Annotated in this window: 34 protein-coding genes and 2 riboswitches (2 of these 36 cut by a window edge); of the genes, 26 read left to right on the top strand and 8 right to left on the bottom strand. The window is 65.5% G+C overall.

Annotated features, from left to right (window positions below; translation table 11 throughout):
• Both L6637_RS07525 and L6637_RS07520 read left to right on the top strand, forming a co-directional pair.
• A protein-coding gene (locus tag L6637_RS07525; protein ID WP_237869808.1) for a leukotoxin LktA family filamentous adhesin crosses the window boundary here: on the top strand, positions 1-21,943 show its 3' portion. The gene continues 2,912 nt to the left of window position 1, outside the view; the window shows 21,943 of its 24,855 coding nt (coding positions 2,913-24,855); its start codon lies beyond the left edge, outside the window; the stop codon is at positions 21,941-21,943.
• A gap of 7 nt (positions 21,944-21,950) precedes the next feature.
• Positions 21,951-23,645: a ShlB/FhaC/HecB family hemolysin secretion/activation protein gene (locus L6637_RS07520; protein ID WP_237869806.1), complete on the top strand. Its 1,695-nt coding sequence runs from the start codon at positions 21,951-21,953 to the stop codon at positions 23,643-23,645.
• Between the two features lie 7 nt (positions 23,646-23,652).
• Here the strand turns inward: L6637_RS07520 and bluB are convergent, their stop codons facing one another.
• Genes bluB through cobU form a run of 3 tightly spaced genes read right to left on the bottom strand, consistent with a single transcriptional unit; the run spans position 23,653 to position 25,574 of the window.
• A complete protein-coding gene (gene bluB / locus L6637_RS07515) occupies positions 23,653-24,285 on the bottom strand; it encodes a 5,6-dimethylbenzimidazole synthase (RefSeq protein WP_237869804.1) in 633 nt (210 codons plus the stop codon).
• Between the two features lie 3 nt (positions 24,286-24,288).
• Positions 24,289-25,074 carry an adenosylcobinamide-GDP ribazoletransferase gene (cobS, locus tag L6637_RS07510; protein ID WP_237869802.1) on the bottom strand — a complete coding sequence of 262 codons (786 nt, stop codon included), beginning with the start codon at positions 25,072-25,074 and terminating at the stop codon, positions 24,289-24,291.
• Positions 25,071-25,574 (bottom strand): bifunctional adenosylcobinamide kinase/adenosylcobinamide-phosphate guanylyltransferase, encoded by a 504-nt coding sequence (gene cobU / locus L6637_RS07505; protein WP_237869800.1) that lies wholly within the window; start codon positions 25,572-25,574, stop codon positions 25,071-25,073. Before cobU ends, cobS begins: the two co-directional genes overlap by 4 nt.
• A gap of 121 nt (positions 25,575-25,695) precedes the next feature.
• On the opposite strand from cobU, the gene cbiB reads away from it, so the two are divergent.
• Positions 25,696-26,637: an adenosylcobinamide-phosphate synthase CbiB gene (gene cbiB, locus L6637_RS07500; protein WP_237869798.1), complete on the top strand. Its 942-nt coding sequence runs from the start codon at positions 25,696-25,698 to the stop codon at positions 26,635-26,637.
• An 11-nt stretch (positions 26,638-26,648) separates the two neighbouring features.
• On the top strand, positions 26,649-27,614 hold the full coding sequence (cobD, locus tag L6637_RS07495; protein WP_237869796.1) for a threonine-phosphate decarboxylase CobD: 966 nt from the start codon (positions 26,649-26,651) through the stop codon (positions 27,612-27,614).
• Here the strand turns inward: cobD and L6637_RS07490 are convergent.
• Complete coding sequence (locus L6637_RS07490) at positions 27,603-29,051, bottom strand: cobyric acid synthase (protein WP_237859125.1); 1,449 nt, start codon at positions 29,049-29,051, stop codon at positions 27,603-27,605. The two genes, cobD and L6637_RS07490, sit on opposite strands and share 12 nt — an antisense overlap.
• A 5-nt stretch (positions 29,052-29,056) precedes the next feature.
• Entirely contained in the window at positions 29,057-29,716 is a 660-nt protein-coding gene (cobO, locus tag L6637_RS07485) for a cob(I)yrinic acid a,c-diamide adenosyltransferase (protein ID WP_237869794.1), read from the bottom strand.
• A gap of 40 nt (positions 29,717-29,756) precedes the next feature.
• Positions 29,757-29,974: riboswitch (cobalamin riboswitch) on the top strand.
• Positions 29,975-30,070: 96 nt separating this feature from the next.
• Here cobO and L6637_RS07480 point away from each other — a divergent pair.
• The 7 genes from L6637_RS07480 to cobJ are packed head-to-tail and all read left to right on the top strand — an operon-like array spanning position 30,071 to position 37,975.
• On the top strand, positions 30,071-30,445 hold the full coding sequence (locus tag L6637_RS07480; RefSeq protein ID WP_237869792.1) for a DUF1636 family protein: 375 nt from the start codon (positions 30,071-30,073) through the stop codon (positions 30,443-30,445).
• Positions 30,442-31,476, top strand: a complete 1,035-nt coding sequence (cobW, locus tag L6637_RS07475) for a cobalamin biosynthesis protein CobW (RefSeq protein WP_237859120.1) — start codon at positions 30,442-30,444, stop codon at positions 31,474-31,476. Before L6637_RS07480 ends, cobW begins: the two co-directional genes overlap by 4 nt.
• On the top strand, positions 31,476-34,724 hold the full coding sequence (gene cobN / locus L6637_RS07470) for a cobaltochelatase subunit CobN (RefSeq protein WP_237869790.1): 3,249 nt from the start codon (positions 31,476-31,478) through the stop codon (positions 34,722-34,724). Before cobW ends, cobN begins: the two co-directional genes overlap by 1 nt.
• Positions 34,721-35,881: a precorrin-3B synthase gene (cobG, locus tag L6637_RS07465; protein ID WP_237869788.1), complete on the top strand. Its 1,161-nt coding sequence runs from the start codon at positions 34,721-34,723 to the stop codon at positions 35,879-35,881. Before cobN ends, cobG begins: the two co-directional genes overlap by 4 nt.
• Positions 35,881-36,510, top strand: coding sequence for a precorrin-8X methylmutase (locus L6637_RS07460; protein WP_237869786.1), 630 nt, complete (start codon positions 35,881-35,883; stop codon positions 36,508-36,510). Before cobG ends, L6637_RS07460 begins: the two co-directional genes overlap by 1 nt.
• A 2-nt stretch (positions 36,511-36,512) precedes the next feature.
• Positions 36,513-37,244, top strand: coding sequence for a precorrin-2 C(20)-methyltransferase (locus L6637_RS07455; RefSeq protein WP_237869784.1), 732 nt, complete (start codon positions 36,513-36,515; stop codon positions 37,242-37,244).
• The gene (cobJ, locus tag L6637_RS07450; RefSeq protein WP_237859111.1) at positions 37,241-37,975 is read left to right on the top strand and encodes a precorrin-3B C(17)-methyltransferase; all 735 of its coding nucleotides are present in this window, start codon (positions 37,241-37,243) and stop codon (positions 37,973-37,975) included. Before L6637_RS07455 ends, cobJ begins: the two co-directional genes overlap by 4 nt.
• Here cobJ and L6637_RS07445 read toward each other — a convergent pair.
• Positions 37,951-38,697, bottom strand: coding sequence for a cobalt-precorrin-6A reductase (locus tag L6637_RS07445; protein WP_237859110.1), 747 nt, complete (start codon positions 38,695-38,697; stop codon positions 37,951-37,953). The two genes, cobJ and L6637_RS07445, sit on opposite strands and share 25 nt — an antisense overlap.
• Before the next feature lie 10 nt (positions 38,698-38,707).
• Between L6637_RS07445 and cbiE the strand changes: the two genes are divergently transcribed.
• The 7 genes from cbiE to cobT are packed head-to-tail and all read left to right on the top strand — an operon-like array spanning position 38,708 to position 44,880.
• Positions 38,708-39,889: a precorrin-6y C5,15-methyltransferase (decarboxylating) subunit CbiE gene (cbiE, locus tag L6637_RS07440; protein ID WP_237859443.1), complete on the top strand. Its 1,182-nt coding sequence runs from the start codon at positions 38,708-38,710 to the stop codon at positions 39,887-39,889.
• Complete coding sequence (locus L6637_RS07435) at positions 39,886-40,254, top strand: cobalamin biosynthesis protein (protein ID WP_237869782.1); 369 nt, start codon at positions 39,886-39,888, stop codon at positions 40,252-40,254. The genes cbiE and L6637_RS07435 overlap by 4 nt, the downstream gene beginning before the upstream one ends.
• A complete protein-coding gene (gene cobM / locus L6637_RS07430; protein WP_237859108.1) occupies positions 40,251-41,033 on the top strand; it encodes a precorrin-4 C(11)-methyltransferase in 783 nt (260 codons plus the stop codon). Before L6637_RS07435 ends, cobM begins: the two co-directional genes overlap by 4 nt.
• On the top strand, positions 41,033-42,343 hold the full coding sequence (locus L6637_RS07425; protein ID WP_237869780.1) for a cobyrinic acid a,c-diamide synthase CobB: 1,311 nt from the start codon (positions 41,033-41,035) through the stop codon (positions 42,341-42,343). Before cobM ends, L6637_RS07425 begins: the two co-directional genes overlap by 1 nt.
• Positions 42,340-43,071 carry a uroporphyrinogen-III C-methyltransferase gene (gene cobA / locus L6637_RS07420; RefSeq protein ID WP_237869778.1) on the top strand — a complete coding sequence of 244 codons (732 nt, stop codon included), beginning with the start codon at positions 42,340-42,342 and terminating at the stop codon, positions 43,069-43,071. The genes L6637_RS07425 and cobA overlap by 4 nt, the downstream gene beginning before the upstream one ends.
• Positions 43,068-43,817, top strand: a complete 750-nt coding sequence (cobF, locus tag L6637_RS07415; protein WP_237869776.1) for a precorrin-6A synthase (deacetylating) — start codon at positions 43,068-43,070, stop codon at positions 43,815-43,817. The genes cobA and cobF overlap by 4 nt, the downstream gene beginning before the upstream one ends.
• 10 nt (positions 43,818-43,827) lie before the next feature.
• The gene (gene cobT / locus L6637_RS07410; RefSeq protein ID WP_237869774.1) at positions 43,828-44,880 is read left to right on the top strand and encodes a nicotinate-nucleotide--dimethylbenzimidazole phosphoribosyltransferase; all 1,053 of its coding nucleotides are present in this window, start codon (positions 43,828-43,830) and stop codon (positions 44,878-44,880) included.
• Here cobT and L6637_RS07405 read toward each other — a convergent pair.
• The gene (locus tag L6637_RS07405) at positions 44,873-45,445 is read right to left on the bottom strand and encodes a histidine phosphatase family protein (protein ID WP_237869772.1); all 573 of its coding nucleotides are present in this window, start codon (positions 45,443-45,445) and stop codon (positions 44,873-44,875) included. The two genes, cobT and L6637_RS07405, sit on opposite strands and share 8 nt — an antisense overlap.
• A 72-nt stretch (positions 45,446-45,517) precedes the next feature.
• Positions 45,518-45,719: riboswitch (cobalamin riboswitch) on the top strand.
• A 116-nt stretch (positions 45,720-45,835) separates the two neighbouring features.
• On the opposite strand from L6637_RS07405, the gene L6637_RS07400 reads away from it, so the two are divergent.
• Both L6637_RS07400 and L6637_RS07395 read left to right on the top strand, forming a co-directional pair.
• A complete protein-coding gene (locus tag L6637_RS07400) occupies positions 45,836-48,193 on the top strand; it encodes a TonB-dependent receptor (RefSeq protein WP_237869770.1) in 2,358 nt (785 codons plus the stop codon).
• Between the two features lie 12 nt (positions 48,194-48,205).
• A complete protein-coding gene (locus L6637_RS07395) occupies positions 48,206-49,648 on the top strand; it encodes a PepSY domain-containing protein (RefSeq protein WP_237869768.1) in 1,443 nt (480 codons plus the stop codon).
• A 7-nt stretch (positions 49,649-49,655) separates the two neighbouring features.
• On the opposite strand, the gene L6637_RS07390 is transcribed toward L6637_RS07395, so the two are convergent.
• Positions 49,656-50,792 carry an MFS transporter gene (locus tag L6637_RS07390; protein ID WP_237869766.1) on the bottom strand — a complete coding sequence of 379 codons (1,137 nt, stop codon included), beginning with the start codon at positions 50,790-50,792 and terminating at the stop codon, positions 49,656-49,658.
• A gap of 679 nt (positions 50,793-51,471) precedes the next feature.
• On the opposite strand from L6637_RS07390, the gene L6637_RS07385 reads away from it, so the two are divergent.
• The 6 genes from L6637_RS07385 to L6637_RS07360 form a co-directional block, all read left to right on the top strand.
• Positions 51,472-52,404, top strand: coding sequence for an N-carbamoyl-D-amino-acid hydrolase (locus L6637_RS07385; protein ID WP_237869764.1), 933 nt, complete (start codon positions 51,472-51,474; stop codon positions 52,402-52,404).
• A 45-nt stretch (positions 52,405-52,449) separates the two neighbouring features.
• Complete coding sequence (gene hydA, locus L6637_RS07380) at positions 52,450-53,919, top strand: dihydropyrimidinase (protein ID WP_237869762.1); 1,470 nt, start codon at positions 52,450-52,452, stop codon at positions 53,917-53,919.
• Between the two features lie 179 nt (positions 53,920-54,098).
• The gene (locus L6637_RS07375) at positions 54,099-55,703 is read left to right on the top strand and encodes an ABC transporter substrate-binding protein (protein ID WP_237859094.1); all 1,605 of its coding nucleotides are present in this window, start codon (positions 54,099-54,101) and stop codon (positions 55,701-55,703) included.
• 17 nt (positions 55,704-55,720) lie between these two features.
• Complete coding sequence (locus L6637_RS07370; RefSeq protein WP_237869760.1) at positions 55,721-56,662, top strand: ABC transporter permease; 942 nt, start codon at positions 55,721-55,723, stop codon at positions 56,660-56,662.
• Entirely contained in the window at positions 56,659-57,582 is a 924-nt protein-coding gene (locus tag L6637_RS07365; protein WP_237869758.1) for an ABC transporter permease, read from the top strand. Before L6637_RS07370 ends, L6637_RS07365 begins: the two co-directional genes overlap by 4 nt.
• Positions 57,583-57,597: 15 nt before the next feature.
• On the top strand, positions 57,598-57,671 hold the 5' portion of the coding sequence (locus tag L6637_RS07360) for an ABC transporter ATP-binding protein (protein ID WP_237869756.1). Its footprint extends 916 nt past the window's final position; the window shows 74 of its 990 coding nt (coding positions 1-74); the start codon lies at positions 57,598-57,600; its stop codon lies beyond the right edge, outside the window.

The following is a 57,671-nucleotide window of genomic DNA, read 5'->3' as shown; positions in this document are numbered from 1 at the left end:
CATCACGCTGACCTCGTCCAACATCACGGTCGGGGCCGGAACCCTGAACGGCGGTGTCGTGACGTTCAACGACGGACAGAGCGCGATCTATGTCGGGCCGTCCGGCGATACGAACGCCGGCAACGCGGGCTTCCTCTCCAATGCCCAGATCGCGAGCTACCTCGCCGCGCTCGGTGGATCGAGTACCTACAGGCTTTCCGCAAGCACCTCGATCTCGATCGACAGCGGCGCCGTCATCGCTGGTGGAAATTCCCGCAATCTGACGTTCTCTGCGCCGACACTTTCCTTCGCGGCCAACAGCACCGTAAGCGGCAACACCGTCCTCCTGAACGCGGGGAGTGCCGGCGTCATCAACATCAATGCCGCCTCCAGCACCGGGGCGCAGATCAGCGCGCAAACGCCGCTGCAAGTGACGGCCTCGCAGATCAACCTGACCAGTGCAGCCGCCATGTTCGTCGGCGATGCGAGCACGTCGACTAACAATTCCGCGGCTGGCTTCATCTCCAACACGACCGTTGCCCGCTATGTCACCGCGATGCACGGCATCGGCACGCTGCAACTGTCGGCCTCGTCCTCGATCGCGGTCGACGGCACCGGCGTCGTTGACGGCACCCAGATGAGCAACAACGTGTCCACCGGAAATTCGGTGAACCTGCTGTTGACTGCGCCGTCGATTACGGTCGCCGCCCTGGGCAAGGTGACGGCGCTCGCGGTCAACAGCGGCACCAGCTACACGTCCGGCACCGTCACCCTGAACGCAGCCGGCAGCGGTTCAGGTCTTGTCAGCGTTGGCGGCACCGTCAAAGGCGGAACGGTTCTGCTCAGTTCCAACCTCATCACGGTTGCGAATGGAGCGACGCTCTCGGCGGGCCCTGGTGGCACCGTGATTTTCGCCTTCGACGAGGATCTGACGGTCAACAATACGTCGGGCAGCAACGGTACCGGCGGCATCCTGTCGAACAACGTCATCACCAACTATGTCGGCGCCATGAGCGCGGGCACCTTCGCGCTGTCGGCCGGTACCCACGGCCTGACGCTGGCATCGACGGCATCCATCACGGCGGGCAACGGGATCGCGGTCGCCCTGTCGGGCGCCTCGCTGAACGTCGTGACCGGCGCGTCCATCAATGCAGTCACGGTCGGGTTCGGCTTCAACGAGGACAACATTGTCATCGCGGCGAGCAACCCCAACACGCCGAACTACGCATTCGTCAGCAACAGCCAGATCGCGGCGCTCATTCTCGCGTCGGCCAACGCGACCAAGCTGACGATTTCGGCGAACAAGGAGGTCGACGTCGCGGCGTCGGGCATCATCGACACCCGCTTCCTGAATGCCCAGTCTCATTCCACACACAACGCGCTGGGCATCGAACTCGATGCGCCGATCATCAAGGTTGCGACCGGCGCCCAGATCCTGGCCAGGGCGATCAATTCCGGCGGCAGCACTTTTACCGACGGCGACGTCACGCTGTCCGCGGCCTGGAGCACGAGCCTCATCGCCGGCCTCGCAAGTTCGACCACGAGCATTACGGTCGATGCGGCAACGATCACGGGCGGCAACATGACCATCGCCGCGAACTCGTCGGCGTCGTCAAACTTCACCAGCAACGCCTTTGGGTATCTGGCTACGATCGGCATCTTGCTCGCCGGGCTCGGCGTCAATGGCGGTTACGTTGCCGGCGAATCGAACGCAACGGTGGCGATCAACTCACACGCCAATATCTCGGGATCCGGCAACGTCGCGATCACGGCAACGGGGTCCGAGACGGCGGCAGACCCTGTCATCGCCATTAGCGCGATTTCGCCGTTCGGCGCCTCCGCCGTGGTCGGCAGCGTCAAGGCGAATGTCTCGGTGACCATCGCCGACCAGGCAACGGTCGCCGCCGGTGGATCGCTGAGGATTGCTGCGGCCAACGATGCCATACTGGATGTCTCGGCGCTGACTATCACGACGGCGGGGCAATTCGTCACGACCGCAGCCGTTGGCCTTGCCGACATCCAGACCCAGGCGGTCGTGAACAGTGGCGCTAATATCAGCGCCGGCGCCGGCGGCATCAGCGTCACCGCGCGGAACAGCAACTCGTTCTCGACCAGCGCGACCGCGTTCGCCTTCAACCCGACGAGCGGTTCCGGTGGCGTCGGCGGTGTCGTTGCGGTCAGTAACGTCAGCAGCGTGGCAACAGCGATTCTTGGCGCGAACGTCGGCAGCTTGGGCGTGGCGGCGGCTGGCCCGGTGCAGGTCTCGGCGTTTTCGGATACCAGCAAGAACGCGGTCAGTGCTTCGGTGACGCTAGGACAGCCGGCCCTGGTCGGCGGGATCGTCTCTGGCGTCGCTGGCCTTGGCAAGGTGTCGGCTGGCGTTATCGGCGCGCTGATGTCGCCGCTGGTATCGATCGAGTTTCCGTTGAAGGTCGCAGGCTCGCTGTCCCTTGCCACCAGCAACCAGTCGGCAAATGCCGAGATTACCGCGACCGGCGGCGGCAGTGGTCCGGCGATCTATTCCTCGGGTGACGTCAGCGTGGTCAGCCGGTTGGTCGACGACCGGATCCGCAACAATTCGTCGTCCTCGGTCACGGTCAGCAATCCGAGCAAGCCCGAAGCGGCAACCATCGCCGCGGCGGTTGCCTATGGAACCTACACCAACAATTCGAACGCCTATGTCGGTCAGGGTGTCATTATCACCGCATCACGGATCGCGGTGTCGGCCGATACCCAATTGCCCAACACCAATACCTGGGGCCAGTGGGACGGGCTGAACGAGACACTCAGCCATCTCAACGCGAATTTCGGCGTGGTCAACAACATCGTCACCACCTATGCCGACGCGACCGCGAGCGGCGGGAGCTCGGCCAGCGTTTCCGGCTCATTCGGCTATTTCGGCAATACCGACAACACCACGGCGTGGATCGCGAGCGGCGCGACCCTGACGTCGAACAAGACTACGACAGGTAGCTGGTCGACGCAGGTCGCCGACGGTAGCCAGAACGGCCTGACGGCGAATTTTGCCAGCAACATCACCGTAGCGGCGACAGCGACCAACAACTCGATCAATATCGGCGGCGTGTTCGGACCGTTGGTGCTGTTGCCGGGAGCGGATTCCGGCGGAGTGGCCGCCGGCGGCTCGCTCAACCTCATCATTTCGACCAGCAATACCAACGCCGGCGTTTCCAACGGCGTCACGCTCAGCGCCAAGGACATCGCCGTCACGGCCATCACGACCGACCTGATGTTTGCGATCGCGCCGTCGTCGGGGTCGTCGTCGGGCAGCATCGCGCTCAACGGTCTGACATCGCTCGGCTTCATCAACAACGAAACCCACGCCTCGATCAGTTCGGGTGCCACGGTCACGGCGCCGACGATCAACGTCGAGGCCTACCAGAACATCTCGGTGCTGTCGCTCGCCGGCGCGATCCAGCTCAGCACCACCTCCGGCGTTGGTCTCGCGGTCGCGTACCTCACGGCCAACACGGACACGGCCGCCTATATCGGCGACAATCACAGCGACGTCAGGACGTTCAGCGGGGACGACAGCGGCGCCATGTCGGCTGACGGCGGCAATATCACCAGCAGTGCGCTGACAGTGCTCGCGGCGACTGCCGGCCGCCTGACGGTTGCTTCGGTGGCCGTGGTGGAATCGGATCCGTTTGCCCAAGTGGGCTCCGTGACCAAGGCAAAGTCGATCCTGTCGGGATCAACCGGCGTGTTCGGGACTTCCGTGGCCAGCCAACTTAACCGGGCCGCTGCGGCCGCTGCCTCCAAGTCCGGCAAGTCGCCGAGCTTCAGCATCGATATCGCCGGCAGTTCGGCGGTCTCGCAGACCGCGATCGACACCACGGCCTTTATTTCCGGCGTCACGATCAATCAGGGCAATCCCTACGCGGCTGCCGCTGCGCCGTTCGTGCAGGTTCAGGCGCTGAATTACACCATTCTGGACAACGGTTCCGGCGCCGCCGCGCTCAATCTTGCCGGCGGCAGCAATCCGAGCGCCGCCGTTGACGGCACCATCGCGGTCGCGATGTCACAGAATTCAACGACCGCCTTCATCGCCAACACGACGCTCGGCGACGAAGCCAGCGCCAGCGTCACGGCGCTGACCGGCGGTTCGGAGACCGTTGTCGCTCTCGGGCTGACCGCGACCCGCACCGGTATTGCGGCCTCGGTCGCGGCCTCAGTCGCCCTGATCTCCGACAGCACCACGGCCTATATCGACAATTCGAACATGACCGGTGTTGCGGCGGGAACGTCGAACGCGCTCAACGTCAATGCCTACCAGACCAGCAACATCGCGATCGGCGGTGGCTCCCTGTATGTGTCCGGCAGCTCCAGTAACAGCAGCGGCAGCGTCGGGCTGGCGCTGACTTATGCCGAAATTCGCGATCCCGGCGGGAGTAAGGCCGTCGATGCCCACATCACCAATTCGCAAGTCAACGGCTTCAATACGCTGACCGTGATCGGCGACGAGGCGGCCGTGATTGCGGCCGGCGCGGCTTCGGTCGGACTGGGCGGGAACGGCCTGGCCGGCGCCATCGTGGTCGACGTGATCAGTCCGACGACCACTGCCTACATCAGCGGCAGCACTATTACGATGTCGGCCGGCGGCACCATCACTGTCAGTGCGGAAAGCGTCGACTCCTCCAGTCTCGATGGCGCGCTCGCCATCCTCGTCGAGAGCACGAATAACGGTCAGGCCGCGCATGACAATTGCCCGACCTCGAGCGGCTCGCAGGCTTGCGTCGATTTCAGCGGTGCCGCGCTCAACGGTGGCGTCGGCGCGGGGCCGGGCGCTGCGATCATGTCGGTCGCCGGCATCGTCGAGGCCGGCAAGAACAACGTCGGCGTCGCCATCGTCGCCGATGCCATTTCCACCACGCACTCGGCCTACGTCACCCAGACGCTGATGACTGCGACGACCGGCAACGTGCTGGTGGCGGCGGAAGATTCCTCGAAGATCCAGTCCGTTGCGGTCGGCTTCGGCTTGTCGACCGGGCAGTTCGCCGGGCAGGGTGGCGTCGTCGTCAGCACCATCAGGAACGACGTTTCGGCGGCGATTGGCGACGGCAACTCGACCCCCACCAATACGGTGGTGAACGCCGGCAATGTGACCGTCCAGGCGCGCGACAATTCCGCGATCACCTCGACGGCGGCGGTTGCGGGAGCCTCTACCCAGGGCAGCGCCGGCGGCCTTTCCATCGTCTACAGCGAGATCAGCAACCAGCTCAACGCCAGCGTGACCGGTGCGAAGATCGTCGCCGGCAGCGACGCGACGGTCAGTGCCACCTCGAACGCCACGATCTCGACGGTCGCCGTCGGCGTGGCCTTGTCCTCGCAGATCGGCCTTGCGGGATCGGTCGCGACCAATGTGATGGGCACCAACGTCACCGCCAGCATCACCGGCGGCGCCGATGTGCTCGCGAGCAACAATGTCGGCGTGCTCGCCAACAACACCGATGGCGTCGCCGTGTTCGCCGGCGCTTTCGCCATCTCGAAGGGCGCGGCCGGCGGCGGCGGCTCGATGGTCACCAACTCGATCAACGGCAGCACCTCGGCGTTCATCGGCGGCCAGACCACCTTGGTCGATGCGCTCGGAACCAGCTCGTCGGATACCCTGTCGGTCAACAGCGGAACGCTGACGCACGCCTTCAATATCGGCGGCTTCAGCGCGCCGACCGACAATATTCCCGATCTCAGCGAGACGCAGGAATCGGTGAAGGGCCTTGCCGTCGTCGCCAGCTCGCATCAGGCGGTGGTCGCCAACGTCGCAGGTCTCGCCGCAGGAAGCAGCATCGCCATCATGATCAACCCGATCGTGAACGTGATGCAGGGCACGACGAACGCTTATATCGACAAAGCCAGCATCGACACGCGCCTCGCCAATTCGTCGCCGGCGACACAACCGTTCCCGCAAATCGACGTCGCGGCCAGCAGCTTCTCCTATTCGGGCACGTTCGGCGTCGGCGTCGCGGTGGTCACCGGTGGCGGCGGCGTCGGCGGCGGCGCGACCATCGTCAGCACGACGATGGCGCGGAGCACGTATGCCACCATCACCAATGCGACGATCGGCACCATGATTGGCGGCGCGCCCGCGGTCGGCGCGGTCACCGTCAAGGCTAATGCCGAGCAGGACGCATCTTCGATCGCGCTCGGCTTCAACAGCGGTTCGGTCGGGCTCAACGTCTTCAAGGCGACCACCGAGGCCTATGTGGATGGCGGCGCGCTCAACGCCACGTCGCTGTCCGTTCATGCCACCGACAGCACGGGGATCGCTTCGGCCAATGGCAGCGGCGCCTATGGCAGCCAGGCGGCGATCGGTGCCGCGTTCCTGGTCCAGGTCAGCGCCAACAAGACCGAGGCCTATGTCGGCGACGAATTCTTCTATCGCGGTGACAGCACGACGGGGCATACCACCGCGATCACGCTCGCCAGCACCGGAACCCTCGACGTTGCGGCGTCGACCACGGACAATTTCAAGGCCTACTCGGTCGGCGGGGCGGTCTCGAGCGGCACCGCCGCCATCGCCGGGATGGCGAATATCGAGATCGCCAACAACACGACGATCGCGGGACTTTACGACACCAATGTGCAGACAGCGACCGGCGGTACGGTCGGCGCGATTTCGATCAACGGCACCGAAACCGTCGACATCATGGAGATCGCCGGCGCGCTGTCGATCGCGGCGACTGGGGCAGGGGTCGGCGTCGGCGCGGCGGCCAACGTCATCTCCTTCGAGAGTTCGACCGTTGCGGAGGCACGTGGCAGCACCCTGAAATCGTCAGGCACGGTCAGTGTCGTCGGCCAGAGCACGCGAGAGGTCCAGTCCTACGCGGTGACCGCCGGCATCGGTGGGTCGGCCGGACTTGCCGCAACGATCGGCGTCATCAATGTCGGCGTTAATCTCGCCGATGGCGCCGTGTTCGCTCAGCAAATGGGACAGCTCGGCGGCACCCTCGATGCGACCAATTCAGGAACCAATTCCGACCAGGGCGGCAATGCTGTCGCGAGCGGCACGGCCGGCTCTCCGTCGGGCGCGCATGCCAGTTCGAGATACGATGTCAGCGGGGCGCTGAACGGCGGTGCTGACGGCGTGACCGCGCAGATCGACGGTGGCTCAGTCATCGCCAACGAAATCGACGTGGGAGCGACCAGCGCGACCAGCGCACAGATGTTCCTGCTCGGCGCCGGCTTCGGCAAGAATGCCGGCGTCGGTGCCGCGGTCGGCTTTGCCACCGTCGGCAGCAATGTCCTTGCCAGCCTCAATCCCGTCACCGCGGTGGCGCCCACCATCAACGTGCTGGCGACGGTCCAGGATGCGAGCAGTGGCTCGCATCCCGGCCGCACCATCGACATTCAGTCGATCGCCGGTGGTGGCGCGCTTTATTTCGGCGGCGATGCCGCCGTTGCCGAGGGTGAGATCGGCAATGTGGTCACGGCGCAAATCGGCGGGCAGATCTCGGGAACCAACGCCGCCATCAATGTCGGCGCCCGCGACACCTCCTCGCAGCGCGCCCAGACCGAAGGCGCATCGGTCGGCATCGCCGCAATCGGCGCATCGGTTACGACGGCGCAGAAGACCAGCCTGGTGACGGCCCAGGTGCTGCATGGTGCCCAGATCACGGCCGCCTCGCTCGGCGTGAACGCCTCTAACGCCGGCATGCTTTGGGCCTATTCGGTCGCGGTCTCTGGCGGCATCCTGAGCGGCAACGGATCGACCGCCTTTGCGACCGACCTTGCGCACGTCACCACACGGGTCGGATCCAACGCCATCATCACGACCAGCGCCAGCAGCGGCCTGACGCTGAATGCGACCGACACGCCGGATGCGGAGGCGAATGCGCTGGGCGTTGTCGCCGGCGGAGCCGCGGTCGGTGCCTCGGTTGCGACCGCAACCGTCAGCTCCACGGTGACGTCGGAAGTGCTTGGTGGTGCAGCGCTGACGGGTAACGTGAATGTCGCCGCCTACGAGAAAGTCCAGAACGGTGGCAACGCGGCCTATACCAACGCAATCGGTGCCTCCGGCGGCGCTCTTCTCGGGGTTCAGGCAACGGCATCGCTCGCCTCCAACAACTCCAGCGTCGCGGCCACGATCGGTGACAACGTCACTTTGTCCTCCGGAAACGTGACCGTTCTCGCCCAGAACACGACCGGCCAGAGCGCCAATGCCACCGGTATCGCGGCAGGCGGCATCCTGGCGGTTGGCGTGGTGGTGGTGAACGCGACCTCGAGCACCACGACCGTCGCCACGATCGGCGACAACACGGACGCCTCCAACACCGGCGTGATGCAGATTTCAGCCATCGGTGCCGACAACAATTATGCCCATGCGATTTCCGGTAGCGGCGGCACCTTTGCCGGAAACGGCGCCTCGGCGAACACGTCGGATAATTCGACCGTCAATGCCGGCATTGGTAACGGCAACCGCGGCGCCGCACCCTCCGGCTCCGACAACTTCATCTCGGTCGCCTCGCTGGCGATCCTCGCCACCCACACCGACAACTACACGACGATCGCCGATTCGGCGCAGGCCGCGGTCCTCGGGGCCAGCGGCGCGGCCTCGACACACAGCGCCAATTCCGTCGTGACGGCGGGGATCGGCATCAACAATACGATCGGGGTGAGGGGCACCAATCCCGGCCATTGCGACGTCTCGGATTGCGCCCCCGACCTGACCATCGCCGCCAACAACATCTTCAATGAGGTCGGCACCGGTTCCAGCGCCAATGCGGGCGCCGGTGGCGGCATCAACGGCGTCGGCGCCACCAGCGCCATCACGCTCGCGGGCGTTGCGACCGTCAATATCGGCAAGAACACGCACATCACCGCGGGCACCGACACGGTGCTGAACCCGGGCAATGTGAGGATGCTCGCCACCAGCACGATCACCGGCACCGACCGCGTGACCCTGGTCACCGGCGGCGGCATCGAAGGTGCCGGCGTCTCGTCGACGCTATCAGCCAACGTCGACAATAACATCAATATCGGCTCGGCAGCGGCGTTCGATGCCGGCGCGCTGACGTCGCCGTCTGCGGCCACGGCCGACCAGGTATGGATCACTTCGTTCGGCACGATCGGAGCCGGCACCTACACCATGTCGTCGGCCAACACCTCGTCCAACGCCAACACCTATGGCGTCGCGTTCGTCGCCGCCGCGGCCTTCGCCAACACTGACATCACCACCAACCAGAACATCGTGGTCGGCTCGTCGGTGCTGACGGCGTTCGACAACATCGATCTCACAGCCGGTCGGAGCCCCGACGGGTCGAGCCCGACCACCATGCAGGATGACGCGTCTGCGATCAGCTTCGCGAGGGGACTCATCGCGGTGCCGGACGCGCGCGCGTCCTCGACGCTCACCAACAACACCAGCGTCACGATCGCGGCCGGCGCATCGGTCAACAGCGGCCAGAACATCATCGCCGGCGGCTATGCCGGCGTGGTGAACGCGACCGCGACCGGCAGCGGCCACGGCTACGAGCTCGGATTCATTCCTGCCAGCGACGGCCACAGCGACCCCAGCAACAACGCCCATGCCGAGCTGACGGTCAACGGTGCGCTGACGGCCGGGATCTACAACTCTCTGCTGATCACCATTTCCTGCGACTACAGCGCCAGCTGTCTCAGCGTGGCGCCTGGCGGCGCGCCGTTCAGCTTCAGCTACACCAATGCCTTCGACGGCACCACGCTGATCAACAGCCATTTCGACCAGGAGGTCCGCCACACCCTGCTCGCCGGGCTGAGCACGTCGGGGAACGCGTTCGCACTGGGTCAGCTGTTTGCTTCGGGTGGCACCGTCACCCTGAACGCCGACCACATCACCGGCAGTGGCACCGTCACCGCCAGGGGCGCGCCGACGATCTCGGTGAACAACCAGAGCGACGCTAATCTGATTCTCACAGGCGCCTATATCGGCATCGCTGCGGCGGGCGACATCTTCTTCACGGGCGCGGCGAGCGGCTTCGCGAGCGGATCGACGGCGACGCTTCACGCCAACGCGAACACCAGCGGGATCGCCACGATCGCGATCAACAACTCGTACAATCCGCCAAACTACGATCTAAGCGTCAACGGTCCGACGCTGCTGATCCTCGGCGACGTCACCAACGTCAACGGCCTCGTCACCGTGAACAACACGCTCGGATCCTACGGACTGTCGGCCAATCTGACCGGCCAGCAGGTCCAGATCACCGTGCCGAACGGCGCGGTTGCGGTCTCGGCGAATGATGATTCGGGCATGTATATCGCTGGCGGCTCGCCATTCTCGGAATGGTCGAGCTTCATGGTGTTCCCGGGTGGCAACCCCGCGAGCGGCGCGCCGGTCGGCAACATCGCAGCCGCGGTTTTGGCAAATACGTTGTATCCGGACGCCACTAGCGCTGCCGCGCTGAACAGGGACCTCTACGGCGAAGTCGGCGACCACCCCCCGGGCAATATCAGCATGATCCTGTTCGGCAACTGCATCATGTATTCCGGCAATGGTAATTGCATCCAGTTCCACGACCGGTACACGTCCAATTGGAACGGGGCCGTCAGCCAGTCGCAGAATTACGATTTCAACGTTAACAACTCCGACGCGATGCAGCCGTACATCACGTACTTCCAGCCGCTGACCAAGTCGACCGATGCGAGCCTGAGCGTCTCCCAGCAATATGCGCAGGCGAACCTGAGCGGCAGCCTCGCGAGCTTCCAGATCTACGGCTCCCAGGTCGCAATCAAGGCCAGCATCATCGACGTCAACGGCAGGATCACGGCCGGACGCCAGACCAATTACAGCATCAACCTGGACTCGAGCCTGTCCGCGCCCGCGGTCGTCACCACGACGACGACGGCCGTCGGCAACGACAACTCGTTCGGCTGCATGTTCTTCCAAACCGGCTGCGCGACGACGGTGACGAACACGAGCGTCTCGGGCGGATCCATTTCCGTGTTCGAGTACAATTATCAGCAGGCCATCCTGACCAATCCGACCGTCAACGCGCTGATGACGCTGGTCACAGATCAGTTCGGCGCCCCGCTGGCGACCTACAATGCCGCAACCAACCAAATCACCGTCGCCAACATCAACGCGTCGTCTGGCGGCGGCAGCGTGCTGCTCGACGGCAAGATCATCAGCACCAACCAGCTCGGCAACATTCACGTCAACGGCGGCTACGGCAGCGTCAGCATCAACAACCAGACCGGCCTCGACCTCGTGGTCAAGGGCGTCAACACCGGCAACACGGCTGCGGCCGCAGCGTTGACCAGCACCGTGACCCTGGTCGATCGCAATATCACGTCCGGCAACAACACTTCGACCTACGTCTATTCGCCGGCGACCAACGCCATCAACCTCTACAAGACCGCGAACGGCGCGCCACCCGTCACCAGTGCCGGCTGTACTGCGGCCAATAACTGCTCCACGACCTCTGGTTCGGACGGATATTACGATCCGGTTTCGGGGCTGCGCTTCCAGTGGGTGCAACAGGCCTCGATCCGTCGTGGCACTCTGACCACCGATCCGATCACCCACCTGGTCACGAACGTCATCGGGGCCTACTCGGACTGGGAATTCACCGGCGACGTCAATCAGCCGTGGTCATACGTCGCGGCGAACGGCACGCTGTCATCGACCCCGCAGGGACAGATCACGACGGGCAATTCCACGAGCTTGCCGGTATTCCAGGAGACCATCACCGGGAGGGTGGATCATTACGCCCAGACCAACGTCCAATATGGCAATTGTGACGGGCACACCTGCAGCTATTTCTTCTATCAGAACGGTAGCAACTACGCCGACTGGAACTACAATCTGGCGGACCAGGGCACGCTGACCCTCACCTCGTCGGTGAAGGCGGACAACCGGTTCGGGATCAATTTCGGCGGCAACGCCAGCGGCACGGTGAACATCGCCTCGAACGGCAACGTGATTTTCACCGGCGGCATCGTCAATCCGAACGGCGCGCTGTCGGTGAGCTCGTCCTCGCAGCAGCAGCTCTTCAACACGACGACCGGCGGCAGCATCTCGCAGACCTCGACCGGGTCGATCCTGACGCAGAGCGCAAGCTTCACTGCCTCGGGAGCCATTGGTTCGAAGGCGACCCCGATCAACGCGACGTTGTCCAATACCGGATCGGCACCGGGTGCCCTGTCGGCGCAGGCGGGCGTCGGCGGCGTCTACCTGAACCTCGGTTCGGGCGCGACGCTCGGGCAGGTGTCGTCGGGCAACAGCAACACCGGCTTCGGCGACGTCGACATCACCGCGACGGGCGATCTGATCGCGGGGGCCAATGCGCAGGTCACCGGCCGCAATATCTCGTTGATCAGCACGCTCGGTGCCGTCGGTTCGACCAGCAATCCGCTCTCGATCAGCGCCAATGCGTCGCAACAGGCCGACGGCTCGTATAGCGGCGGCATCGTCAACGTCGTCGCCCATGGCGACATCGGCCTGACCCAGACGGCAGCGTCCTCGGCCTATTCCAGCGATCTCAGGGTCGGCCTGATCGCGTCGGCGAGCGGCGACGTGCTGCTGAACGTGCCCTATGGCACGATCCGCGACGCGAGCGGGCAGACCGCGTCGCAAACGCTGACATCGGCGCAGGTCGCGGCGGTCTCCTCGGCCCTGCACCTGACTGCGCTCGATGGCGCCAACGATACCGCGCTCGCGAGCGTGATTGCGTTCTCCAATACGGTGAACCGCGATCTCGTGGCCTATAGCGTGCTGCTGCAGCACGGCACGATCCAGGCCGGTTCGGCGCCGCTGAACGCGTCCGGAATCGCGCATCTGGCCGTCGGTGTGCTGAGCTCGACCGATTACGCCACGTTCCAGAGCCTCACAGCCGCAGCCAATGCCACGATCGGATCGGACGGCACCCTGACCCTGACGGCGAACGGCATCAGCCAGTTCAGGGCGGCGGCGGCCACCGCACTCGGCATCGCCAACCCGACATCGGCACAGATCCAGAGCTACGCCAACAGCCAGTACCAGGCCTTTGCAACGGCGATCCAGAGCTACGCCAATGCGCAGGGCACCTACGTGCTGGCGAGCGACCTCGCGTCGATCGCGACCTATGCGCCGACGGCCCTGTCGGCTGCGGACTATGTGACGTTCCAGACGTTGACCTCGAACGGTGCGACCCTCGGCACTGCCGGCGTTCTGACCTTGACTGCGGCAGGCGTTGCCGCGAACGCCTCGGCGGCGCTGGGATCGACGGCTTACACCGCGTTCCGGACACTGACCTCGAGCGGCAACGCCACGTTCAGCGGCAACACCCTCGTGCTGACCGCGGCGGGCCTCTCCGCCTACGCCTCGTCCGCACTCGGAGCTGCGTCTCCGGGCTACATCGCGTTCCAGAACCTGACCTCGGCCACGAACGGATCCGTCAGCGGCGGCGTGCTCACGCTGAACGCGACTGGCATCGCCTTCTTCACCGCAGCCGCGGCCGCGGCGCTCAATGTTGCCTCGCCGACGGCAGGGCAAGTGCAGGCCTATGCCAATGCGCAATACCAGGCCTACGCGCAAAACATCCAGGCCTACGCCAATGGCCAATACCAGGGCTATGCGCAGACGACGCAGACATACGCCAACACGGCCTATCAGGGCTTCAAGACCACCATTCAGGCCTACGCGCCGACGCTGTACCTGCCGATCGCCACCGTATTCGGACAAGCCTACGGGTCGAACTGGAAGACCAATTCGCAGGTCGCAAACTACGCGGCGAATTCGTCGGCACTGCTGACGCTCAACACCTATGGCAGCGTCGTCAATGGCGTGTTCACGCTGGGCACCGGCGCGATCGGCGACGCTGCCGTCGCCAACTACGCGTCCGCCGGGCTGACGTCGACGCAATACGGCCTGTTCCAGACCCTGACGTCCGCGCAGAACAGCTCGGTCAGCAATGGCGTTCTCACGCTGACGGCAGCCGGCGTTGCGTATTATGCGTCGTCCGCGCTCGGATCTGGCTCCGCCAATTACACGACGTTCCAGGCGCTGACCGCGAACGGCTCGACCGTCAGCACCGCCGGCGTTCTGACCTTGACCGCGGCCGGCGTTGCGGCGAACGCCTCGGCGGCGCTCGGGTCGGCGGCCTACACCGCCTTCCAGGCGCTGACCTCGAACACCAACGCCACGGTCAGCGGCAACACCCTCGTGCTGACCTCGGCGGGCCTGTCCGCTTACGCCTCGGCCGCGCTCGGATCGGCGTCCGCCGGCTATACCGCGTTCCAGAACCTTTCCTCGGCCGCCAATGGATCCGTCAGCAACGGCGTGCTCACGCTGACCCCGGCCGGCGTCACCTTCTTCACCGCCGCCGCAGCCGCGGCGCTGCATGTTACCTCGCCGTCACAGGCGCAGGTTCAGGCCTATGCCAATGCGCAGTACCAGGCTTACGCGCAGAGCATCCAGACCTACGCCAATGGCCAGTACCAGGGCTATGCGCAGACGATCCAGATCTACGCCAGCGCCAAGTACCAGACCTTTGCGCAGACCATCCAGACTTACGCCAACGGCCAATATCAGGGTTATGCGGGGACCATCCAGACCTACGCCACCGGCCTGTACCAGCCGCTGCAGACGGCCACGACGTTCAATGCCACGCCTGCGGTCGCGTTCTCGCTGCTGAGCGCCAGCGGCTCGCTGCAGAACGGCACCTTCGTGCTGACCAACAGCGGCATCCTGAGCTACGCAAAGAGCGCGCTGTCGAGCACCAACTACGCCCAGTTCGCCAACCTGCTCAGCAACGGCAGCTTGAGCGGCGGCACGTTCCAGCTCACGGCCAACGGCGTCTCCTCGCTGGCCCAGACGGCGCTGACGCAGGACTACCAGAACTTCCAGACGCTCTACACCAACGGCTCTCTGGTGAACGGGGTCTGGACGCTGACGGCCGCGGGCGTCGCGGCCTTCCGTCAGGCGGCAGCGACGACACAAAATCCGAACCCGACCGACGCGCAGGTGCAGGCCTATGCCAATGCGCTGTACCAGTCCTATGCGGCGAACATCAACGGCGCGGCCAACGTGCAGTATCAGGGCTACCTGACGTCGATCTCGACCGCGGCAAGCACGGCGTACCGGAACTTCGCCGCCGAATTGCTGGCGCAATACAACCAGTACAACCCCAACAACCCGATCGCGATCACCGATCTGCTCGGATCGACGGCGACATACACCGCCGCCAATGCGATGCAGTTCCTGCAGACCTTTGCGTTCCTGCTCCCTACCGCTGATAGGACGACGTTTGCGAGCCTGATGGCGCTCGGGCAGATTCAGAACGGTACCTTCGTGCTCAACAACGTCGCGTCCTATGCCCAGACCGGACTGAGCGCCACCAACTTCAGTGCGTACACCGCGCTGCTGGCCTCCGGCACGTTGTCGAACGGAGTGCTGTCCCTGTCGCCGGCCGGCTTGAACGGCATGGCGCAGGCCCAGCTGACGCCGAACTACCAGTCCTACGTCAATCTCACCTCCAACGGCTCGTTGCAGAGCGGTAACTTCGTCTTCAGCAACGCGGGCGTGTTCGCCAACGCGCAGGCCGGCGTGACCGCCGCCTATAATTCGTTCCAGCAGTTGATGACCAACGGCTCGGTCGTCAACGGCATGTTCACGCTGTCGAGCAGCGGCCTGTCGGCCTACACGCCGATTGCCGCGGCGGCGCTGGGCATCGCCAACCCGACGGCGCTGCAGGTGCAGACCTACGCCAACCAGCAGTACCAGAACTCGCTGTTCAGCAGCGCCAACCCGATCTACCAGTCGTACGCACAGTCGATCAGCTCCAGCGCCCAGGGGCAGTACACGGATCTAGCCCACAAGGTCTTCGTTTACCTGCAGCAACATGATCAGCAGGGCTGCAGTGGCTTTGGCGGCTGTTCGGGCCCGATCCTGGCTCCGGGGCAGACCTCCGCCACCGATGCCCAGGTTGCGCAATATGCCAGTCAGGCGCTGTTCGGCACTGACCTGCAGAACTATCAGACGCTCACCGCCAACGGCACGGTCGCCAATGGCGTGCTGACGCTGAACGCGGCCGGTCTCGCGCCGGTGTCCGCGCAGGTGCTTTCCGCGCCGCTCGCGACCGCCTTCAGCTCGCTCCTGAGCACAGGCTCGCTGCAAGGCGGACAGTTCGTGCTCAGCTCGGCGGCCGTTTTGCAGAATCTTCAGACGTTGGCGACCGGCGGCAGCGCGGCGTCCGGGCTGTTCCAGTTCAACACCGCCGGCATCCTGGCCAATGCATCGACGGCGCTGGGCAGCAATCCCTTGCAGCAGCTTCTGGCGAGCGGCTCGGTCCAGACCACGACGGTGAACGGGGTCTCGACCTCGAGCTTCGTGCTCAGCGATCCCGGCGTGAACTACTACGCTGCGGCAGCGCTGACGGCCGCGAACTACCTGACGTTCCAGGGGCTGACCGCGAGCGCCAATGGCGAGGTCGTCAATGGCGTGCTGACACTGTCCGCCGCGGGCATCGCGCAATTCTCGGCGGCGACGGCTGCGGCGCTGCACCTGGGCACGACGGCTCCGACCGCGGCACAGGTCCAGGCCTATGCCAACAGCCAGTACCAGGGCTTCGCGACCACCATCAAGACCTACGCCAATTCGCAGTATCAGAGCTACGGCAGCACGTTCTCATCCTATGCCAACGGCCAGTACCAGCCGCTGCAGCAGGAGGTGCTGAACTACGCCGCGAACAACCTCAACATCGTGGTCGACCTGCCGAGCGGCACATACCGCACCAGCTTCGATTTCAGCGGCACTTGCCAATACAATAATTGCTCCGCGCCGGCGCCGATCACCAATGCTGTGCTGGCCGACTGGGCGCAGCAGGCGCATTCGGGCGCGAACGTCAACAATCCGTTCGGCAACGGCTTCGGCACGATATCGACCGCGGACTACAACAGCTTCACCGCGATGCTCGGGCAGGGCACCGTGCAGAACGGCACGCTGACGCTGAATTCGGCGGCGCTGCAAAGCTACTACTCGAACCCGGCGTCGACCTCGTCGATCCTGAATCAGTCCTATCAGGTATTCCAGGCGATCGTCGGGGCGGGTAACAGCACGATCCAGAACGGCACGCTGACGCTGACCTCGGCCGGCATCACCAACGTTGCGGCCGCCGCTGCAGCCTTCCTCGGATATAATCCAACCAATGCGCAGGTGCAGGCCTTCGCAGCGCAGTCCTATGTGAGCGATCTGGCTTCGATCCAGGGTTACGCCGCGACCCAGTACCAGTCCTACGCAACCTCGATCAGCACCTACGGCAACACCCAGTACCAGGGCCTCGTCCAGACCATCCAGAACTACGCCAGCACGCAGTACCAGGCGAACGTGACGACGATCCAGGCCTACGGCAATTCGCAGTACCAGGCCCTCACGGTCAACGGCACGCCGCAGGTGAGCACCGGCATCCTCAGCCTGGTGGCCAACTCGGTCTACTCGACGGGACAGATCGTCTCCACGCTGAGCAATGCCGCGCTGCTGCCCTCGGCCGGAACCGTGGGCACCAATGTCACGGCCAGCGTTGTCGGCCGTAACGTCACGCTGAATGCCGGCAACAGCGTCGGCAGTACCGCGCCAAGCGTCTCGATCGGCCTGACCGATCTGAAGGACGGCACGATCACGACGACACAGCAGGCCGCGCTGTCGGTTGCGACCACGCCGGGTTCGATCACGTTCAGCGCGACGGTCAGCAACCAGGTTCTGGCCGGGATCGACCTTGCCCATCTGCCGGCCGGCGTCACCGTCAACGGAAACACGCTCAGCGGCCTGACGCTCGGCAACCTGCCGAGCGGCGTCACGGTCAACGATCTGAACTCCGTCGAGCTGGCGCAGACGGCGCCGCTCTATGTCAACGCCAGCGGCACCTTCAACGCGACGGCGGGTACAGCGCTGTACGTCCAGGCGGCCGCGAGTGAGGGACATCCGGTCGCGAGCCTGACGGTCGGTCAGATCACCGCCGGCGGCGATGTCACCCTGCTGGCGCCGCAGAGCATTCTGGCGGCGACCAATTCCTCCGGCGTGGCGCTGTATGCCAACCAGGTGGTGATCAACCCGGTCAATGGTGCGATCGGCAACCTGACGATGGCCGCCACGAACGCGATCGGTTCGGCCGCCAACGCGTTCACCTATCAGATCAACGGCAAGCTGGTCTCGGCGCAGGCCGGTACTGACGCCTATCTGACCGCAACCGGTGGCGATGCCATCTTCGGCAAGGTGTTTGCCACGAACACCGTCTCGCTCACCGCGACCAACGGCAATATCGACAGCTATCTGGCGGGTGTCACGATGGCCGCCAACAACATTATCCTCAACGCGTCGGGCGATGTCGGAACACAGAACACACCGTTCACGGTTCAGGTCGGCGCCACCGGCCTGTTGAGCGGCACGATCGCCGGATCCGGCTTCTTCTATAGCCCGACGCTGGCGACACAGAATCCGGTGTCGCTCAACGTCGGCAACCTGACAGCCGCGAACGGACTGACACTGATCAGCGATGCCGGCATCTCGTTCGGCGGCGCCGCGGGTTCGTCGCAGGGATCGGTCACGGTCTGCTCCGGACCGTGCCTGACCGGTTCGACCGCGGTCGGCGGATCGATCACGATGAGTGCGAATGCCTCGATCCTGACAGGACAATCGATCAGCCTGACCGCGCCCGGCGACATCGTGCTCGGCGAGCTGATCTCGACCGCCAGCCCGTCCTCGACCGCGACCGTCATCACGGTCAACAGCACCGGCGGCACCATCACGGCGAACGGCGATGGTCACACCAACCTCACGGCGACGGCGGCGAACGCCGAAGCGTCGCTCGCCGCAAACAGCGTGGGCACCTCGAGCCAGAGGCTCAGCGTCAATGCGTCGCTGCTGACGGCGACCGCCTCTACTGCAGGCATCTATCTGAGCTCGGTCGCCGATCTCGACGCGGTCGAGCTGTCAGCAACCCACGGGTCGGTCGATATCGTCTCGAGCGGCAAGCTGACACTCGACAACGTCCTGGCGGGCACGGCCATCGGCGCGAGCGGTACCATCACCGCCAAAACGCTGACGCATACCGGCGACGTCGTCATTGGGACCGCGACAAGCCGTGGCGACATGATGGTCGACAGCGCCGGCGCCCTTCGCTTCACGCAGCTTGGCACCACGGCTGGAGCCATCGGGCTGACCGCCTACTCCGCCGTGAACGGCGGAACGCTCGATGCGGCGGCTGGGCTCGGCGTCACCTCGACGACTGACAGCATCACGCTGGCGTCAGCGAGCAGTGGTGGCTCGCAGTCGATCCGAGCCAACCAGAATGTCACCTTCAATAGCCTGACCGCGACCGGTATCACCGGCGACGTCGGCAACATCACGGTCGTCGCCAGCAACGGCTTCGTGCTGGCGCAGACGGTGCCTGTGAACGGGACGGCGACGCTGGGCTCGGTCGTGGCCAACGGCTCGGCCTCGTTGACCGCAGGCACGACCAACACGGGCAGAGTGCTGACCACCACCACCGGCTCGGCCTCGATCACCGGCGCTGGCCTGGTCGACTGGACCTCGCTCACGGCCGCAATCACGCTGGGTGTGACCTCGACAGCCGACAGCATCACGCTGGCGTCAGCGAGCAGCGGCGGCTCGCAGTCGATCCAGGCCAACCAGAACGTCACCTTCAATAGCCTGACCGCGACCGGCATCACGGGCGATGCCGGCAACATCACGGTCGTCGCCAGCAACGGCTTCGTGCTGGCGCAGACGGTGCCTGTGAACGGGACGGCGACGCTAGGCTCGGTCGTGGCCAACGGCTCGGCCTCGTTGACCGCAGGCACGACCAACACGGGCAGGGTGCTGACCACCACCACCGGCTCGGCCTCGATCACCGGCGCTGGCCTGGTCGACTGGACCTCGCTCACGGCCGCAACGACGCTGGGTGTGACCTCGACGGCCGACAGCATCACGCTGGCGTCAGCGAGCAGTGGTGGCTCGCAGTCGATCCGGGCCAACCAGAACGTCACCTTCAATAGCCTGACCGCGACCGGTATCACCGGCGATGCCGGCAACATCAACGTCACCGCCGATAACGGCTTCGTCCTGGCGCAGACGGTGACGTCGGGCGGCGCGACGACGCAGGGCTCGGTCGTGGCCAACGGCTCGGCCTCGCTGACTTCAGGAACGACCAACACCGGCAGGGTGCTGACCACCGCCACCGGCTCGGCCTCGATCACCGGCGCTGGCCTGGTCGACTGGACCTCGCTCACGGCCGCAACGACGCTGGGTGTGACCTCGACGGCCGACAGCATCACGCTGGCGTCAGCGAGCAGCGGCGGCTCGCAGACGATTCATGCCAGCCATAACGTCACCTTCAATCGCCTGATCGCGACCGGCATCACCGGCGATGCCGGCAACATCAACGTCACCGTCGATAGCGGCTTCATCCTGGCGCAGACGGTGACGTCGGGCGGCGTGACGACGCAGGGATCGGTGGCGGCCAACGGCTCGGCGGCGCTCGTTGCCGGCACGACCATCACGGGCAATACGCTTGCGGCGACGACCGGCTCGGGCCTCCTGACCGCAGGCGGTCCGATCAACTGGAACGGTCTCAATGTCGGCACGACGCTCGGTGCGACAGCGAGCCAGGGCAGCATCACCGTCGAGACCGCTCAGAGCGGCGGGACGCAGACCATCCACGCCCATGACGCCGTGAGGTTCAACGCACTGACGGCCACCGGCATCACCGGCGACGGCGGCAACATCAACGTCACCGCCGACAACGGCTTCATCCTGGCGCAGACGGTGACGGCCGGCGGTGCCGTGACGCAGGGCTCCGTGGCAGCCCATGGCTCGGCAACGCTGATCGCGGCATTGTCCAACACCGGGCACAATCTCACGACGACCACAGGCGATGCGATCCTGCGCGGCACGGTGGTCCGCTGGGACAACCTCAATGTCGGCGGTTCGCTCGGTATCAGCGCGACATCAGGCGGCATCAATCTCGGAACGGCCGTCAGCGGCGGCACGCAGACGCTGCACGCCGTGACCGACATCGTCTTTAACCAGCTCACCACCACCGGAATCCCGGGCGATGCCGGCGACATCAACCTCACGTCCGACACCGGCGCGCTTCGCGGCGGATCGATCAGCGCCAACGGCGATACGCATTTCGACACAGCAGGCCCGATCGCGCTCGACCGTATCAGGGGCAGCACGATCAAGCTGTCCTCGCGCGGCGACCTGACGATCGGCTTCGTCAGCGTGGTGAGGGAACTCGACCTCGCCGCCAACACCATCAACGTCAAGGGCGAGCAGATCCGCTCGACGCCGCCGATTCCGCTGATCATGAACGTGACCGGCTACAACGGCGGGACGGCGACATCGGCCAACATCTCGCTCGACCCGGGCAGCATCATGATCAATCAGTTCAAGGTGGTGGATGCCAACTTCCTGACCGATGCGCGCGCGGTGTCGATCCTGAACGGCTATGTGCCGGGCCAGCTCATTCTCACCACGGCGACCGAACGGGTGCTGCTGAACAACCGGTCGCCGGCGCCGACCAACTGGCCGTCGCTGCAGCTCTATCAGCCGGGCGGCGTCTTCACGATGAGCCAGGTCGCAAACGCCAATGTCAGCAACGCCTATGTGGTGTTCTACAGCGGCGACATGTCGGCGACGGTTACCAATTATGGCGCGACCCACACCTGCTGCACCGACTACACCGGCGCCAGCATGATGCGGAACATCGCGGTCGACGGCGAGGGGCATGAGAGCATCGACACCTGGCTGGCGCAGAAGAGCGTGGGGACGTTCTACCAGCTCGGTCTCTCCGGCCATGCGCGGCTCGACGCATTGCTGTCGCCGCGTCCGGTCGAGACCATCGGGTCCGGTCCTGCAGTGAACATCGAGGGCCTCAGCGACATGCGCAAGCTGCGCCGCCACGGGCAGCGCACGGGGCGCCCAGGCTGGAAAGATGCCGCCGCTGGTGTCGTGACGAAGCCGGCGACAAGCCGTCTTGCGGAGGCGTGGTAGGTCTGGGATGCGGATTCTGGGGGCAGCGCTGGGGATCGGGCTTGCGGCGTCGAGCATCGTCGCCGCGCGCGCGCAGGTGCCCTCGATCAATCCCGGCGCCATTCAGAACGACGTCGACCGGCAACGCCGCCAGTTCGAACAGCAGAGCGCGCCGCCCAAGCTGAACGGTCCCGCCGTGGTCGGTGGCCAAAGGGAAAAGTCCCCGCTGATGAAGCCGGGCGGCCCGAAATTCCGCCTGCGCAAGCTCGAGTTCGACCCGTCCAAGTTCATCACGCAGGCCGAGCTCGATGAGATCGCCAAGAAATATGTCGGCAAGAATGTCGATATCGCGACGCTGTTGCAGATCGTCGCGGACATCAACGCCATCTACACCGAGCGTGGCATCGTCACCGGCATCGCGACGCTGCCGGATCAGGATCCCAAGGATGGGACGGTCAAGATCAAGCTAACCGAAGGCCGGCTGCAGAAGACCACCGTCGAGGGCAACCAGCAGACCCGGACCGACTATATCCTCCAGCGGGTGCAGGAGCCGGAAGGCGAGGTCCTCGACGTTCCCAAGCTCAATCGCGACGTGACCTGGTTCAACCGGACCAACGACGTGCAGATCAAGGCGCTGCTCCAGCCCGGCACGAGCTTCGGCCTGACCGATCTCCAGTTCGCGGTGATCGAGCCGCCGGTCGACACCTGGCAGCTCTTCGTCGACAACCAGGGCTCCGAAAACACCGGGCGCTGGGAGGGCGGCACTTTCTACAAGCGCCACAGCCTGTTCGGCGTCGACGACCGCCTGACCTTCTACGGCGTCCGCTCCGACGGCAACCTCAACGGCAATGTCGCCTACAGCGTGCCGGTCAATCCCTGGGGCGGACGCGTCGGCGTCAGCTATACCGAAGGCAAGATCAAGATCATCGAGGGGCCGTTCGTCGCGCTCGACGTCACCGGGCGGTCGAGCCAGGCCGCGGTGAATTTCAGCCAACCGGTCTGGGCGACGCAGAACTGGCTGGTGCTGCTCAACGCCGCCGAGACCGAGGGCAAGACGGTGAGCCGCTTCTCGACGGTTGCGGTGACCGACGACCATTATGACAAGGCCACGGCCGGCGTCTCCGTGACCAATTCCGGCAACACCTATTCGATCACGGTCTCGCCCGCCGTGAACTACATCGAATGGCAGGACCACGTGCTCGGCAACAACCGCACGTTCAACACCTATACCGGCTCGCTGAGTGCGACCAGCGCGGCCGGTCCCCCCAATTTCAGCACCAATGTGCTGGCGAGCTGGCAGTACACGCAGGAAAAGCTGCTGCCGGGCGACCAGATCTTTACGATCGGTGGTCCGACGACGGTGCGCGGCTATCCGTCCAACGCGGCGTCCGGCGACAGCGGCTATTATTTCAACGCCGAGCTGCACTACAACTGGTCGCAATGGCTGCGGGGATTTGACACCTACATCTTCACCGACTGGGGTGCGGTGTATTCGACAGCCCCCGGCATCACCGAAATGGCCTCCGTCGGCGTCGGCTTCTCCTGGACCTATGCGCAGTTCATGACGTTCGAGGCCAATTACGCGACACCGCTTAAGAATGCGGTCTCGACCCAGCACCATTACGAGGCGTATGGCCGCGTCGTCTTTCGCCCGCTGTTGATGTTCGAGAAGCAGCACACCGCCACGCCTGTGGCGGCTGTGGTCGACAAGAGCAAGTCGTAAGCCGTCTCTATCGCCGCAGCGTGAACTCGCTCGCGTCCCGCCGATGCTCCCACTTCGCCCGCTCGAGCTCGGGCTGGTCGCACTCGGCCTCGGGGTAACCGATGCAGAGATAGGCGATGAACTTCCAGGAGGCCGGCAGGTCGAGCACGCCGTGGATGCGCTGCGGATTGAGGATGGAGACCCAGCCGAGCCCGATGCCCTCGGCGCGCGCGGCGAGCCACATCGCGGTGATGGCCGCGACCACGGAATATTCTGTCGTCTCCGGCATGGTGGCGCGGCCGAGGCCGTGGCCGATGTCGCTGGACTTTTCGGCGAAGATTGCGAGGTGGCAAGGCGCCTGTTCGAGACCCGAGAGCTTGAGCGTGGCATAGCGCGCCGCGCGCTCGCCGGAATAGCAGTTGAGTGCATCGGCATTGCACGCCTTGAAGTCGTCGATCACGGCGCGGCGCCGCGCGGGATCATCGACGATGACGAAGCGCCACGGCTGGCTCAGGCCGACGGAGGGCGACAGGCAGGCGGTGTCGATCAGCCGCTCCACGGCGCCGTCAGGCAGCGCCCGGCTGCGAAAGCGGCGCACGTCGCGGCGCCACACGAACAGCTCGCGCAATTGCCGGCGGAAGCTATCGTCAAACTCGACCATGGTTCATCCTCCGCCGTGGAGGAAGGCGGCCGCGACCAGCAGGATCAGGATCTCGCCGACCTGCTCGAACGCGCCGAGGATGTCGCCGGTCTGTCCGCCGATCTGGCGAATGGCAAGTCGCGCCAGGATCAATCCGGCTGCTGATAGCAGGACAAGGCCGACAAGCGCCTTGGCCGGCCCGAGCGCCAGCGCAAGCACGAGCGTTCCGAGACCGAAGGCCGTGGCCACGCTGCGGCCCGGCGGCGCTCCTGCGTTCGCCGAAAGTCCGTCGGAACGCGCCGGGGCGACCAACGACATGAAGGCGGGTAAGCCCGCGCGCGCTGCGGCATGCGCAGAGACGAGCGCGAGCATTACAGCCCAGGGATTGGCGATCGCCGCAAGCGCGCTCCAGCGCAGGCCGAATGAAAGGATCAGTGCGCAGACACCATAGCTGCCGATCCGGCTGTCGCGCATGATCTCGAGCTTGCGCTCGCGCGTGCGGCCGCCGCCGAGCCCGTCGGCGGTATCGGCAAGCCCGTCCTCGTGGAGCGCGCCGGTGATGAGCGCGGTCGTCGCGAGCGCGAGCAGGGCGGCGAGGTTCGGCGCCAGTCCAACGCGAATGACGACCTTGTAGACGAAAGCGCCCGCAAGCCCAACCAGCAATCCCGCGACCGGCAGCGCCCAGGTCGCGCGCGCGACGGTGCCTTCGCCAGATGGCTTCGACGAGGCCACGGGGAAGATCGTGACGAAGGACGCCGCGATCCTGAGATCGGCGACGACGTCTTTCAGGATGTCGGCGCGCGGCGTCATTTCAGCTTCATCGGCAGGCCGGCGACCACGAACTCGACTTCGTCGGCGGCGGCTGCAATGGTCTGGTTCATGATGCCGGCAGCGTCGCGAAAGCTGCGGGCCAGCGCATTGTCGGGGACGATGCCGAGCCCGACCTCGTTGGTGACGAAGACAACGGGGCTCTTGAGACGGGGCAGGGCGGCGGCGAGGTCGCTCACCGCGTGCTCCCAGTTGCGCTCGGCATGCATCAGATTGGAGAGCCACAGCGTCAGGCAGTCCACCAGCCGCGCACCGCCGCCATCGCTTGCGATCAGCGCGGGCACGAGATCGAGCGGCACCTCGCGCTCGATCCAGTCGGTTCCGCGCCGCGTGCGGTGCCTTGCGATGCGCGCCTCCATCTCGGCATCAAGCGCCTCGGCCGTCGCGACATAGACGGGCTGCCCGGGAAACGCACGCGCGCGCGTTTCCGCACGCTTGCTCTTGCCCGATCGCGCTCCGCCCGTGATCAAGATGACGGCCATCAAAGTCTCCTGTGGGCCTGACTAATCACCAATCGCGGCCAAAGACAAAGCCGAAATCAGCCGATCAGGGGCTTGCGCTTGTCCCTGGCTTTGCGCAACAGGGGCGGGACAGGAGGCGGATGTGGGCTTTGCGGGCGCGATGGTGGTGGCGATGGCGGTGGATGCCCTCACGGGCTGGCCGTCATGGCTGTTCGCGCGGCTCGGCCACCCCGTGACCTGGCTGGGCCGGTTGATCGCAGCCATCGACGCCAGCTGGAATCGCGAGTCCGACCCGCCGGCGTTTCGCCGCGCCGCCGGCGTCGCCGGCGCGCTTCTGGTGATTGCGCTCGCGGTCGCGCTTGGGTGGCTGCTTCAGTCTCTGCTTCCCTCAGGCTGGATCCGGATCGTGCTGATCGGCATCCTGGCCTGGCCGCTGGTCGCACTGCGCTCGCTGCATGATCATGTTGCTGCTGTCGCCAGGCCCCTGCTGGACGACGACATCGCCGCCGCGCGCGAGGCGGTCTCGCGCATCGTCGGCCGCGATCCCGCCGCGCTCGATGAGGCCGGCATCGCACGCGCGGCGATCGAGAGCCTCGCCGAGAACGCCTCCGACGGCGTCGTCGCGCCGGTGTTCTGGGGCGCGCTGTTCGGCTTGCCGGGAATCCTCGGCTACAAGGCCATCAATACGCTGGATTCCATGATCGGCCATCGCAGCGAACGGCACGAGGCCTTTGGCTGGGCAGCCGCGCGTATCGACGATGTCGCAAACTTCATTCCGGCGCGCGTGAGCGGATTTTTGTTCGTGCTGCTCGCACCGCAGCGCTCCCAGGCGCTGTCGTGCATGACGCGTGATGCGCGCCGGCATCGCTCGCCCAATGCCGGCTGGCCGGAAGCGGCGATGGCCGGCGCGCTGGGTGTGCGGCTCAGTGGTCCCCGCACCTATCACGGCAGCGTCACGAACGAGCCCTGGCTCAACCAGGGCGCACGCGATCCGCTTGCGGCCGACATCGCCGGGGGACTGGCGATCTACCGCCGCGCTATGCTGTTGCTCGCAGGCCTGCTTGCGATCCTGGCCTTCGCGTGAAAGAACGGGACATGCGCGAGCACGGTGGAAATCTCGATCTGGCCCAGCAGCGTTTTGGCGGGCGCGCAGAAGACTGGATGGATCTGTCGACCGGCATCAACCGGCTGCCTTATCCCGTGGGCAAGATATCAGCGCATCACTGGCAGGCGCTGCCGTCGCGATCCGAGATCGAGGCGCTGCATCGGGCTGCCCAACACGCCTATGGCACATCAGCGCCTGTTGTCGCGATGGGTGGCGCACAAGCCGCCATTCAATTGTTGCCACAGCTCGCGCCGCGTGGCCTGGCCCGCATCCTCGCTCCGACCTACAACGAATATGCGTCCGTTCTCTCAGCCGGGGGATGGCAGGTCGAGGAGGTGAAGGAGATCGACGCGCTTGCGGGCGCGAACCTTGCCATCGTCGTCAATCCCAACAATCCCGATGGCCGCCGTCACGACCCGAACGACCTGCTCGCGCTGTTGCCGCGCGTCGGACACCTCGTCATCGACGAGAGTTTTGCCGACGCCGTTCCCGAGCTCTCGCTCGCCTCGGAAGCCGGTCAGCCGGGGCTGCTGGTCCTCCGCTCGTTCGGCAAGTTTTATGGTCTTGCCGGCCTGCGGCTCGGCTTCGCGATCGGCGAAGCGGAGGACATCGGCAAGCTCGCGGCGGCATCAGGTCCATGGCCGGTCTCGGGCGCCGCGATCGCGATCGGCTGCCGCGCCTTGCATGATGATGCCTGGGCGAAGGCGACGTCAGCGCGGCTCGTGCGGGACTGTGCGCGCCTCGACGAGATGGTGCAGGCGCAGGGCTGGCGGCTCGTCGGTGGCGCATCATTGTTCCGTCTCTACGAAACGCCTGACGCGCTTGTTGCGCAGGAAAAGCTCGCGGGCGGCCAGATCTGGTCGCGGGTGTTTGCGAAAGAGCCGACGTGGCTGCGACTCGGCCTTCCGGGCGCCGAGGCCGAATGGACGCGCTTGGCCAAAATTCTAGCGCGCTAGCGCGAGCAGGCCTTCGACGTCGAGATGCCGTTCGATGTGATCGGCGAGGGCCTCGAGCGCGCTCTCGACCCTCGCGTGATACGGCTCCTCGCCTGCGGGAATGTCAAGCTTTGCCAGATATGCCTTGCGGAAATCGTCCGACGTGAACAGGCCGTGCAGATAGCTGCCCTGCACGCGCCCGTCGCGCGAAATCGCACCCTCCGGCTCGCCGTTCAACTTCGCGAACGGCCGCGTGCGGTCGGGTCCATCAGTGCGGCCTATGTGGATTTCGTAAGCCTGGATCGGCTGATCAGTCGCCGCGTGAACGGCTGCCACACGCGTCAGCGTCTTCTGCGGACTCATCACGGTCGTCACGTCCAGTAGCCCGAGACCCTGTGTATCGCCGGCAGGACCTTCGATTCCGGCCGGATCAGCAACGCTGCGCCCGAGCATCTGATAGCCGCCGCAGAGGCCGAGCACATGGCCGCCCCTGCGGCGGTGCGCGATGAGATCGATGTCCCAGCCTTGCGCGCGCAGGAAGGCGAGATCGCCCCGCGTGGACTTTGAGCCGGGGATGATGACGAGCCTGACATCGCCGGGGATCGCTTCGCCCGGGCGCACCATCACGAGATCGACTGAAGGCTCGAGCTTGAGCGGATCGAGATCGTCGAAATTGGCGATCCGCGACAGCGCGAGGCAGGCGATCTTGCACTGGCCGGGCTTGCGCGCGTCGCTCAGGCCCAGCGCATCCTCGGCCGGTAGCTCGCCGGCGCGCGGAAACCACGGCAGCACGCCGAGGCCGCGCCATGCAGTCTTTTGTTCAATCAGCTTGTAGCCGTCGTCGAACAGTGTAGGATCGCCGCGGAACTTGTTGATGACAAAGCCTTGGATCATTGCGGCATCATCAGGGTCGATCACCGTTTTGATACCGACCAGCTGCGCGATGACGCCGCCGCGGTCGATGTCGCCGACCAGCACGACCGGAACGTCGGCCTTGCGGGCAAAGCCCATATTGGCGATGTCGGCCTTGCGCAAATTCACCTCGGCCGGGCTGCCGGCGCCTTCGACCAGCACCAGATCAGCGCGCGCCTTCAGCCGTTCAAAGCTCTCCAGCACCGCGCCCATCAGCGATGGTTTCATCGCCGCATATTCGCGCGCGCGTGCGGTTGCGATGCGCTTGCCGTGCACGATGACCTGCGAGCCGACATCAGTCTCGGGTTTCAGCAGCACCGGATTCATGTCGGTATGCGGCTCGACACCGGCGGCGAGCGCTTGCAACGCTTGGGCGCGGCCGATCTCGCCCCCATCGACGGTGACGGCCGCGTTGTTCGACATGTTCTGCGGCTTGAAGGGAAGCACGCGCAATCCGCGCCGTGTGAAGGCCCGCGCGAGACCGGCGACGATGAGCGACTTGCCCACGTCCGAGCCGGCCCCCTGGATCATCAGCGTGCGTGTCATTGATCTCAGAACTCGACGCCGGGCTGCGCCTTGATGCCGGAGCGGAACGGATGTTTCACCAGCGTCATCTCGGTGACGAGATCGGCGATCTCGATCAGCTCGTCCTTGGCATTGCGACCGGTGAGCACGACATGCGTCATCGGCGGCTTCGAGGTCTTCAGGAAATCGACGATTTCGGCGATGTCGAGATAGTCGTAGCGCAGCGCGATGTTGATCTCGTCGAGCACGACCATGCGCAGGCTCTCATCTGATATCAGCTCCTTCGCCTTCTCCCAGCCGGCGCGCGCGGCCGCGACGTCGCGGGCGCGGTCCTGCGTCTCCCAGGTGAACCCTTCGCCCATGGCGTGGAACTGGCAGAGCTCGCCGAAATGGCCGGTGAGCAGGCGCCGCTCGCCGGTATCCCAGGCGCCCTTGATGAACTGCACCACGGCGCAGGGGAAGCCATGGGCGACACAGCGCACGATCATGCCGAAGGCGGAGGAGGACTTGCCCTTGCCGGCGCCGGTGTGGACGATGATGAGGCCTTTTTCGCCGCTCTTGGTCGCCATGATCTTGTCGCGGGCGACCTTGATCTTCGCCATTTTGGCGGCGTGCTTTGCGTCAGTCTTGGCGTCATTCTTGGCGTCGGTTTCGTCGGCCGTTTGGGTCTCCGGTTCAGTCGTCATCGTATCCGGTCCTTCGGCTTGACAAGAGGCGGCCGGGGGCAAATGGTGGCCCGGCGTTGGTTCCTGTCCTATGACAGGCGAAGAGGGAATGCGATAGGGTCCGAATCTGCAAGATTTGGGTCCAAAATGCAGCCGCCCCCGCGACCGTGACCGGAGAGATGCCCAAAGCCACTGATCCCCCAGGGATCGGGAAGGCGGGGATCGAAGGGGAAACCCTGCTCCGCAAGCCGGGAGACCTGCCAGCGCGGACGATTTTTGGACCGGCGGACGGGGTGTTCCGCGACGGGGAAACGGACCTTCGCAAGCAAGGTCCGTGAGCCTCTTCGCCTCCCGCTGATACTTCTGGAAGAGGCGATGACTGTCACACTGCACGTCTGCATCACCTGCCGCGCCGGCCAGACGCTGGGCGAAGACGAGACCACGCCCGGCAAGCGCCTGCACGGCGCGATTCTCGAAGCCGGCGTGCCCGAGGGCGTCAGCGTGGTTCCCGTCGAGTGCCTGTCTGCATGCAGCCAGGGCTGCTCGGTCGCGCTCAGCGCGCCCGGTCGCTGGTCCTATGTCTATGGCCGCCTGTCGGATGCCAACGCGCGGGACGTGGTTGCGGGCGCTGCCGCCTATGCTGCCGCGCCCGATGGCCTCGTGCCCTGGCGCAGCCGCCCCGAAATCTTCCGCAAGCAATCGCTTGCGCGCATTCCCCCCATCGCCGTGTTGCCGGAGGCCGCCGAATGAACTCGCTTGCAAAAGTTCCTGTGACCGTGGTCACCGGCTTTCTCGGTTCGGGCAAGACGACGCTGATCCAGCATCTGCTCAGCAATCCCAATGGCAAGAAGCTCGCCGTGCTTGTCAACGAGTTCGGTAGCGAAGGTGTCGATGGTGAGATCCTGAAGTCCTGCGCCGATGAGAACTGCCCGGAAGAGAACATCGTCGAACTCGCCAATGGCTGCATCTGCTGCACCGTTGCCGACGATTTCATTCCGACCATGGAGAAGCTGCTGGCACGGCCAGTGCGGCCCGATCACATCCTGATCGAGACCTCAGGCCTGGCACTGCCAAAGCCGCTGCTGAAGGCGTTCGACTGGCCGGAGATTCGCTCGCGCATCACGGTCGATGGCGTGATTGCGCTGGCCGATGCCGAGGCGGTGGCCGCCGGTCGTTTCGCGCCGGACCCGGCTGCCGTCGAAGCGCAGCGCGCGGCGGATGGGAATCTCGATCACGAGACGCCGCTGTCAGAAGTGTTCGAGGACCAGATCGCCTGCGCCGATATCGTGCTGCTAACCAAGGCCGATCTCGCAGGCGCCGCGGGCATCGAGGCCGCCAAGGCGTTGATCACCGCCGAGATGCCGCGCCGCGTGCCGATGCTGTCGATCACTGACGGTGCCATCGACGCGCGCGTGATCCTCGGCCTCGGCGCTGCCGCCGAGAACGATCTCGCCGCGCGTCCCTCGCATCATGATGGTGAGGACGACCACGAGCACGACGATTTTGCCTCCGTCGTGATCGATCTTCCTGAGGTCACCGACATCGATGTGCTGGTCGCGTCGGTGCAGCGTCTTTCGCGCGAGCAAAACGTGCTTCGCGTCAAAGGCTACATCGCCGTCGCGGGCAAGCCGATGCGGCTGCTGCTGCAAGCGGTCGGTGAACGCGTGCGCCACCAGTTCGACAAGCCCTGGGGTGCAGGCAACAGGCAATCAAAGCTCGTCGTGATCGGCGAGCACGGCGATATTGACGAGGTCGCGATTAGAGCGGGACTGGGAGTCTGATGCACGTCGTCTTCCGCGAGAGCCGCGGTCTCGAGGAGACCACGACGCCAAGGGACATCGGCCAGGACCCGGCCGATCTCGTGGTACTCTCGTTCTCGGATTCCGACCTTGCGGCATTCGCGGCGGGCTGGCGGCGTGGCCAGGACAGCCTGCCGTCGCTGCGGCTCGCCAATCTCGCGGAACTGCGTCATCCTCTCTCGGTCGACACCTATATCGAGCGCACGCTGTCGCAGGCGCGCGGCATTCTGGTGCGCCTCATCGGCGGTGAATCCTACTGGCCATACGGGCTGGCGGCGCTCCAGCAACTGGCCAAAGACCGCAATATCGTTCTCGCCGTGCTGCCGGCCGACGGCCGCGACGACATCAGGCTGGATGCGTACTCGACCTTGCCGGTTTCGACGCTGCGCCGGCTCAAAGCGCTCTGCGACACAGGCGGTCCCGTCGCGGCGCAAGCCGCGATTGCGCAGCTCGCGCTGGCCTCAGGCCTTTATGCCGGGCCTGTTGTCGGCGAGATGAACGTGCCCGAAATGGGCTTTTACGACCCTGCGCGTGGTGTCATTGCCGCGCCGACGCCGCGCGAGCGGAAGCCCCTCACGCTCGTGACGTTCTATCGCTCCTATCTCACGGCTGCCGACACCGGTCCCGTCGATACGCTGATCGCCGCGTTGCGCGAGAAGGGTTTTGACGCCTATGGGGCCTTCGTCACGTCGCTAAAGGCGGCAGGCGTCGGAGATTGGCTTCGCGCGCATCTCGCGCAAAATCCGCCAGCCGCGATCGTCAACGCGACGGCGTTCTCGGCGATGGGCGACGACGGCACGACGCCGTTCGACGCTGCGCCGTGTCCCATCTTCCAGGTCGCGCTCTCCTCGGCGCGGCGCGAGGACTGGGCGGAATCGCTGCGCGGCCTGTCGCCTGGCGATCTCGCCATGCATGTAGTGCTGCCTGAGGTCGACGGCCGCCTGTTCGCCGGCGTGGTGAGTTTCAAGTCGGCCGCGGAACGCGATCCCGATCTGCAGATCTCGCATCTGGCCCATAGGCCGGATGAGGAGCGTGTGAAAGCGGTTGTCGCCCGCGTCGCTGCTTGGCGAAGGCTTGCCTGGAAGCCGGCGGCCGTGAAGCGGTTGGCCATCGTCCTGTCGAACTATCCCGGGCGTCCGCATCAGATCGCACATGCGGTCGGTCTCGATGCGCTGGCGTCGGTCGAAGCGCTGGTGGCCGATCTCGGGGAGGCCGGCTTTGATGTTGCGCCGGTGCATGCACTCGGCGAGACGTTGCTGAAGCAGAAATTGACATGGAGTGTCGCAGACTACCGCGCGGCGCTCTCGCAGCTTCCGCAAGGTTTGCAGGACGATCTCGCGCAAGCCTGGGGCGCGGCGGAGAACGATCCGAGCTGCCGCGATGGCGCTTTCCACTTCGCAGCCATCGCAAGCGGCCGATCGATCATCGCGGTCCAGCCCGAGCGGGGCGATGCGGCGACACGCGATGGCGACTATCACGATCTCGCCCGCACGCCGCGCCATGCCTATGTTGCATTCTATCTCTGGCTCCGCGGGCAGGGGATCGATGCTGTTGTGCATATGGGCGCGCATGGCACGCTGGAATGGCTGCCGGGGAAATCCGTGGCCCTTTCATCCGCGTGCTGGCCGGAAGCGCTGATCGGCGATCTCCCTGTGATCTATCCCTTCATCGTCAATGATCCCGGCGAGGCTGCGCAGGCCAAGCGGCGGATCGGCGCCGCCACCATCGGCCATCTGCCGCCGCCGCTCGAACAATCCGCGATACCGGAAGGCCTTCGCCGGCTCGAACGCCTGCTCGACGAATATTCGACCGCCGATGGTCTCGACCCCGCCCGCCGTCAGCGCCTGATCGCCGCGATCCGCGACGAGGCGCGGGCGGCCGGCCTCGAAGACGATCTTGGTATTGTAGCCTCGGCTGCGCCAGCCGAAGCCATCCCGCGGATCGATCGCTTCGTCTGCGATCTCAAGGAAAGCCAGTTCGGCGAGGGCCTGCACGTGTTCGGCCGCGGGGCCTGTGGCGATGCTGAGCGGGATGCGCTACGCATCGCGCTCGCAGGACAACGCGTGGCGCCGGGCCCGTCCGGCTCGCCCTATCGCGGACGCCAGGACGTGCTGCCGACGGGACGCAATCTCTTCGCCGTCGATCCGCGCGCCGTGCCGACGCCCTCAGCGCATGCGCAGGGCATCAAGCTCGCCGAAGAGCTGCTGCGTCGTCATTTGCAGGATCATGGCGACTGGCCGAACGGCCTCGTGGTCGATCTCTGGGGCTCGGCGACGATGCGCACCGCGGGCGAGGAGTTCGCGATGGCGCTGCATCTGGCCGGCCTCGCGCCGCACTGGGATCATGCCTCCGGCCGCGTCACCGGCTACGACATCATCGCGCCGGCTGAGCTCGGCCGTCCCCGAATCGACGTGACGCTACGCGTATCCGGCCTGTTCCGCGATGTATTCGCGGGCCTGGCGCAATTGTTCGAAGCTGCTTCCGAAGCGCTCGCATCGCGCGAGGAAGAGGGCGACGAAAATCCTTATCGCCATCGCGCTTCCCGTGTGTTCGCGCCGCGCCCCGGACAATACGGCGTCGGCCTTTCGGCCATCCCCGATGCGTTCACATCGGAGACGCGCGATGCGGCCGGCGAAGCCTGGCTATCGGCATCGTCGTGGGCGTTCTCCGCCGATGGCGAGATCAGGCCGGATCGTGCCGGTATCGAGCGGCGGCTCGCGTCTGCCGATGCGTTCGTCCACGCCCAGGATCTACCCGAGACCGATCTATTGCTTGCCGCCGATTATGCCGCGCACGAAGCCGGGGTCGCGGCAGCGGCCACGCATCTCGGCGCATCAGGGCCCTCGCTCTATCATCTCGACACGACGCGCCCCGACGAGCCGCATGCGCGCACACTCACCGAAGAAATTTCCCGCGTCGTCCGTGCCCGCGCCGCCAATCCGGCCTGGATCGCCGGCATGATGCGCCACGGTTTTCGCGGGGCAGCCGAGCTATCAGCGACGCTGGAGCATATGGCCACCTTTGCTCATCTCGCCGGCGCCGTGCCGCCGCATCTGTTCGATCTCTACTATGATGCGACGCTCGGCGACTGCGATGTCCGCGCCTTCTTGGCCCGCGAGAATCCGGCGGCGCTTGCCGTAATGGAAACCTGCTTCACGCGCCTGCACGAGGCCTCGCTCTGGCGGACGCGCCGCAATTCGATTGCGGCGGCGCTGAAGGAGGCGTCATGAGCGCGGCGTCGGTGAAGGGCTGGTGTCCCGGCGCGCTGCGGCCGATGCAATCGGGCGATGGGCTCGTGGTCCGCGTTCGCCCGTTCGGCGGCCGGCTCGATGCCACCCAGATTTCCGGGCTCGCGCATCTCGCCGAGCGCCACGGCAATGGTTTGATCGACGTGACCAGCCGCGCCAATCTCCAGATCAGGGGCGTCAGCGAGGCCAGCCACCGGCTGCTGGTCGACGGGCTCGCACAACTGACGCTGCTCGATCCCGATGCCGAGACTGAATCCCGGCGCAACATCCTGGTCACGCCGTTCTGGCGCGAGGGCGATGAGACCCAGGCGCTCGCCGCCGAGCTCGAAGAGGCATTGGCGGGCTCTGCGCTCGAGCTGCCGACGAAATTCGGCTTCGCCATCGATGACGGCACCTCGCGCGTGCTCGCGGGCAACTCCGCCGATGTACGGATCGAGCGTGACGCAGCCGGCGGCCTCCTCGTGCGCGCAGATGGCGCCGCGCTCGGTCGCAGCGTCGCGCGTGGCGAGGCCGTGAGCGCCGCACTTGCTGTCGCGCACTGGTTCGTCGCATCAGGCGTCAGGGACGGGCGAGGGCGCATGGCAACGCATCTTGCGACCGGGGCAAAATTGCCTGAGGCGCTGCGCGGCGAGGCGGAGCCTGCGCCGATCATGGCCGCGGCGCGTCCTGGCCTCTATCCGCAAGGGGCTATGGTCGGTGTCGCCTTCGGTCAGATGCTGCATACGACGCTCAATCAGCTCTCTGCTTGCGGGCATGCGCTGCGGATGACGCCGTGGCGGATGGTTTTGAGCGAGGGCAAGCGGACGATGCCATCGGCCCCTGGCTTGCTCACGGAGCCTTACGATCCGGCGCTGCGCGTCATTGCCTGCAGCGGCGCACCACGCTGCCGCGAGGCCCATGCCGATACGCGGGGGCTGGCGGCGGCGCTTGCGCAAAACATCGGTGGGGCCGCGCAGCTTCACGTTTCGGGCTGCGCCAAGGGCTGCGCCCATTCCGGCGCGGCCGCGATCACGCTGGTCGCGACGGCCAAGGGATTCGATCTCGTGCGCGGCGGCTCGACGCGCGACGAGCCGATCCTGCGCGGGCTCGACCGCGACGACATCGTTCGCGATCCCTCCATTCTGATGGGAGGGCACTGATGCCGCATATTTACGAGACCGATGGTGCGGCGATCTACCGACAATCCTTTGCCACTATACGGGCCGAGGCCGATCTGGCGCGCTTCACGCCTGAGGAGGAGCAGGTCGTGGTGCGGATGATCCATGCCGCCGGCATGGTCGGCCTCGAGGCACATATCCGCTTCACGCCGGGCATGGCAATCGCCGCGCGCGCGGCCTTGCAGAAGGGCGCGCCGATCCTGTGCGATGCGCGGATGGTGTCTGAGGGAATTACGCGCGCCAGATTGCCTGCGGCAAATGCCGTGATCTGCACGCTTGCCGATGAGACCGTTGCCGCGCTGGCGCGATCCATGCGCAACACCCGCTCGGCCGCGGCACTGGAGTTGTGGCGGCCGCATCTCGACGGCGCGATCGTCGCGATCGGCAATGCGCCGACCGCGCTGTTTCATCTGCTCAACATGCTTGAAGATCGCGACTGTCCGCGGCCGGCGGCGATCATCGGCTGTCCCGTCGGCTTCGTCGGCGCGGCTGAGTCAAAGGCCGCGTTGATGGCTGATCCGCCAGTGCCGGCACTCACCGTTGAAGGCCGCCTCGGCGGCTCCGCGATCACGGTCGCTGCCGTGAATGCACTGGCGAACCGGAGCGAATAGCCATGGGACGCATCATCTGCTGCGGTCTCGGCCCTGGCGATCCTGATCTGATGAGCGTGCGCGCCGATCGCACGGTGCGTGGCGCCAAGCACGTTGCCTATTTCCGCAAGAAGGGTCGGCCCGGGCAGGCGCGGCGCATTGTCGAGGGGATGCTGGCTGGCGACGTCACTGAATATCCCATGGAATACCCTGTCACGACCGAGATTGCCTTCGACAGCCCGGACTATGTCCAGCTTCTCGCCGGCTTCTACGACGAATGGGCGGAGCGCCTGGCGCGGCTTTCGCGTGCCGTCGACGTGGTCGTGCTCTGCGAGGGCGATCCCTATTTTTACGGCTCCTTCATGCACCTCCACACGCGCCTGCAGGGCCGCGTCGAGATCGAGGTGATTGCCGGCATTCCCGGCATGGTCGGCTGCTGGAATGGCGTCGGCCAGCCGATTGCCCTCGGCGACGACGTGACGACGGTGCTGATGGGCACGCTTCCTGAAGCCGAGCTCGAACGCCGCATGCGCGATTCCGATGCGGTTGTGATCATGAAGACCGGACGTAATCTTGCAAAAGTGCGGCGCGCGCTCGCGTCCGCCGGGCGGCTCAACGATGCCTGGCTGGTCGAGCGCGGCACCATGCCGGGCGAGCGCGTCGCGCGGCTTGCGGAGATCGAAGCCGCTGAGTGTCCTTACTTCGCGATCGTATTGGTGCACGGCAAGGGCCGGCTTCCGGACGCCGCCGAATGACGGGCACGCTGACCATCGCGGGCCTCGGCCCGGGTAGCGAGGCGCTGGTGACGCCGGAGGTGTCCGCCGCGCTCGCTGCCGCGACCGATATCTTGGGTTACGCGCCCTATGTTGCGCGTGTGCCGGCGCGACCCGGGCTCACCCTGCATCCCTCCGACAATCGCGAGGAGCTCCAGCGTGCGGCTGAAGCATTAAGGCTCGCGGCCGAAGGCGGCCAGGTCGTTATCGTCTCCTCCGGCGACCCCGGCGTCTTCGCGATGGCCTCGGCCGTGTTCGAGGCGCTCGAACGGGCGCCGCACTATCAGGATCTGCCGATCCGCGTGCTGCCTGGCATCACCGCGATGCTGGCCGCCGCCGCGCGCGCCGGTGCGCCGCTGGGCCATGATTTCTGTGCGATCAATCTCTCCGATAATCTGAAGCCGTGGACGGTGATCGAGAAGCGGCTGCGGCTTGCCGCGGAAGCGGATTTTTCGATTGCGATGTATAATCCGCGCTCGGCAAGCCGGCCGGAAGGATTTGGCCGCGCGCTGGCCGTGTTGAAGGAGGCTGGTTGCGGCGAGCGCCTCGTGATCTTCGCGCGCGCGATCAGCGCTTCCGACGAGAAGATCGCGACCGTGACGCTGAATGACGCGACGCCTGAGATGGCCGATATGCGCACGCTGGTCATCGTCGGCAATTCCCAGACGCGGCGCGTCGGCCACTGGGTCTATGCGCCGAGGCAGGTCCGATGACCGAGCCACTGCATCACCTCAGCGACGCTCTCCACCCGCAGCCGTTCAGGCAGCTTCGGTCGCGAGATCATGATCACGGGCAGGCCGAGGATGCGGGCCGCATCGATCTTGGCGCGGGCGCCGTCGCCGCCGGAATTGCGGGCGACGATCGAGGCGATGCCGCGCGTGCGCATCATCTCCAATTCGCCGTCAAGCGTGAACGGTCCGCGCGATACGATCACATCCGCGGCGAAGGGCAGGGGCGCTTCGGGCGGATCGACGAACCGCAGCGTGTAGGCGTGCTGTGGCTTCGTTGCGAACGGCGCGATGTGCTGACGGCCGATGGCGAGAAACACGTTGGCCGGCGCCTCGGGCAGCGCGGCGGCCGCTGCGTTGACATCGCCGACTTCAATCCAGATGTCGCCGGGTGCTTTCACCCAAGAAGCGCGCTCCAGCGCGATCAGCGGCGTACCGGTCTCCGCGCACGCGTCGATGGCATGACGGCTCATCTCGGCGGCAAAGGGATGCGTCGCGTCGATCACATGGGTGATGCGTTCGCTACGGATATAATCAGCAAGTCCGCTCACGCCGCCAAAGCCGCCGATGCGGGTCGGCAGCGGCTGATCGGCAGGCGCGCGCGTGCGCCCACCGTAGGAATACACCGCATCAATCCCTGCGCGCGCGATCTCCGCGGCGAGCAGGCTCGCATCGGCAATCCCGCCCAGAATAAGGGCGCGCATCATGGCTGATTCCTTGGCTGATCCCTGGCTGACCATCATCGGTATCGGCGAAGATGGCCTTGCCGGGCTGTCGGAAGCAAGCCGAAAGGCGCTTGCTGGCGCGGAAACCGTGTTCGGCGGTGAGCGCCATCTAGCGCTCGCGAATGCGGGGAGCCGTGGCCGCACCTGGCCAGTGCCATTTGATTCTGATGTCGTGCTCAGTTGCCGCGGCCGGCCGACTGCGGTGCTGGCTTCCGGCGATCCCTTCTGGTACGGCGCAGGTGCAGGCCTCGCCGAAAAACTCGGCGGCGGCGAGTGGATCGCACATCCCGCACCGTCGACCTTCTCGCTCGCCGCCGCGCGGCTGGGCTGGCGGCTCGAATCCGTCATCTGCCTCGGTCTTCATGCTGCGCCGTTCGAACGTCTTGTGCCGCATCTGGCGGACGGCGCTCGGATCATTTGTCTCGTGCGAGACGGCAAAGCTGCCGGCGATCTGGCGCGATGGCTGACGGAGCGCGGATGGGGTGTCTCGCCATTCTGGACTCTCGCCGCGCTTGGCGGACCCCATGAAAAAGTCGGCAAGTATCACGCGGAGACCTATACGCGTGCTCCCACTGTAAATCTGGTTGCTGTCGCCTTCGAGGCGAGGGGGGCGGACGGGCTGTCTCGCGGCTCAGGCCTCCCGGACGCTCTTTTTGCCCACGACGGTCAGATCACAAAACGGCCGGTGCGCGCCTTGGCGCTCTCAGTGCTCGGGCCGTGTCCTGGCAGGAGGTTGTGGGACATCGGTGCGGGTTCTGGATCAATCTCGGTGGAATGGGCATTGGGCGGCGGGTCTGCGATCGCTGTCGAGGCGCGCGAGGATCGTGCCGCCAACATCCGCAGCAATGCGGAAGCGTTCGGATTGGAACACAAGATCACGGTCATCGCAGGCACTGCGCCCGAAGCGCTCGCAACCTTGGACGCGCCGGATGCTGTTTTCATTGGTGGCGGTCTCGATCGCGCAATGTTCGATGCCGTCTGGTCGCGACTTGCGCCGGGGACACGGCTGGTTGCACATTCCGTGACGCTGGAGACGGAGGCATTGCTCGGCGAACTGCATCAACAGCATGGCGGCGAGCTGATGCGGGTCGAGATTGCGCATGCCGCTCCGCTCGGCCGTTACCGCGCGTGGGAGACGACGCGTCCGATGGTGCAATGGAGTACGGTCCGATGAAGGTCGCCGGGCTCGGATTCAAGAAGGAAGCGACGCTGGCCTCATTGCGCGAAGCGCTCGTGGCCGCAGGCGGCCCAGGCGGCCTCGCGGCCGTAGCGACCATCAGCGACAAGGCTGACGCGGAGGTGCTGAAGCAGCTGGCGCACGAGTGTGGCGTTCCGATCAAGGCTGTGCCAGCCGACGTGCTGGCATCCATCGAAACGCCGACGCAGTCGAAGCGGATCGCCGAAACGTTCGGCACAGGATCGGTCGCTGAGGCAGCAGCTCTCGCGGCCGCCGGCGTCCGCGCGCGATTGATCGCGACGCGCGCGATCTCGCAGGATCGCACCGCGACCGCCGCGATCGCGGAAGGAGACGGCCCATGACGGTGCACTTCATCGGCGCCGGGCCGGGCGCAGCCGATCTTCTCACGCTGCGGGGGCGCGATCTGATCGCGTCCTGTCCGGTCTGCCTCTATGCGGGCTCGCTGGTGCCCGAGGGCGTGCTGGCGCATTGCCCGCCGGGTGCGCGTATCGTCAACACCGCGCCGCTGTCGCTCGACGAGATCATGGCCGAGATTGCCGCCGCCCATGCCGAGGGCAAGGATGTCGCACGGCTGCATTCCGGCGATCTCTCGATCTGGTCGGCGATGGGCGAGCAGCTTCGCCGTCTGCGCGCGCTCGGCATTCCGGTCACGGTCACGCCCGGCGTGCCGTCCTTCTCCGCGGCCGCCGCGGCGCTCGAAACCGAACTGACACTGCCCGGTCTTGCCCAGTCAGTCGTGCTGACGCGCACACCGGGCCGGGCCAGCGCAATGCCCGAGGGCGAGAAGCTCGCGGCCTTCGCCGCGACCGGCGCCGTGCTCGCCATTCACCTGTCGATTCATCTGCTCGACAAGGTCGTTGCCGAACTCACCCCGCATTATGGCGGGGATTGCCCGGTCGCGATCGTCTGGCGCGCGAGCTGGCCGGACCAGCGCATCGTCCGCGCCACACTGGCAACGCTCGATGCCATTGTAGCTGCCGAGATGGAACGCACCGCGCTGATCCTGGTCGGCAGGACACTTGGCACCGCGGATTTCGACGAGAGCCGGCTTTATGCTGCTGAATACGACCGGCGCTACCGGCCCGTCGGCGCTGAGCCGCGCTTTCCGGAGGCGTCGTGATGGCGGCAGGCCTTGTCATCTCCGCGCCGGCCTCCGGCGTCGGCAAGACCACGCTGACGCTGGCGCTCGCGCGCGCCTGGCGCCATCGCGGCTTGAACGTGCAGTGTTTCAAGAGCGGCCCAGATTATATCGATCCGGCCTTCCACGCAGCCGCCACAGGCCGTGCTTCGGTCAACGTCGATAGCTGGGCGATGGACCGCGCGACGATCGAACATTTGGTGAGCCGTGGCAGCGACGCCGACATCGTGCTCGCCGAGGGCTCGATGGGCCTGTTCGACGGCGTCGCCGCGCGCGGTGTCACCGGCACCGGCGCCACCGCTGATATCGCGGAGATGCTGGGCTGGCCGGTGGTGTTGGTGATCGATCCCTCCGGGCAGGCGCAGACGGCCGCGGCGATCGCCGCGGGTCTTCGCGATTATCGCGCCGGCGTGCGCCTTGCGGGCGTCGTGCTCAATCGCGTCGCCAGCCCGCGTCACGAAGACCTTGTGCGGCGCGCGCTCAACGAGGCCGGCATCGCCGTGTTCGGCGCGCTGCCGCGCCATGCGGAGATCAGCCTGCCGAAGCGGCATCTTGGCCTTGTGCAGGCCGAGGAGCAGGCGGAGATCGGCAAGCTGATCGACGAGGCCGCGCGCTTTGTCTCCGAGCATGTGGATCTCGATGCGGTGCTGCGGTCGGCGACTTCCAGGTCGCCGCAAGGCGTAACGAATGGCCTGAACGTGATGCCGCCCGGCCAACGCATCGCGCTCGCCCGCGATGCCGCGTTCTCCTTCGTCTATCCGCACATGCTGGAAGCCTGGCGCGCGGCCGGCGCGGAGATCTCGACCTTCTCGCCGCTGGCGGATGAAGAGCCCGACGCCAGCGCCGATGTGTGCTGGCTCCCCGGCGGCTATCCCGAGCTTCACGCCGGAAAGATCGCGGCGAACATGCGCTTCCGCAGCGGCCTGCGCGCCTTCGCCGAGACGCGACCGGTGCACGGCGAATGCGGGGGGTATATGGTGCTCGGCACTGCTTTGACCGATGCCGAGGGTATCCGTCATGAGATGACGGGCCTGCTCGGTCTGGAGACGAGCTTTGCCAAGCGCCGCATGCATCTGGGCTATCGCCTTGCCGCGCTCGCGGCGCCGATGCCGGGGCATCAGGTTGGCGCGCGTTTGCGCGGCCATGAATTTCACTATTCGACGATCCTGGCCCAGCCAGACACGCCGCTGGCGGTCGTGCACGACGCAACCGGCGCGGTCATCGCCGAGACCGGCTCGCGGCGCGGCCACGCCACCGGCACGTTCTTTCATCTGATCGCGGAGGACCGGTGAGCGGCTTTGTTTCCTTCGTCTCCGCCGGCCCCGGCGATCCTGAATTGCTCACGCTCAAGGGCGCTGCGCGGCTGCGCGAGGCGGATGTCGTGCTCTATGACGATCTTGCCTCCGGCGCGATCCTCGATTTGGTGCGACCCGGGGCCAACCTCGTCGCTGTCGGGAAGCGGGCAGGGCGGCCGTCGACGAAGCAGCATCATGTCAACCGCCTGCTGGTTGACTACGCAGCCACGGGCGTCCGCGTCGTGCGGCTGAAATCGGGCGATGCCGGCATCTTTGGTCGACTTGAGGAGGAGCTGGAGACGCTGCGCGAGGCCGGCGTCGGCTATGAGATCATTCCCGGCGTCACCTCGGCCTGCGTCGCCGCCGCGCAAGCTGGCATCCCGCTGACACGTCGTCACACCTCGCGCCGGGTGCAATTCATGACCGGTGCCGATGTCACCGGCGAGCTGCCCCCAAATCTGAACTGGACCGCGCTGGCCGATCCCGATGCGACGACCGTGGTCTATATGGGCCGGAGAACCTTTCCGGCGCTGGTCGCGAAGCTGATCGAGCATGGCCTCTCGCCGAGCACGCCGGCATTGTTCGCGGAATCTCTCGGCCGTGCCGATGAGCGCCTGGTCCGCACCACTATTGTCGAGCTGGCCGATCAGCTGAGCCGCGGCGGTGCGGCCTCCACGGCCGCGGTCATCATGTTCGGCGCGCTGGCGGAGGGCGCATCGTCATGATGAAGCTGTCTCTGATCGGCATCGGTTGCGGCGATCCCGCGCAGCTCACGCAGGCTGCGATTGGCGCGATCAACGCGGCAGATCTGGTCCTGATCCCACGCAAGGGCGCCGCAAAATCCGATCTCGCCGATCTCAGGCGAACAATTTGCGCCGATGTGCTCACCAACGCCACCACGCGGATCGCCGAGTTCGATCTTCCTGTGCGTGACGCCAGCGAGGCTGACTACCGCAAGGGCGTGGACGATTGGCACGACGCGGTCGCCGCGAGCTGGTCGCAGACGATCGCCCATCATCTCGGCGGTGAGGGCAAGGCCGCGCTGCTGATCTGGGGCGATCCCTCGCTCTACGATTCGTCGCTGCGCATCGCGCGGCGGCTCAATCCGTTGCCAAACATCGAGGTCGTGCCGGGCATCACCTCGATCCAGGCGCTGTGCGCGGCGCATGCGCTGCCGCTCAACGATATCGGCGAGCCGTTTCTGGTGACGACGGGGCGGCGCTTGCGCGAAGGCGGCTGGCCTCAAGGCGTCGATACCGTCGTTGTGATGCTCGACGGCGGCACGGCGTTTCAGTCGCTGGATCCTGAAGGCCTTCACATCTGGTGGGGTGCCTATCTCGGTATGACCGACCAGATCATTCTGTCCGGCACGCTGGCCGAAGTGGGCTCGCGCATCGTTGCCGCGCGGCAAGACGCGCGCGAGCGTCATGGCTGGATCATGGACAGCTACATTCTCAAGCGCAGGCCATAAGCGAGGCAGCATGCTCCCCGAATGGATCACCCAGAAATGCCCCGAGATCTCCGCTGATCATCGCGAGGCGGCCATCGCGCGGCAGGCGCAACTGACGAAACCGACCGGGGCGCTCGGCCGGCTCGAGCAGCTCGCGATCGAGCTTGCGGGCCTGCAGGCGAGCGAACGTCCGCGCGCGACGCGCGTGCCGATCATCATCTTCGCCGGCGATCACGGCATCGTCGCACAGGGCGTGTCGGCCTATCCGCAAGCCGTTACCATCGCGATGATGGCGAACTTTGCGTCCGGAGGTGCTGCAATCTCGGTGCTGGCGCGTGAGCTGGGCTCCAGCCTGGAAGTGGTCGACGCCGGCACGCTGGCCGAGGACGCGTTGCCGGGCATCGTCACCGACAAGCCGCGCCACGGCACGCGCGATTTCAGCGTTGAGCCTGCGCTCACGCCGGCGGAGCTGGCATTTGCCTTCGAGGCCGGCCAGCGCGCAGTAGCGCGGGTGAAGGCCAGTCAGCCCGATCTGCTGATCTTCGGTGAAATGGGCATCGGTAACACCACAACGTCTGCGGCGATGGCCGCAAGCCTGCTCGGCATCAGCGCCGAGGAGATCGCGGGCAGTGGTACCGGCGTCGATGCGGCGGGCCGCGCGCACAAGGTGCGCGTGATCGAGGCCGCGATCGCGCGTCATGGCGTGGCGGGCACCTCGCCCGAGAAGATCCTGTGTGCCGTCGGCGGCCTCGAGATCGCGGCCATTTCCGGCGCGATCATCGCGGCCGCGCAGGCGCGCATTCCCGTGCTGATCGACGGTTTCATCGTCTCGGTCGCAGCACTGGCAGCAGTGCGGCTCAACCCGTCGTGCCAGCCGTTCCTGCTGCCGTCGCATCAATCGGCGGAGCAGGGGCATCGGCTGGTGCTGCGCGCACTAAACGTGCAGCCCTTGATCAGCCTCGATCTCAGGCTTGGCGAGGGCTCGGGCGCCGCGATCGCGTTGCCGCTGGTGCGATCGGCCTGCGCGCTCCACAACGACATGGCAACGTTCGCGCAGGCCAATGTGCCTGACAGGCCTAGCTGACTCGCTGATTGACCGACACGACACGCCAGCCGGTCGCGAGCCGGTCGATCCTGGTTAGCGACAGCGGATCGATCACGAAGCGCAAGGCGGCTGGCGGCGTCAGGTCGAGCGCGATGCAGAGCGCGGCGCGGATGGTGCCGGAATGCACGACCAGCGCTGCCGAACCCGCGCCGATCCGTGCGAGACCCAGCCGGACGCGCGCGATCTGATCCTCAAAGCTTTGACCGCCCGGCGGCCGTCCTTTTGCGGGATCGCTCCAGAACCGCGCATAGGCCTCGCCACCGCTGCGAGCGAGCTCGTCATGCCGCCGGCCGGTCCAATCGCCAAAATCCTGCTCGCTGAATTCAGCCACCAGCTCGGGCGCGAGCCCCAGCGCCCGCGCCGTCTCGACCGTGCGTCGGGCCGGGCTCGCATAGCTCGCCGCATCGCGCGGCAGGCACAGACGCAGCGCCTCCAGCTGCGCGTGATCGCCGAGGTCGGCGGGCGCGTCATTGGCGTGGATGGCCCCTGCGATGCCGTCGACGGGGGCATGCCGTATCAGCCAGAGGAAGGTCTCGCCTTCCATGCAGATCTCCCGGGGAAATTGGCCGCTGCGGCAATATCGCCGCATCGGCACATTGACTCTGTCTTTGCCGTAATCCTAGATGCTCGCGACGGTTTCCCCGAAAGGGGATGAAAAGGGAATGCGGTGCGGGGACGTTGTCCCCAACGCCGCAGCTGCCCCCGCAACTGTAAGCGGTGAATCCTTCGTCACAAGCCACTGGGTCCTCGGTCCCGGGAAGGCGACGAAGCGGTCACGACCCGCGAGCCAGGAGACCTGCCGTCAGCCGTGGTCACACGCGAAGATGTCGGTCGGGGAGTACAGACATTCGGCTTCATCGGAGGGCTTATAGCCTGATGATGGGACCTTGGTTCGCGGTGACGTGCCACTGACGTCACACCGAGGTCCAGGACCGTGTCTTCCATCCGTATCGTACGACCGCGCCGCTTTCTGCTGGCGTCCGCCGCTCTCACATCTCTTGCCGCCGCCGATATGCCCGCTGCGCTCGCGCAGCAGGCCGGCCAATCTCTGCCACCGGTGGAGGTGTCGCCCCCGCAATCCCGCAAGCAGGCAAAACCGCCGGCGCGGGACGCGGCAAGCGGACGCCGCGCGACTGCGCGCAGGCCTGTCGCCGTAGCGGCGGTGGCAAAGCCAGTTGCGCCGAACGCTGCGGTGCCGACGCCGCTCAATAGCAACGCCGTTGCCGAGAGCGCTTCGCGCCTCGGCCTGACGGTGCGGCAGACGCCTGCGACCGTCGAGGTGATCTCCGCCGAGACCATGCGCGAGCAGGGCTACCGCACCGTCTCCGACGTTGCGCAAGGCGCGGTCGGCGTCACCGCCGGCGACAATCCTGCCGAGCCCTCGGCCTTCTCGATGCGCGGCTTCACCAACAGCCAGATCAACACGCTCTACAACGGCATCAAGATCGGCCCGCAGAACATGACTTCGCGGATCATGGACACGGCCAACCTTGAAGCCGTGGAGATTCTCAAAGGCCCGGCCTCTCTGATATCGGGCGAGGGTGCCGCCGGCGGCGCAATCAATTTCGTCACCAAGCAGCCGCACACGGGGCCGATCCGGAACGAAGCCGATTTCTCGTACGACTCGCTGAACTCGTTCCGCGCGCATTACGGCTCGGGCGGCAGCACCAATGTGCAGGGGCTGGACTATCGCTTCGACGTCAGCCGTTCCTCGCTCAACGGCTTTGCCGACGACACCAACACCAAGACGTTCGACGTCTCGGGCCAGCTCAATTACCGCATCTCCGACAGCCTCAAGGTCTGGGGCGCGATCGAGTATCGCGAGGACCGCGGCAAGGCCTATTGGGGCGCGCCGCTAGTACCCGTGGCCTTTAGCAGCTCGCATGCGACGGCAGGCATCGTCTCGGGCACTTATGTCTCGAACTCCAACGGAACCAATCTCGGCCCCGTTACGATCGATGATCGCACCTTAAATACCAATTACAACGTGCTCGACAACCGCAACGTGGCACAGGAAGTCTGGCTGCGCGGCGGCTTCGAGCTGAAGCTGGCACCCGACCTGACATTAAAGAGCCAGGCCTATGCTTACGGCGCGGAGCGATCGTGGTTCAACAATGAGGTCGAGGCGTTCAACGCCACGACGAATACAGTGGATCGCAGCCGTTTCTATGTCGCGCACAGCCAGCGCTTGGTCGGCAACATCACCGACCTGACCTGGGACTCGAACATTGCTGGCCTCGACAATCGTCTCGTCACGACGCTCTCGTCGAGCTATCTCGATTTTGTCCGGCCCGGTGCGGCCAATTTTCCTGGCGATTCCGTCGATCTCGTCGATCCCGATCGCGGCTTCTACGGCCTGCTCACGACCAAAGAGCAGACTGCGCGTATCGACAACGAGGCCCTGTCGTTCGAGGACCGGCTGAAGCTGACACGGACTTTTGCGCTGATCGGCGGCCTGCGCGTCGAGCATATCGGGCTCGATCGCAACTCGACCGACGTCGTCGGTCTGGAGAACGCCGGCTTTCCGTTCCCGAAATCGTGGGCACCCGTCACGGGGCGCATCGGCTACACCTGGGAAGCGGTTCCGGGCCTGACGTTCTTCAGCCAGTACGCCACCGGCGCCGACATCTCGGCCAACAACATCTTCCTGCTGGGACCGACCCAACCGCTCGACCTCACCACCGCGCGCACCTATGAGACCGGCGTCAAGCATGTGCTCTGGGATAACAGGGCGGAGTGGTCATTCTCGGCCTACGATATCGTGCGCAAAAATGTCTATGCCGCAGCCGGCGGCCAGACGCTCAACATCGCGGGACGGCAGGACTCAAAGGGCGTCGAGCTCGCCGGATCGATCCGCCCGATCGAGCCTTTGCGTCTGTGGGGCAACATCGCCTATGTCGATGCGCGCTATGCCGACTATGATTTCGTCGGCGGCTCGTTCTCGGGCAACACGCCGCCGAACGTACCGCGCATTGTCGCCAATGCCGGCGCGTCCTGGCGGTTCCTCACGCCATGGCCGGTGGAGATCGGCATCACCGGTCGTCATGTTGGCGATCGCACCAACAGCGACGCCAACACCGTGACGATGAATGCGTACACGGTGGGAGACCTCTACGCCTTCGTCGATATTCCCAAGGCGGTCTTCAATGCCGTCGACCAGGCCCGCCTGACCTTCCGGGTGCGTAACTTCACCGACAAGCACTACGCGATCTGGGGCGACCCGTTCTATCCCGACCAGGTCCTCTTGGGCGCACCGCGGACCTACGAGATCTCCGCTGCGTTCAAATGGTGAGGCCATAAACGCATGATGGCCGCGATTGTCCTCTTGCACCGCTGGCTTGGGATCGCGTTCTGCCTGATGTTCGCGATGTGGTTTGCGAGCGGAATCGTGATGCATTTCGTTCCGTTTCCGTCGTTGACCGAGGCGGAGCGCCTTGCCGGCCTGGCGCCGGTGGAGCGCGGGCCGGCCGTCATGGCTGTTGCCGATGCCGTGACCGCGAGCGGAATCACCGGCGCCACGCGCGTTCGCTTGATCCAGCGCGGCGACGGGTCGGTCTATGTCGTGTCGGGACCGTCGCGCGTGCGGGCTGTCCATTCGTCAGACGGGGCCGCCGCGTCGGTGGAGTTTCCCGATACCGCGCTCGCCATTGCGCAAGACCATGCCCGCCGACGCGGGCTCGATGCCGCACGCGCCACGATCGTTGCGCGCGCGGACTACGATCAATGGAGCGTCCCCAACGGCTTCGATCGCCACCGGCCGCTGTTCCGCATCGCTCTCGGCGATGCGGCCGGAACGGAAGTCTACGTGTCGTCGCGCACCGGTGAGGTCGTACTGGACACAACCCGCAGCGAGCGTGGCTGGAATTGGGTCGGCAGCGTCCTGCACTGGATCTATCCAACGGTTCTCAGGAGCAACTGGGCGCTGTGGGATCGCGTGATCTGGACGCTGTCGCTGTTGGCCTTGATCGGGGCAATGTTCGGCGCGGTGCTCGGTGTGATCAGGATCAGGATTCGCGGACGCCAGATCTCGTCGCCTTACCGCGGCTGGCACGCGCTGCACCACATCATCGGGCTCTTTTCGACTATGTTCGTGTTGGCCTGGATCTTCAGCGGCTGGCTCTCCATGGATCACGGCCGGCTGTTCTCACGCGGGCAATTGACCGCGGCTGAGGCGAGCGTGACGAATGCGGTGCCGGACTGGCGCTCGGCTCCATCTTTCGATCAGCGGCCGCTATCGACGTCATCCCGTGAAGTCGAATGGTTCGCCTTCAACGGCAGCGCCTATCGGCGCGATCGGACAGACCTTGGCAGCCAGACCCTGATCAAAGCAGGCGAGCCAGCCCGCGATCGGCAGATGGCATTCCTGGAGGAGCAGGACGTCTCCAGCCTGACACCACGTTTGGCGGCCGGATGTGACGCGGCGTCCGTTCTTGCCGACAACGACGCCTATCCCGCCCGTCCCATCGTCCCCGGTGCGCCCGTCTATCGCTCCCGCTGCGGCGATCTCTGGTTCGACATCGATGGTGCCGATGGCAGCATCGTGCAGCGGCTCGATGCCTCGCGGCGGGCCTATCGCTGGGCCTACAGCGCGCTGCACACGCTCGATCTCCCCGTTCTCATGGCGCATCCGCGCCTGCGCGATGGCCTGATCGTCGGACTTTGCGCACTGGGCCTGGTGTTTTCCGTCACCGGCATCGCGATCGGCTGGCGCCGTTTGCGGGCGACATTTGCGACCAAAGCGGCATGACGCGCCATTAAGTGTTTCGGGTCACGGCGCGCGCCGACAGCGTAACGACGCACATCAGCGCGGCGAGCATCCAGAACGCCGCCGGCAATCCGACGGCATGGGCGACAAAACCGATGCCGGCAGGGCCAATCAGAACGCCGGCATAGCCGGCGGTGGTGATCGACGCCACCGCGAGCCCGGTGGGCATGGCCGTTTGCCGCGCCGCGCCGCGGAACAGCACCGGCACGAGGTTCGACGCGCCGAGGCCGATCAGCAGGAAGCCGGCGATGGCAACGGACGCGCTCTGTGCCAGCAGCAGCACGGCAAGGCCCGCGACCGCAAGCAGGCTTCCCCCGATCAGTGTCGCCCGATCGCCAATCCGTGCCACGACGGCATCGCCGCCAAGCCGGCCGGTGGTCATCGCGATCGAGAACACGATGTAGCCGATGCCGCCTCGCGCCTCGCTGACGAGGCCTGCGTCGATGACGAGCAGTGCGCCCCAGTCGAGCATTGCGCCTTCGATCAGGAAGGTGACGGCCGCGAGTAGCGCCAGCAACAGCACGATGCCGTGCGGCAGCACGAATAGCGGGCCTTCCTGCGCCTGAGCCCTTCGCAGGAGGCGCGGCCAGGTTATCGCCATCGCGATCAGCATCAGCGCGGAACAGATCAGGGCGCTTCCGAGCGGCCCAAGATGCAGCGACAACAGCGCCGTCATCACCGCGGATCCGGCGAAGCCGCCAATGCTGAAGAGTGCATGGAAGCCCGACATCAAAGGCTCGCTCGCCGCGCGTTCGACCTCGACAGCATGAATGTTCATGGCGACATCGATCGAGCCGAGCGCACCACCGAACGCGAGCAGCGTCAGCGCCAATGCCACGGGCGTGCCGGCGACGATCAGCAGCGGCAAGATCAGGGCAAGGCCGATCCCGCCGGCGATGATGATCGGCTTGGTGCCGTAACGTGCGCTCAGGATACCGGTCGCGAGCATCGCGAGGACCGAGCCGATGCCGAGGCTGAGCAGCAGCAGGCCGAGGACGGCGTCGTCGACCGCGAGCCGCGCCTTCGCGAACGGGACCAGCGGCGCCCAGCACGCAAGGCCAAATCCGGCGACCAGGAACGAGAGGCGCGTGGCGAGCCGCGTCGCTGGCCGGTCGGCTGAGGTCATCGATGGACTCCGGGAGGGAAGCGCGCGGGTGAGGGGTGTGCTTAGATCATCAACGGGAAGCGAAGGCCAGAGTTCCGGCAGCGCGGTGAGTTGACGTTTTGTATCATTGTGATGTCGTTCCTTGCGCGGTCACCTGCTCGGTCAACCCCCGCACATCAGAACATTCCATTTTACCGAAGTTCGGATTTGTCGCATATATCGGCCGTCGCGCGAGCCGCGGATGGCGGTGATGGACCCTAGGGGCACAAATAAATGGAAGCTGCGCTGACCGCTGTGCATAGCTCGTAGGCATCCGACGATCGGATATCGCGATTCGAGCGCCTGCAAATTAGCCAAACGGTTCGTTTGCTCCGAGTGCGGCGCGGCGAAAGTCGCTATTCGCACGGAAAAATCCGTGGCGCGCTGCACGTTTCTCCCTACACTTGCGTGCTCATTCCGCGGGCAGTTCGGCCCGCCGTGATGGTCGCGAGCCGCACCTTCTAGGCGTGCATCATCATCTCCGCGCCCGAGGGTTTATTGTGGTGCGGCTGCAGGTGCCAAACGGGAAAGGCGGACGGCATGAAAGCTGCTTGGCTGGAAAAGCGTCGCTCGGCCACGTTATGCTGCGCGCCGACCCGCCATTGAAGCTGCGATCGTCAGCCTCGCCAAAAAAAGTCGTCAAGAAATCAGGATATCGCTGATGCGTCTCGTCACAGTTGCCGCCGCCCAGATGGGCCCGATTCAGAAGGCCGACAGCCGCGAGGCCGTGGTCAAGCGCATGATCGCGCTGATGGACGAGGCGAAAGCTAGGGGTGCTGATCTCATCGTCTATCCGGAACTGGCGCTGACGACATTCTTCCCGCGCTGGTATGTCGAGGACCGCGCGGCATTCGACAACTGGTTCGAGCGCGAGATGCCGAATGCGGCGACCAAGCCGCTGTTCGAGCGCGCGGCGCAGCACAGAATCGCGATGAATTTCGGCTATGCCGAGCTGACGCCCGATGGCCACCACTTCAACACGGCCGTTCTGACCGACAAATCCGGCAAGATCGTCGGCAAATATCGCAAGGTCCATTTGCCCGGTCATGTCGAATACGAGGCACATCGATCGCATCAGCATCTGGAGAAGCGCTATTTCGAGCCGGGCGATCTCGGCTTCAATGTCTGGCGCGAGCTCGGCGGCATCATTGGCATGGCGATTTGCAACGATCGCCGCTGGCCCGAGACCTATCGCGTCATGGGCTTGCAGGGCGTCGAGATGGTGCTGATCGGCTACAACACGCCGTCGGTGAATGCGGAGCGAGGCGAGGAGGGTGTCGAGAAGCGCCTGTTTCACAACCGCCTCTCCGTGCAGGCCGGCGCCTATCAGAACGCGACCTGGGTGGTTGCCGTCGCCAAGGCCGGCGTCGAGGACGGGCATGCGCTGTTCGGCGGCAGCCTGATCGTCGATCCCAATGGCGAGATCGTCGCTGAAGCAAAGACCGACGGTGATGAGGTTCTGGTCCATGCTTGCGACCTCGATGCCACCACCTTCGGCAAGACCACGATCTTCGATTTCGCCCGGCACCGCCGCATCGAGCATTACGGCCTGATCACCAGCCGGACCGGCGCGGTGCCGCCACCGGCGAAGTGACGCCACCGGTCTTCCCGCAAGCTGACGACCACGATGGAGTGCCCCGTGACAGAACCCACCTACGACCTCATCATCCGCGGCGGGCGCGTCGCCACCACGACCGACGTGTTCGAGGCCGACGTCGCCATCTCCGGCGAGGCCATCGCTGCGATGGGCCGCGGCTTGCCGCCAGCCAAGCGCGAGATCGATGCGCGGGGCAAGCTGGTGCTGCCGGGTGGCGTCGACAGCCACGCGCATATCGAGCAGCTCTCTGCGGCCGGAATCATGAATGCCGACACGTTTGAGAGCGCGACCGTATCGGCAGCCTTTGGCGGCACCACCACGGTGATTCCATTCGCGGCCCAGCATGTCGGGATGAAGCTGCCGCAGGTGGTGGAGGACTATCACGCGCTCGCCAGGAAGGGCGCCGTGATCGACTACGCCTTTCACATGATCATCGCGGACGCGACCAAGGAAACGGTCGAAGAGCACATTCCCGCGCTGGTGAAGCAGGGGCATGCGTCGATCAAGATCTTCATGACCTATGACCGGCTCAAGGTCGATGACGAGCCGCTGCTCGATATTCTCCTGGCGGCGCGCCAGTCCGGCGCGATGCTGTGTGCGCATGCGGAGAACCACGGCATCATCGCCTGGATGGTGAAGCGCCTGCTTGCACGCGGCTACACGATGCCGAAATACCATGCCGTCAGCCACGCCCGCGTGTCGGAAGCAGAAGCCTTCACGCGGCTGATCGGCATGGCGGCGCTGCTCGACCAGCCGATCATGATCTTCCATGTCTCGACCGCTGAGGGTGCCAGGGTGATCCGTGATGCGCGCGGGCAGGGGTTGAAGGTGTTCGCGGAGACCTGTCCGCAATATCTGTTCCTCACTGCTGGCGATCTCGACAAGCCCGGCGCGGAAGGCGCGAAGTGGATGTGCAGCCCGCCGCCGCGCACGCATGCCGACCAGGAAGCGCTGTGGCAGGCATTGTCGCTCGGCGATCTCCAGACCATTTCGTCGGATCACGCGCCGTATCGCTTTGACGAGACCGGCAAGCTGCGCGCCGGCCCCAATCCGAACTTCAAGCAGGTCGCCAATGGCCTGCCGGGACTCGAGCTGCGCTTGCCGCTGCTGTTCGACGCGATGGTCTCGAAAGGACGCCTGGGTCTCGAAAAATTCGTCGAGCTGACCGCGACGGCGCCCGCCAAGATCTACAATCTGCATCCGCGCAAAGGCTCGATCGCTGTCGGCGCCGATGCCGATATCGCGATCTGGGATCCCAATCGCGAGACCGTCATCGCCGACGAGATGATGCACGATCTCGCCGGCTACACGCCGTTCGCTGGACGCAAGCTGAAAGGCTGGCCGGTGTCGGTGCTGTCACGCGGCCGGCTGATCGTCGACGGCGGCAAATGCCTCGCCAGTGCGGGCAGTGGCCAATTCCTGGCGCGCAGCGGCGGCGAGGCGGCGAAGCCGACCGGCCGGCTCGTCGCGGACATGGATCCGGAGCGGAATTTCGGAGCCAGACTGCTGTGATCGCGCGCCCCGCGCGATGAAGATCGTTGTCCGTGCAGCTGCGCAGCGACAGCCGGAAGTCGCCAATATCCTGCTAGCGAGGAACGGTTGCTGGCATACCATTTGCAAGCCAATGGGCTCTGTTTCACCTCGCTTTGGCCAATGAACGGCCGGCATCACGGCATGATTGGGAGGATTTTATGGATCGCAGGACCGTATTGAAGGGACTGGCCGGCGCGAGCGGTCTGGCGTTGACCGGTGGCCTCTCGGCTCCGGCGATCGCGCAAGGCGCCTCAGCCCGCACCCTGCGTTTCGTGCCGCAGGCCAATCTCGCCAATTTCGATCCCATCTGGGGCACCCAATATGTCGTGCGCAATGCGGCGGCCCTGGTCTGGGACACGCTCTACGGCGTCGATTCCTCGCTCGTACCACAACGCCAGATGGTCGAATCCGAGGAAGTGACCGACGACGGCATGACCTGGACGTTCAAGTTGCGTTCGGGCCTGAAATTCCATGACGGCGAGCCGGTGCTGAGCAAGGACGTCGTCGCGAGCCTCAATCGCTGGGCTGCGCGCGATCCCATGGGCCTGATGCTCAAGGCGATCCAGCAGGAGCTCACAGCCGTCGACGACCGCACCTTCAAATGGGTCCTGAAGCAACCCTTTCCGAAGATGCTCTATGCGCTTGCCAAGAACAATTCGCCTTGCGCCTTCATCATGCCGGAGCGCATCGCGCAGACCGATCCGTTCAAGCAGATCTCGGATTATGTCGGCTCCGGCCCGATGAAGTTCTTGACGGGCGAGTGGGTGCCGGGCGCGAAAGCGGTGTTCGAAAAATTCGCCGACTATGCGCCGCGGCAAGAGAAAGCGTCCTGGCTCGCGGGCGGCAAGCAGATCCTTGTCGATCGCGTCGAATGGGTGATCATGCCGGATCCGGCAACCGCAGCGGCGGCGTTGCAGAATGGCGAGATCGACTGGTGGGAAAACCCGATCGCCGATCTCGTTCCGGTGCTGAAGAAGAACAAGAACATCAATGTCGATATCGGCGACCCCCTCGGCAATATCGGCTCCTTCCGCATGAACTTCCTGTATCCGCCCTTCAACGACGTGCGCGCGCGGCGCGCCGTGCTGATGGCGATGAGCCAGGAAGACTACATGCGTGCGCTCGTTGGCGACGACGACTCGCTGTGGAAGCCGCTGCCCGGCTTCTTCACGCCAGGTACGCCGCTTTACACCGAAATGGGCGGTGACATCCTGAAGGGCAAGCGTGACCTTGATGCCGCCAAGAAGCTGCTTGCGGAGAGCGGCTATTCCGGTCAGCCGGTGACGTGTCTCGTCGCGCAGGACCAGCCGATCACCAAGGCGATGGGCGATGTGACGGCCGATCTTTTGAAGAAGCTCGGCATGAATGTCGACTTCGTGGCGACGGATTGGGGCACGGTCGGCTCGCGCCGCGCACAGAAGACGCCGCCGGGACAGGGCGGCTGGAACATGTTCCACACTTGGCATGCAGGCGCGGACTGCATCAATCCTGCGCCCTACACCGCCATTCGGGCCAATGGCGACAAGGCCTGGTTCGGCTGGCCGACCAGTGCCGGCACGGAGAAGGAGGTCACGTCCTGGTTCGAAGCCAAGAATTTCGACGAGGAGAAGGCCGCAATCGGCCGTCTTAACAAGGCGGCGATGGATGACGTCGTCTACGCGCCGACCGGTTTCTTCCTGAGCTACACCGCGTGGCGCAAGAACGTGTCCGGTGTCACCAAGGGGCCGCTGCCGTTCTTCTGGGGCGTGTCGAAGACCGCATGATCCTGCGCTGAGGCCAGATGCTCTCCTACATCCTCCGGCGCATCGTCGCCACCTTGCCGGTGATGGCGATTGTCGCACTGTTCGTGTTCGGCCTGCTTTACATCGCGCCGGGTGATCCGGCCGTGGTGATCGCGGGCGACCAGGCGAGCCCGGAGGATGTGGAGCGCATCCGCCAGAGCCTTGGCCTCGACCGGCCGTTCCTGATCCAGTTCGGAAGCTGGGTGTGGCGTCTTATGCACGGCGATCTCGGCACCTCGATCTTCACCAACCTGCCGGTGTCCACGATGATCGGGCAGCGTCTCGGACCGACACTGTCTTTGATGATGGTCACGCTGCTGCTCACGATCGTCGTCGCGGTGCCGCTAGGCGTCGTCGCGGCGTGGAAGGCCGGCAGCTTCATCGATCGGGCCATCATGGGCTTTGCCGTGTTCGGCTTCTCGCTGCCTGTCTTCGTCGTCGGCTACTTCCTGGCCTATGTCTTCGCGCTCCAGCTCGAATGGCTCCCCGTGCAGGGCTATACGCCGCTCAACCGGGGCTTCTGGCCCTGGCTGCAGAATTTGATCCTGCCGGCAATCGCACTCGGCTGCGTCTATATCGCGCTGGTCGCGCGCATCACCCGTGCCGCCATGCTCGAAGTATTGCAGCAGGACTATATCCGCACCGCCAAGGCGAAGGGCCTCGGGCAGGGCGGCATCCTGTTCATTCACGCGCTGAAGAACGCTGCGGTACCGATCGTCACCGTGATCGGCATCGGCATCGCGCTACTGATCGGTGGCGCGGTCGTGACCGAGAGCGTGTTCGCGATCCCAGGCCTCGGCCGCCTCACCATCGATGCGATCCTGCGGCGCGACTATCCGGTCATTCAGGGCATCGTGCTGCTGTTCAGCTTTGTCTACGTCCTTGTCAATCTGATGATCGACGTCACCTACACGCTCGTTGACCCGAGGATCCGCTATTGACCGACACGACCGTCAATCCGCAGGTGCTGCCGGCCGGCCTCGTGCTTGCGCCGCAATTGCCTGACATCCTCCGGCCGGTCACGATCCGCCGTGGCTTTATCGGGTTCTTGCGCAGCCATCCCACCGTCGCAATCGGCGGCGTGCTGCTGCTGATGCTCGTCCTGATCGCGGTTTTTGCGCCGTATCTGTGGACGGTCGACCCGACTGCGCTCGCGCCTGCCAAGCGCACGAGGGCGCCGTCGGCAGTCTTCTGGTTCGGCACCGACGCGCTGGGCCGCGATATCTATTCACGCGTGCTGTTCGGCGCACGGGTCTCGCTGACGGTCGGGCTGTCGGTCGCGATCTTCGCCTCCGCGGCCGGTCTTGCCATCGGCATGGTCTCGGGCTTCGTCCGCTGGGCCGACGGCATCTTGATGCGCTTCATGGACGGCTTGATGTCGATCCCGCCGATCCTGCTCGCGATCGCGCTGATGGCGCTGACGCGCGGCAGCGTCGGCAACGTCATCCTGGCAATCACCGTCGCCGAGATCCCGCGCGTCTCGCGCCTCGTCCGCAGCGTGGTACTGTCACTGCGCGAGCAGCCTTATGTGGATGCGGCGGTCGCATGCGGCACGCGCGCGCCGATGATCATCGTGCGCCACATCCTGCCCAACACGGTCGCGCCGATGCTGGTGCAGGCGACCTATATCTGCGCCAGCGCCATGATCACCGAGGCGATCCTGTCCTTCATTGGCGCCGGCACGCCACCCACCATTCCGTCCTGGGGCAACATCATGGCCGAGGGGCGCGCACTATGGCAGGTCAAGCCCTACATCGTGTTCTTCCCGGCGGCGTTCCTGTCGATCACCGTGCTCGCCGTGAATCTGCTCGGCGATGGCCTTCGCGATGCGCTCGATCCGCGCATGGCCAAGCGTCTCTGACGGGGGCTGATCGCGATGGCGTTGTTAGAGGTCGAAAATCTCCAGACCCATTTCCGTACCCCCAGCGGCATCAACCGCGCGGTGGACGG

Origin of the sequence: Bradyrhizobium zhengyangense, from assembly GCF_022012435.1 — a bacterium.
GTDB lineage: Bacteria > Pseudomonadota > Alphaproteobacteria > Rhizobiales > Xanthobacteraceae > Bradyrhizobium > Bradyrhizobium zhengyangense.
This window is presented reverse-complemented; position numbering and strand designations above follow the sequence as displayed.

Bases quoted from the DNA above. Each gene is read 5' to 3' on its own strand.
- L6637_RS07460 (WP_237869786.1), top strand. From the start codon at position 35,881: ATGCCGCATATTTACGAGACCGATGGTGCGGCGATCTACCGACAATCC.
- L6637_RS07480 (WP_237869792.1), top strand. From the start codon at position 30,071: ATGACTGTCACACTGCACGTCTGCATCACCTGCCGCGCCGGCCAGACG.
- cobF (WP_237869776.1), top strand. From the start codon at position 43,068: ATGATGAAGCTGTCTCTGATCGGCATCGGTTGCGGCGATCCCGCGCAG.
- L6637_RS07395 (WP_237869768.1), top strand. From the start codon at position 48,206: ATGATGGCCGCGATTGTCCTCTTGCACCGCTGGCTTGGGATCGCGTTC.
- cobJ (WP_237859111.1), top strand. From the start codon at position 37,241: ATGACGGGCACGCTGACCATCGCGGGCCTCGGCCCGGGTAGCGAGGCG.
- L6637_RS07390 (WP_237869766.1), bottom strand. From the start codon at position 50,792: ATGACCTCAGCCGACCGGCCAGCGACGCGGCTCGCCACGCGCCTCTCG.
- L6637_RS07455 (WP_237869784.1), top strand. From the start codon at position 36,513: ATGGGACGCATCATCTGCTGCGGTCTCGGCCCTGGCGATCCTGATCTG.
- cobG (WP_237869788.1), top strand. From the start codon at position 34,721: ATGAGCGCGGCGTCGGTGAAGGGCTGGTGTCCCGGCGCGCTGCGGCCG.
- L6637_RS07490 (WP_237859125.1), bottom strand. From the start codon at position 29,051: ATGACACGCACGCTGATGATCCAGGGGGCCGGCTCGGACGTGGGCAAG.
- bluB (WP_237869804.1), bottom strand. From the start codon at position 24,285: ATGGTCGAGTTTGACGATAGCTTCCGCCGGCAATTGCGCGAGCTGTTC.
- L6637_RS07435 (WP_237869782.1), top strand. From the start codon at position 39,886: ATGAAGGTCGCCGGGCTCGGATTCAAGAAGGAAGCGACGCTGGCCTCA.
- cobU (WP_237869800.1), bottom strand. From the start codon at position 25,574: ATGGCCGTCATCTTGATCACGGGCGGAGCGCGATCGGGCAAGAGCAAG.
- cobM (WP_237859108.1), top strand. From the start codon at position 40,251: ATGACGGTGCACTTCATCGGCGCCGGGCCGGGCGCAGCCGATCTTCTC.
- L6637_RS07370 (WP_237869760.1), top strand. From the start codon at position 55,721: ATGCTCTCCTACATCCTCCGGCGCATCGTCGCCACCTTGCCGGTGATG.
- cobW (WP_237859120.1), top strand. From the start codon at position 30,442: ATGAACTCGCTTGCAAAAGTTCCTGTGACCGTGGTCACCGGCTTTCTC.
- L6637_RS07405 (WP_237869772.1), bottom strand. From the start codon at position 45,445: ATGGAAGGCGAGACCTTCCTCTGGCTGATACGGCATGCCCCCGTCGAC.
- cobT (WP_237869774.1), top strand. From the start codon at position 43,828: ATGCTCCCCGAATGGATCACCCAGAAATGCCCCGAGATCTCCGCTGAT.
- L6637_RS07425 (WP_237869780.1), top strand. From the start codon at position 41,033: ATGGCGGCAGGCCTTGTCATCTCCGCGCCGGCCTCCGGCGTCGGCAAG.
- cobS (WP_237869802.1), bottom strand. From the start codon at position 25,074: ATGACGCCGCGCGCCGACATCCTGAAAGACGTCGTCGCCGATCTCAGG.
- cobN (WP_237869790.1), top strand. From the start codon at position 31,476: ATGCACGTCGTCTTCCGCGAGAGCCGCGGTCTCGAGGAGACCACGACG.
- L6637_RS07375 (WP_237859094.1), top strand. From the start codon at position 54,099: ATGGATCGCAGGACCGTATTGAAGGGACTGGCCGGCGCGAGCGGTCTG.
- cobD (WP_237869796.1), top strand. From the start codon at position 26,649: ATGCGCGAGCACGGTGGAAATCTCGATCTGGCCCAGCAGCGTTTTGGC.
- L6637_RS07445 (WP_237859110.1), bottom strand. From the start codon at position 38,697: ATGATGCGCGCCCTTATTCTGGGCGGGATTGCCGATGCGAGCCTGCTC.
- cobO (WP_237869794.1), bottom strand. From the start codon at position 29,716: ATGACGACTGAACCGGAGACCCAAACGGCCGACGAAACCGACGCCAAG.
- L6637_RS07520 (WP_237869806.1), top strand. From the start codon at position 21,951: ATGCGGATTCTGGGGGCAGCGCTGGGGATCGGGCTTGCGGCGTCGAGC.
- L6637_RS07385 (WP_237869764.1), top strand. From the start codon at position 51,472: ATGCGTCTCGTCACAGTTGCCGCCGCCCAGATGGGCCCGATTCAGAAG.